Annotated in this window: 57 protein-coding genes (2 of these 57 running past the window's edge); 23 read left to right on the top strand and 34 right to left on the bottom strand. The window is 70.7% G+C overall.

Annotation, left to right across the window (positions count from 1 at the left end; translation table 11 throughout):
* From MUN74_RS09215 to MUN74_RS09205, 3 genes are all read left to right on the top strand, one after another.
* Window positions 1–463 carry the 3' portion of a hypothetical protein gene (locus MUN74_RS09215; RefSeq protein WP_244856173.1) on the top strand. Its footprint begins 428 nt before the window's first position, so only the last 463 of its 891 coding nucleotides appear in the window; the start codon falls outside the window, past its left edge; the stop codon is at window positions 461–463.
* A gap of 162 nt (window positions 464–625) precedes the next feature.
* Window positions 626–913 carry a WXG100 family type VII secretion target gene (locus MUN74_RS09210; protein ID WP_244856035.1) on the top strand — a complete coding sequence of 96 codons (288 nt, stop codon included), beginning with the start codon at window positions 626–628 and terminating at the stop codon, window positions 911–913.
* Window positions 914–1,011: 98 nt separating this feature from the next.
* Window positions 1,012–1,716, top strand: coding sequence for a hypothetical protein (locus MUN74_RS09205; RefSeq protein WP_244856172.1), 705 nt, complete (start codon window positions 1,012–1,014; stop codon window positions 1,714–1,716).
* 57 nt (window positions 1,717–1,773) lie between these two features.
* Here the strand turns inward: MUN74_RS09205 and MUN74_RS09200 are convergent, their stop codons facing one another.
* The 8 genes from MUN74_RS09200 to MUN74_RS09165 all read right to left on the bottom strand — a co-directional run bounded on the left by MUN74_RS09200 (window position 1,774) and on the right by MUN74_RS09165 (window position 9,556).
* Window positions 1,774–2,667: a glycine betaine ABC transporter substrate-binding protein gene (locus tag MUN74_RS09200; protein ID WP_244856171.1), complete on the bottom strand. Its 894-nt coding sequence runs from the start codon at window positions 2,665–2,667 to the stop codon at window positions 1,774–1,776.
* A 143-nt stretch (window positions 2,668–2,810) separates the two neighbouring features.
* Window positions 2,811–3,773 carry an ABC transporter permease gene (locus MUN74_RS09195; RefSeq protein ID WP_244856170.1) on the bottom strand — a complete coding sequence of 321 codons (963 nt, stop codon included), beginning with the start codon at window positions 3,771–3,773 and terminating at the stop codon, window positions 2,811–2,813.
* Entirely contained in the window at window positions 3,770–5,101 is a 1,332-nt protein-coding gene (locus MUN74_RS09190) for a quaternary amine ABC transporter ATP-binding protein (protein WP_244856169.1), read from the bottom strand. The genes MUN74_RS09195 and MUN74_RS09190 overlap by 4 nt, the downstream gene beginning before the upstream one ends.
* Window positions 5,102–5,449: 348 nt before the next feature.
* Entirely contained in the window at window positions 5,450–5,857 is a 408-nt protein-coding gene (locus tag MUN74_RS09185) for a Fur family transcriptional regulator (protein ID WP_244856168.1), read from the bottom strand.
* Window positions 5,854–6,696, bottom strand: a complete 843-nt coding sequence (locus tag MUN74_RS09180) for a metal ABC transporter permease (RefSeq protein ID WP_244856167.1) — start codon at window positions 6,694–6,696, stop codon at window positions 5,854–5,856. Before MUN74_RS09180 ends, MUN74_RS09185 begins: the two co-directional genes overlap by 4 nt.
* Window positions 6,696–7,643, bottom strand: coding sequence for a metal ABC transporter permease (locus MUN74_RS09175; protein WP_244856166.1), 948 nt, complete (start codon window positions 7,641–7,643; stop codon window positions 6,696–6,698). The genes MUN74_RS09180 and MUN74_RS09175 overlap by 1 nt, the downstream gene beginning before the upstream one ends.
* 40 nt (window positions 7,644–7,683) lie before the next feature.
* Entirely contained in the window at window positions 7,684–8,475 is a 792-nt protein-coding gene (locus MUN74_RS09170) for a metal ABC transporter ATP-binding protein (RefSeq protein WP_244856165.1), read from the bottom strand.
* Between the two features lie 4 nt (window positions 8,476–8,479).
* The gene (locus MUN74_RS09165) at window positions 8,480–9,556 is read right to left on the bottom strand and encodes a metal ABC transporter substrate-binding protein (protein WP_244856164.1); all 1,077 of its coding nucleotides are present in this window, start codon (window positions 9,554–9,556) and stop codon (window positions 8,480–8,482) included.
* 164 nt (window positions 9,557–9,720) lie between these two features.
* Between MUN74_RS09165 and MUN74_RS09160 the strand changes: the two genes are divergently transcribed.
* Window positions 9,721–10,209: a GNAT family N-acetyltransferase gene (locus tag MUN74_RS09160; protein ID WP_244856163.1), complete on the top strand. Its 489-nt coding sequence runs from the start codon at window positions 9,721–9,723 to the stop codon at window positions 10,207–10,209.
* A 5-nt stretch (window positions 10,210–10,214) separates the two neighbouring features.
* Here the strand turns inward: MUN74_RS09160 and MUN74_RS09155 are convergent, their stop codons facing one another.
* The 4 genes from MUN74_RS09155 to MUN74_RS09140 all read right to left on the bottom strand — a co-directional run bounded on the left by MUN74_RS09155 (window position 10,215) and on the right by MUN74_RS09140 (window position 15,087).
* Window positions 10,215–11,645 (bottom strand): dihydrolipoamide acetyltransferase family protein, encoded by a 1,431-nt coding sequence (locus MUN74_RS09155; protein ID WP_244856162.1) that lies wholly within the window; start codon window positions 11,643–11,645, stop codon window positions 10,215–10,217.
* 52 nt (window positions 11,646–11,697) lie between these two features.
* A complete protein-coding gene (locus tag MUN74_RS09150; RefSeq protein ID WP_244856407.1) occupies window positions 11,698–12,663 on the bottom strand; it encodes an alpha-ketoacid dehydrogenase subunit beta in 966 nt (321 codons plus the stop codon).
* Between the two features lie 131 nt (window positions 12,664–12,794).
* Entirely contained in the window at window positions 12,795–13,928 is a 1,134-nt protein-coding gene (locus MUN74_RS09145; RefSeq protein WP_244856161.1) for a thiamine pyrophosphate-dependent dehydrogenase E1 component subunit alpha, read from the bottom strand.
* Window positions 13,929–13,944: 16 nt separating this feature from the next.
* Complete coding sequence (locus MUN74_RS09140) at window positions 13,945–15,087, bottom strand: histidinol-phosphate transaminase (protein ID WP_244856160.1); 1,143 nt, start codon at window positions 15,085–15,087, stop codon at window positions 13,945–13,947.
* 86 nt (window positions 15,088–15,173) lie between these two features.
* On the opposite strand from MUN74_RS09140, the gene MUN74_RS09135 reads away from it, so the two are divergent.
* Window positions 15,174–15,557, top strand: coding sequence for a phage holin family protein (locus MUN74_RS09135; protein ID WP_244856159.1), 384 nt, complete (start codon window positions 15,174–15,176; stop codon window positions 15,555–15,557).
* A 15-nt stretch (window positions 15,558–15,572) separates the two neighbouring features.
* Here MUN74_RS09135 and MUN74_RS09130 read toward each other — a convergent pair whose 3' ends face one another.
* The 3 genes from MUN74_RS09130 to MUN74_RS09120 form a co-directional block, all read right to left on the bottom strand.
* The gene (locus MUN74_RS09130) at window positions 15,573–17,054 is read right to left on the bottom strand and encodes a hypothetical protein (RefSeq protein WP_244856158.1); all 1,482 of its coding nucleotides are present in this window, start codon (window positions 17,052–17,054) and stop codon (window positions 15,573–15,575) included.
* Window positions 17,051–17,461, bottom strand: coding sequence for a hypothetical protein (locus tag MUN74_RS09125; RefSeq protein WP_244856157.1), 411 nt, complete (start codon window positions 17,459–17,461; stop codon window positions 17,051–17,053). The genes MUN74_RS09130 and MUN74_RS09125 overlap by 4 nt, the downstream gene beginning before the upstream one ends.
* A gap of 106 nt (window positions 17,462–17,567) precedes the next feature.
* Window positions 17,568–18,587, bottom strand: a complete 1,020-nt coding sequence (locus tag MUN74_RS09120; protein ID WP_244856156.1) for an aminoglycoside phosphotransferase family protein — start codon at window positions 18,585–18,587, stop codon at window positions 17,568–17,570.
* A gap of 51 nt (window positions 18,588–18,638) precedes the next feature.
* Between MUN74_RS09120 and MUN74_RS09115 the strand changes: the two genes are divergently transcribed.
* Both MUN74_RS09115 and purB read left to right on the top strand, forming a co-directional pair.
* On the top strand, window positions 18,639–19,163 hold the full coding sequence (locus tag MUN74_RS09115; RefSeq protein ID WP_244856406.1) for a low molecular weight protein-tyrosine-phosphatase: 525 nt from the start codon (window positions 18,639–18,641) through the stop codon (window positions 19,161–19,163).
* The gene (gene purB / locus MUN74_RS09110) at window positions 19,160–20,542 is read left to right on the top strand and encodes an adenylosuccinate lyase (RefSeq protein WP_244856155.1); all 1,383 of its coding nucleotides are present in this window, start codon (window positions 19,160–19,162) and stop codon (window positions 20,540–20,542) included. Before MUN74_RS09115 ends, purB begins: the two co-directional genes overlap by 4 nt.
* Window positions 20,543–20,669: 127 nt before the next feature.
* On the opposite strand, the gene MUN74_RS09105 is transcribed toward purB, so the two are convergent.
* Window positions 20,670–20,957 (bottom strand): hypothetical protein, encoded by a 288-nt coding sequence (locus MUN74_RS09105; protein ID WP_244856154.1) that lies wholly within the window; start codon window positions 20,955–20,957, stop codon window positions 20,670–20,672.
* Window positions 20,954–21,547: a hypothetical protein gene (locus MUN74_RS09100; RefSeq protein WP_244856153.1), complete on the bottom strand. Its 594-nt coding sequence runs from the start codon at window positions 21,545–21,547 to the stop codon at window positions 20,954–20,956. The genes MUN74_RS09105 and MUN74_RS09100 overlap by 4 nt, the downstream gene beginning before the upstream one ends.
* A gap of 107 nt (window positions 21,548–21,654) precedes the next feature.
* On the opposite strand from MUN74_RS09100, the gene MUN74_RS09095 reads away from it, so the two are divergent.
* Window positions 21,655–22,134, top strand: coding sequence for a P-loop nucleotide/nucleoside kinase family protein (locus MUN74_RS09095; protein WP_244856152.1), 480 nt, complete (start codon window positions 21,655–21,657; stop codon window positions 22,132–22,134).
* 64 nt (window positions 22,135–22,198) lie between these two features.
* On the opposite strand, the gene pntB is transcribed toward MUN74_RS09095, so the two are convergent.
* Complete coding sequence (pntB, locus tag MUN74_RS09090) at window positions 22,199–23,542, bottom strand: Re/Si-specific NAD(P)(+) transhydrogenase subunit beta (protein ID WP_244856405.1); 1,344 nt, start codon at window positions 23,540–23,542, stop codon at window positions 22,199–22,201.
* A 67-nt stretch (window positions 23,543–23,609) separates the two neighbouring features.
* Window positions 23,610–25,178: a Re/Si-specific NAD(P)(+) transhydrogenase subunit alpha gene (locus tag MUN74_RS09085; RefSeq protein WP_244856151.1), complete on the bottom strand. Its 1,569-nt coding sequence runs from the start codon at window positions 25,176–25,178 to the stop codon at window positions 23,610–23,612.
* Window positions 25,179–25,593: 415 nt separating this feature from the next.
* Here MUN74_RS09085 and MUN74_RS09080 point away from each other — a divergent pair, with 415 nt between their 5' ends.
* From MUN74_RS09080 to MUN74_RS09065, 4 genes are all read left to right on the top strand, one after another.
* Window positions 25,594–25,878 carry a DUF4242 domain-containing protein gene (locus MUN74_RS09080; protein ID WP_244856150.1) on the top strand — a complete coding sequence of 95 codons (285 nt, stop codon included), beginning with the start codon at window positions 25,594–25,596 and terminating at the stop codon, window positions 25,876–25,878.
* A gap of 5 nt (window positions 25,879–25,883) precedes the next feature.
* Window positions 25,884–26,153, top strand: coding sequence for a hypothetical protein (locus MUN74_RS09075; protein WP_244856149.1), 270 nt, complete (start codon window positions 25,884–25,886; stop codon window positions 26,151–26,153).
* 77 nt (window positions 26,154–26,230) lie between these two features.
* A complete protein-coding gene (locus MUN74_RS09070; RefSeq protein ID WP_244856148.1) occupies window positions 26,231–28,993 on the top strand; it encodes a helix-turn-helix transcriptional regulator in 2,763 nt (920 codons plus the stop codon).
* Between the two features lie 46 nt (window positions 28,994–29,039).
* Window positions 29,040–29,753 carry an IclR family transcriptional regulator gene (locus MUN74_RS09065; protein ID WP_244856147.1) on the top strand — a complete coding sequence of 238 codons (714 nt, stop codon included), beginning with the start codon at window positions 29,040–29,042 and terminating at the stop codon, window positions 29,751–29,753.
* A gap of 181 nt (window positions 29,754–29,934) precedes the next feature.
* Here MUN74_RS09065 and MUN74_RS09060 read toward each other — a convergent pair whose 3' ends face one another.
* From MUN74_RS09060 to MUN74_RS09045, 4 genes are all read right to left on the bottom strand, one after another.
* Window positions 29,935–31,839, bottom strand: coding sequence for an FAD-dependent monooxygenase (locus tag MUN74_RS09060; RefSeq protein ID WP_244856146.1), 1,905 nt, complete (start codon window positions 31,837–31,839; stop codon window positions 29,935–29,937).
* 170 nt (window positions 31,840–32,009) lie between these two features.
* Window positions 32,010–32,951: a methyltransferase family protein gene (locus MUN74_RS09055; protein ID WP_244856145.1), complete on the bottom strand. Its 942-nt coding sequence runs from the start codon at window positions 32,949–32,951 to the stop codon at window positions 32,010–32,012.
* Window positions 32,952–32,968: 17 nt separating this feature from the next.
* Window positions 32,969–33,550 carry a putative immunity protein gene (locus MUN74_RS09050; RefSeq protein WP_244856144.1) on the bottom strand — a complete coding sequence of 194 codons (582 nt, stop codon included), beginning with the start codon at window positions 33,548–33,550 and terminating at the stop codon, window positions 32,969–32,971.
* Between the two features lie 37 nt (window positions 33,551–33,587).
* A complete protein-coding gene (locus MUN74_RS09045; RefSeq protein WP_244856143.1) occupies window positions 33,588–34,031 on the bottom strand; it encodes a YdeI/OmpD-associated family protein in 444 nt (147 codons plus the stop codon).
* 122 nt (window positions 34,032–34,153) lie between these two features.
* On the opposite strand from MUN74_RS09045, the gene MUN74_RS09040 reads away from it, so the two are divergent.
* From MUN74_RS09040 to MUN74_RS09025, 4 genes are all read left to right on the top strand, one after another.
* On the top strand, window positions 34,154–34,519 hold the full coding sequence (locus MUN74_RS09040) for a cupin domain-containing protein (RefSeq protein ID WP_244856142.1): 366 nt from the start codon (window positions 34,154–34,156) through the stop codon (window positions 34,517–34,519).
* 138 nt (window positions 34,520–34,657) lie between these two features.
* On the top strand, window positions 34,658–35,092 hold the full coding sequence (locus tag MUN74_RS09035; RefSeq protein WP_244856141.1) for an iron chaperone: 435 nt from the start codon (window positions 34,658–34,660) through the stop codon (window positions 35,090–35,092).
* Between the two features lie 171 nt (window positions 35,093–35,263).
* Window positions 35,264–36,826 (top strand): glycosyltransferase, encoded by a 1,563-nt coding sequence (locus MUN74_RS09030; protein ID WP_244856140.1) that lies wholly within the window; start codon window positions 35,264–35,266, stop codon window positions 36,824–36,826.
* A gap of 82 nt (window positions 36,827–36,908) precedes the next feature.
* Window positions 36,909–37,472 (top strand): hypothetical protein, encoded by a 564-nt coding sequence (locus MUN74_RS09025; protein WP_244856139.1) that lies wholly within the window; start codon window positions 36,909–36,911, stop codon window positions 37,470–37,472.
* Here MUN74_RS09025 and MUN74_RS09020 read toward each other — a convergent pair.
* From MUN74_RS09020 to MUN74_RS09010, 3 genes are all read right to left on the bottom strand, one after another.
* Window positions 37,457–38,393, bottom strand: a protein-coding gene (locus MUN74_RS09020; protein ID WP_244856138.1) for an IS5 family transposase whose coding sequence is annotated in 2 segments (ribosomal slippage) — window positions 37,457–38,041 and window positions 38,043–38,393 — 936 coding nt in all. Because the reading frame shifts where the segments join, the coding sequence is not laid out codon by codon here. The genes MUN74_RS09025 and MUN74_RS09020 overlap by 16 nt on opposite strands.
* A 93-nt stretch (window positions 38,394–38,486) precedes the next feature.
* Window positions 38,487–38,774 (bottom strand): DUF1905 domain-containing protein, encoded by a 288-nt coding sequence (locus tag MUN74_RS09015; RefSeq protein ID WP_244856137.1) that lies wholly within the window; start codon window positions 38,772–38,774, stop codon window positions 38,487–38,489.
* Between the two features lie 12 nt (window positions 38,775–38,786).
* Window positions 38,787–39,167, bottom strand: a complete 381-nt coding sequence (locus MUN74_RS09010; protein ID WP_244856136.1) for a DUF1761 family protein — start codon at window positions 39,165–39,167, stop codon at window positions 38,787–38,789.
* 90 nt (window positions 39,168–39,257) lie between these two features.
* Between MUN74_RS09010 and MUN74_RS09005 the strand changes: the two genes are divergently transcribed.
* A complete protein-coding gene (locus MUN74_RS09005; RefSeq protein WP_244856135.1) occupies window positions 39,258–39,911 on the top strand; it encodes a TetR/AcrR family transcriptional regulator in 654 nt (217 codons plus the stop codon).
* A gap of 7 nt (window positions 39,912–39,918) precedes the next feature.
* Here the strand turns inward: MUN74_RS09005 and dnaB are convergent, their stop codons facing one another.
* From dnaB to MUN74_RS08975, 6 genes are all read right to left on the bottom strand, one after another.
* Window positions 39,919–41,289 (bottom strand): replicative DNA helicase, encoded by a 1,371-nt coding sequence (gene dnaB, locus MUN74_RS09000; protein ID WP_244856404.1) that lies wholly within the window; start codon window positions 41,287–41,289, stop codon window positions 39,919–39,921.
* Window positions 41,290–41,874: 585 nt separating this feature from the next.
* Window positions 41,875–42,327, bottom strand: coding sequence for a 50S ribosomal protein L9 (rplI, locus tag MUN74_RS08995; protein ID WP_244856134.1), 453 nt, complete (start codon window positions 42,325–42,327; stop codon window positions 41,875–41,877).
* 11 nt (window positions 42,328–42,338) lie between these two features.
* Window positions 42,339–42,599 carry a 30S ribosomal protein S18 gene (gene rpsR / locus MUN74_RS08990; RefSeq protein ID WP_231429260.1) on the bottom strand — a complete coding sequence of 87 codons (261 nt, stop codon included), beginning with the start codon at window positions 42,597–42,599 and terminating at the stop codon, window positions 42,339–42,341.
* A 67-nt stretch (window positions 42,600–42,666) separates the two neighbouring features.
* Window positions 42,667–43,176, bottom strand: coding sequence for a single-stranded DNA-binding protein (locus MUN74_RS08985; RefSeq protein ID WP_244856133.1), 510 nt, complete (start codon window positions 43,174–43,176; stop codon window positions 42,667–42,669).
* Window positions 43,177–43,181: 5 nt separating this feature from the next.
* Window positions 43,182–43,553, bottom strand: coding sequence for a 30S ribosomal protein S6 (gene rpsF / locus MUN74_RS08980; RefSeq protein ID WP_244856132.1), 372 nt, complete (start codon window positions 43,551–43,553; stop codon window positions 43,182–43,184).
* A gap of 158 nt (window positions 43,554–43,711) precedes the next feature.
* A complete protein-coding gene (locus MUN74_RS08975; protein ID WP_244856131.1) occupies window positions 43,712–45,148 on the bottom strand; it encodes a CCA tRNA nucleotidyltransferase in 1,437 nt (478 codons plus the stop codon).
* A 91-nt stretch (window positions 45,149–45,239) separates the two neighbouring features.
* Here MUN74_RS08975 and MUN74_RS08970 point away from each other — a divergent pair, with 91 nt between their 5' ends.
* The 6 genes from MUN74_RS08970 to MUN74_RS08945 all read left to right on the top strand — a co-directional run bounded on the left by MUN74_RS08970 (window position 45,240) and on the right by MUN74_RS08945 (window position 53,513).
* On the top strand, window positions 45,240–47,837 hold the full coding sequence (locus MUN74_RS08970) for a DUF6049 family protein (protein ID WP_244856130.1): 2,598 nt from the start codon (window positions 45,240–45,242) through the stop codon (window positions 47,835–47,837).
* Window positions 47,830–49,446 (top strand): murein biosynthesis integral membrane protein MurJ, encoded by a 1,617-nt coding sequence (gene murJ, locus MUN74_RS08965; RefSeq protein ID WP_244856129.1) that lies wholly within the window; start codon window positions 47,830–47,832, stop codon window positions 49,444–49,446. Before MUN74_RS08970 ends, murJ begins: the two co-directional genes overlap by 8 nt.
* A 155-nt stretch (window positions 49,447–49,601) precedes the next feature.
* A complete protein-coding gene (gene trxB, locus MUN74_RS08960) occupies window positions 49,602–50,576 on the top strand; it encodes a thioredoxin-disulfide reductase (protein ID WP_244856128.1) in 975 nt (324 codons plus the stop codon).
* An 85-nt stretch (window positions 50,577–50,661) separates the two neighbouring features.
* Window positions 50,662–50,985, top strand: a complete 324-nt coding sequence (trxA, locus tag MUN74_RS08955; RefSeq protein WP_244856127.1) for a thioredoxin — start codon at window positions 50,662–50,664, stop codon at window positions 50,983–50,985.
* A gap of 190 nt (window positions 50,986–51,175) precedes the next feature.
* Window positions 51,176–52,498 (top strand): aminotransferase-like domain-containing protein, encoded by a 1,323-nt coding sequence (locus MUN74_RS08950; protein WP_244856126.1) that lies wholly within the window; start codon window positions 51,176–51,178, stop codon window positions 52,496–52,498.
* A 52-nt stretch (window positions 52,499–52,550) separates the two neighbouring features.
* Window positions 52,551–53,513, top strand: coding sequence for a D-alanine--D-alanine ligase family protein (locus MUN74_RS08945; RefSeq protein WP_244856125.1), 963 nt, complete (start codon window positions 52,551–52,553; stop codon window positions 53,511–53,513).
* A gap of 85 nt (window positions 53,514–53,598) precedes the next feature.
* Here MUN74_RS08945 and MUN74_RS08940 read toward each other — a convergent pair whose 3' ends face one another.
* Window positions 53,599–54,582, bottom strand: a complete 984-nt coding sequence (locus tag MUN74_RS08940; RefSeq protein WP_244856124.1) for a ParB/RepB/Spo0J family partition protein — start codon at window positions 54,580–54,582, stop codon at window positions 53,599–53,601.
* A protein-coding gene (locus MUN74_RS08935) for a ParA family protein (protein ID WP_305038273.1) crosses the window boundary here: on the bottom strand, window positions 54,582–55,144 show its 3' portion. It continues 331 nt past the right edge of the window; only the last 563 of its 894 coding nucleotides appear in the window; its start codon lies beyond the right edge, outside the window — the gene reads right to left on this strand; the stop codon is at window positions 54,582–54,584. Before MUN74_RS08935 ends, MUN74_RS08940 begins: the two co-directional genes overlap by 1 nt.

Below are 55,144 nucleotides of genomic sequence, written 5' to 3'. Positions count from 1 at the left end.
CCACGGCGGAAACTTCGGCGCCCGCATGTACGTCTTCTTCCCGATCGTCTGGGCGATCGCGATCGTCATGGTGCTCGGCGAATTCGGCGACGTGTCGGCGACGCCGGCCGCGTCGGTGGGGCTGCTGCTGCAGGTGGCCGCCACGATCGGCTGCATCGTCCTCGCCGTGGTCGCCTTCCGCCACGACCGCGAGCGCCCCGACTGGGCAGGCGGGCGACGCGTGCAGCAGACTGATGCGGTGCCCGCCGAGATCGCGGCATCGTCCGAGTTCGTCGCGGGTATGCGGCGCCGACTCGACGAGTGGCGCCGGTACGTCTTCCGCACGAGCACCCCGCAAGAGCTGGCGGCGCTGCTCGCCGCGGAGCTGGAGGCGCTCGACCTGCTCCGCGGCGGCGGTGTCCTCGACGCGGCGCAGTTCGACTTGGCCGAACGCCGCGTCCGCTCGCGTTCCGACTGGCGGTGATCGCTCCCCGGGCACGACGCTCGCTCGACGAGGGATGTGTCGCGCCGGGCAGGGCCCGCCGGATGGGGAGCGCTCCCCATTCCACCCGGGGTTCGGGTGCGGTTAGTCTCGTGGACGTCACCCGGTTCCGGGGGACGGACTTTCCGAGTGAAGAGGTTGATGATGGCTGATTTCAAGGCGTCGTACGGTGAGATGGAGTCGATGGCGGGCCGTCTCGACACGGGTCGTGAGGAGATCGGCGACGTGCTGCGTCGCCTGAAGGACGACGTGGACCGTCTCCTCGGTGACGACTTCAAGACGCAGCACGCGTCGGGCAAGTTCGGCGAGGGGTACACCGAGCTGACCACCGGTCTCGAGAAGGCGATCGAGGGCATCAGCGACATGGGCGACTCGCTGCGCAAGATGATGCAGGCGATCAAGGACACCGACCAGGCCCTCGCCGGCAACTAGTCCCACCGCGCCGCGCGGCCGCGCCGCCGCACCCACCAGGGTCGGCGCCGCGGCCGCGCGGCGTTCCCGACCGACCATCCAGCTGGGAGCGTGCCCCGATGAAGCGCCGCTCGGGCTCGCCCTTCGACTACGACGTCGGCGACAAGGCGGATCAGCGCCGTGAGGGCCGGGTCACCCGCGCCCTGGTTCCGGTCACGCTCGCGATCATGGTGTACGGCGCGCTCATCGCCACCACGATCCTCAACATGCTCGTCTCGGGCCTGCCGAACCCCGCGAAGGGCACGTCGGCATGGCAGTCCGACCAGCCGTTCCCGATGATCCCGGTCGCCTCGTGGCTCGTCATCGCGGTCTCCTGCGTCCCGCTCCTGTCGACCGTGCTCGTCTGGCGCTCGGTCGACGAGCGCCACGGCCCGCTCCTGACGAACGAGATGACCTTCTTCTTCACGATCTTCACCGTGATGCCGCTGGGTTTCGCGGGGGTGTACGCCGAGCCGAGTCCATTCCAGAACGGCGACCAGCCGTGGGGGTGGCACTGGATCGGGTCGATCCTCGCGCTCATCGCGGGCTTCGCGCTGATCGCCAGACGAGTCACGCTGCGCACGACGACGGTCCCGCAGCGAGAGTTCGGTGCGTTCGAAGCCGAGCGGATCGACCTGTTGCGCAAGGCGAGGACGAGCCGCAGGGTGCGTGCGACGCTCCACGAGCGACTCGCCGAGGTCGACGCCCGTGAGGCCGCGACCACGGCCGCTGCCGCTGCCGCCGCCGCCGAGCGTGGCGCAGGGTCGACGCAGACGGGCGTGTGACGGAGGCCACGGGGCATCCGTCACACGCCGTCTGCACGACCGCGTCGGTGGGCGAAGCTAGTCGGTGAGCCCGTCGACGTAGTCGCGGTTGTCGGCGATCCACTGCTCGACCACGGGCCCGTAGTCGTCGGAGTCGGACTCGTTGAACATCGCGTTCTCGAGCGAGAAGAGCAGTTCGCTGTCCATCTCGAAGTCCTCGAGCCAGCCGCTCAGCGTCGGGAACGACGCCTCGAAGCTCTTGCCGCCGAACGCGTGGATGCCCTCGGCGTCGCCCAGTGCGCCCTCGGGGTCGTCGAGGTCCTTGATCGGGAACGCGTCGTACGCCCAGTGCGGGCGCCACAGCGTGACGGCGATGTTCTCCCCCGCCTTCGTGGCGGCGGTGAGCTCGGCGAGCATCGCGGGCGTCGAGCTCGTGAGGTACTCCATCTTCTCGAGGCCGTACGTCGGGATCACCTCGTCCTCGGTCACGCGGTTGAGCCCCGATCCGGGCTCGATGCCGACGAGGCGGTTGCCGAACAGGTCGGCCTTCGCGGCGAGCTCGTCGAGCGAGTCGACGGGGGCGTCCTCGTTGACCGCGATCGTGAGCTTGGCGTCGTCGTTCCACGAGCCGAGGTCGACGAGGTCGTCGCCGTACTGCTCGATGTAGTCGGCGTGGGTGATCGGCAGCCACGTGTCGAGGGTGACGTCGTAGTCGTCGGTCGTGAGACCCGAGTAGACGGGCGCCGGGTCGGCGTACTCGAGGGTGACGTCGTAACCCTGCTCGGTGAGCACGGCCTTCCAGAGCTCGCTCGCGGCGATGCCCTCGTCCCAGCCGTTGAACACGGCGATCGTGACGTCCTTGCGGTCGCCGTTGTCGAGGGTCTCGGCCTCGGCACCGGTGGCGCAGCCGGTGAGGGCGAGCGCCGAGACGGCGCCCAGTGCGAGTGCTCCGGTGAGCATGCGCTTCTTCATGTGACTCCTTTCCTCCCGTGCGCAGGGTCACGGGCGTTGGGGTGAGGTCGTGTGCGTCGGTCGAGGGCGCCCGACGAGGGCACGGGTGGTCGAGGGGCGCCCGACGACGGAGGACGCGGATCGAGGCCCCGCAGGGGGCGGCGTCAGACCGTCGTCGCGGATGCCTCGGGGCGGGCGCCGACCGGGACGGGCTCGTCGCGCTCGTCGCCGACGCCGGCGTCGGCGGCCGCGCTGGACGTCGGCGCCGAGGCATCCGCCACCGGTCGCCGGCGCCGCCGGGCCCTGGGTGCGCCGAGCGCGCCCGTGATGCGGTCGAGGATGATCGCGAGGATGACGACCGAGACGCCCGCCTCGAAGCCGAGGCCCACGTCGATGCGCGTGAGCGACTGCACGACGTCGCCGCCGAGGCCGCCCGCGCCGACCATGCCCGCGATGACGACCATCGAGAGCGAGAGCATGATGACCTGGTTGACGCCGGCCATGATGCTCGGCATCGCGAGCGGCAGCTGGATCTGGCGGAGGATGCGCCACGGCGACGAGCCGAACGCCTGCCCCGCCTCGACGACCTCGCGGTCGACGCCGCGGATGCCGAGCTCGGTGAGCCGCACGCCAGGGGCCATGGCGAAGATGATCGTCGCCACGATGCCCGGCACGACGCCGACGCGGAACAGGATGAGCGCCGGGATCAGGTAGACCATCGCGGGCATCGTCTGCATGAAGTCGAGGATCGGGCGGATGACCCGCGACGCGCCGTCGGAGCGCGCGGCGAGCACACCGACCGGCACCGCCACGACGACCGCGATCGCGCTCGCGACGAGCACGAGCGCAAGCGTCGCCATGGCGTTGTCCCACTGGTCGACGCCGACGATCACGAGGAGGCCGATCGCCGAGCCGACGGCGAGCTTCCAGCCGCGGGCGAACCAGGCCAGGGCGGCGATCGCGAGGATCACGACCCAGAACGGCGGTGCCTGGAGGACGAGTTCGACGAGGTCGTAGAAGCCCGCGAAGACGTCGCGGACGAACGTGAAGAAGCCGCCGAACACCTCGGTCACGAAGTCGATGAACGCGGCGGCCCACTGGCCGAGCGGAAGACGGAACTCGTTCATGCCGGGCTCCTCTCCCCCGCGGCCACGGCGGGCACGGCGTCGGCCACCGTCGCCTCGGAGTGCGCGGTGCGGTGCAGGGTCTCGGTGATCACGTCGATCGGGATCGTCACCGGAGTCTCGATGATGGCCTGCTCGGCCGTGTCGGTGCTGACGTTGCCGAGCGCAGCGAGCAGGGTCACACGCGGCACGGCGCCGAGGAGGCGGCCTTCGCCGTCGACGACGGCGAGCGGCAACTGGCTCTCGACCGCACTGCCCAGCAGTTCGGCGAGGTGCTCGTCGACGCCCACGACGGGGTGGTCGTCGCTGATCGCGATGCTCAGGTCGCGTTCGCCGCGCTGCACGAGCCGCAGCACGTCGCGATCGTGCGCGACGCCGAGCAGGCGCCGGCCGTTGCCGACGACGAAGACCATCGAGGTCTGCAGGTCGCGCATGGTCCGCAGGGCGGCCCGCGGTCCGGCGGACGCGGTCGCGACGGCGCGCGGCGCCTCCATGACGTTGCCGGCCGTGAGCACGCGGGCCCGGTCGACGTCCTGCACGAACTGGGCGACGTAGTCGTCGGCCGGGTCGGTGAGGATCTCCTCGGCCGTGCCGATCTGCACGATGCGACCGTCGCGCATCATCGCGATGCGATCGCCGAGGAACATCGCCTCGTTGAGGTCGTGGGTGATGAAGACGATCGTCTTGCCGAGCTCCTGCTGCAGCTCGACGAGCTGCTCCTGCATGTCGCGGCGGATGAGCGGGTCGAGCGCCGAGAACGCCTCGTCCATGAGCAGGATGTCTGTGTCGGCGGCCAGCGCACGGGCGAGTCCCACCCGCTGCTGCATGCCCCCGGAGAGCTCGGACGGCAGCTTGCCGCCCCAGCCGCCGAGGCCGACGCGCTCGAGGATCCGCTCGGCGCGGGCACGACGCTCGGATGCCGGGACGCCCTGGATCTCGAGCCCGTAGGCGGCGTTCTCGAGCACGGTGCGGTGCGGCAGCAGGGCGAAGTGCTGGAACACCATCGAGACCCGACGTCGGCGGACCGCACGAAGGCGCTTCGGCGCGACCCCGGTGATCTGCTCCCCCATCACCGTGACCGACCCGTCGGTCGGCTCGACGAGCCCGTTGAGCATGCGGATGAGCGTCGACTTGCCCGACCCCGAGAGGCCCATGACGACGAAGATCTCGCCGCGGCGCACCTCGAAGTCGGCGTCGATGACCGCCGCGGTGCCGAGCGACGTGAGCTCGTCGCGACCGGCGCCGTCGCGCAGCCGCTGGAGGGCCTCGCGTGGCTTGCGGCCGAAGAACTTGGTGAGGTGGCGCACTTCGAGTGCGGTCGTATCGGACATGTAGGGCTCCCCGAGGGCGCGCCGAATACCGCTCACGCAGGGCGTTTCGCGGTCGAGTCCGGGCGCGCCGAACTCCTGGGTTGCGGCCGGGTTGACGGTGAGTCGGATGCCCCGTGCTCAAGCCCGGCGCGTAGTGCGTTCGTCGGGCGAATCAGGGCTTCTCAGCAACCGGCCATCGGGGCCGGATGCCTCACCGCGCAACCATACGCTCCGAGCATTCCCATCGGGGAATGACGGAGCGCGGACTGGGCGGATCGGTCTTGCAGGACCGTCATCCACCGTAACGAGGTTCGGGGAGGAACCCAAACTCGCGCTGGGTTTATGACCCTGATCAGGTACTCTTCGAGGTCAGTCGTCGTCCGCGGCCGCGAGCGCGGTGCAGTTCGCGCAGAGACCGAACACGTCGACGACGTGCGCCGCCTGGGTGAATCCGTGCTCGGCGGCGACGCCCTTGGCCCAGGCCTCGACCTCGGTGGCCTCGATCTCGACCGTGAGTCCGCAGTTGCGGCAGATCAGGTGATGGTGGTGCCCGGTCGTCGAGCAGGCCCGGTAGAGTGCCTCGCCCTCGGGCGACTGCAGCGAATCGGCCTCGCCGCTCGAGGCCAGGTCGCCGAGGGCGCGGTAGACGGTCGCCAGCCCGATCGGCGAACCGCTCGCGTGCAGCGCCGAGTGCAGTGCCTGTGCGCTGATGAAGCCCTCGGTCGTGTCGAGCGCCTCTCGCACGGCCTCGCGCTGCCAGGTGTTGCGTTTCATCATGCGATCCGTGCGCCCTCCGCGGTCTCGACGGGGATGTCGGCCCGTCTCAACGGTAGCGCGCGCAGCTTGGAGATCCCCAGTGCGAGCAGGAAGAACGCGGTCGCCGCGAGCGCGATCGCCGGCCCCGCCGCGATCGCGAACACCCGCGACGCGAGCACGCCGATGACGCCCGACGCCGCGCCGATGACCGGGGCCGCGAACAGCACGCCGCGGAAGGTCGTCACCATGAGCTTCGCCGCCGCAGCGGGTGCGGCGATGAGGGCGATCGCGAGGATCGCTCCGACCGCCGGCAACGAGCTCACGACCGACGCGGCGGTGAGCGCCAGCACGACGAGTTCGATCGGCCATTCGCGGTACCCCATCGCACGGAAACCGGCCGGGTCGAAGGTCGAGAGGGCGATCTCCTTGCCGATCAGGGCGACGACGGCGATCGCGACGAGCGCGACGCATGCCGCCAGCAGAATATCAGCGTCGCTCACCGTGAGGATCGAGCCGACGAGCAGGCTCTCCGCGCGCACCGGCAGCCCCGGGATGAGCGACTGGAGCAGTGCCCCGGCGGCGAAGCCGCCCGTGAGCACGATGCCCGCGGCGACCTGGGCGCCCTGACGTCGCACGCGCGCGATGCCCGCCATGACGACGACGAGCACGACCGACGCGACGGCGGCACCGGCCGGCACGCTCACGCCGAGCGCTGCCGCCGCGACGGCACCCGGGTACGTCCCATGCGTGAGGGCCTGGGCGAAGAAGGTGCGCTTGCGCAGCACGACGAGCGCGCCGACGAACCCGGCGCCGACGCCGATCACGATGGCCGCGAGGAGCGCGCGTTCGAAGTAGCCCATCAGCGCCCCTCCCCCGACAGCGTCGGTACCGGTGGTCGAGGAGCGCCCGACGAAGGAGGACGCGTATCGAGACCCCTCCCCCGGCGAACCCCACGTCCACGCGCCCACTGCCCCAGACCGAACGCCCCGAGCACGATCGCGTACCCGACGACGAAGACGCCGACGACCGTGGATCCGGCCGGCACGTCGACGCCGGCCCCGACCGAGATGGCGAAACCGGTCGCGAGCCCGAGCCACGCGGCGACCGCCGCGAAGCCCGCCGCTACGGGGAACAGCCACCACAGCCGCCTCGTCACGAGGCGCGCGACCGCGCCGGGCACGATCAGCAGCGCGAGCACGAGCAGCGTGCCGACCGTGCTCGCGGCTGCCACGACGACGAGCGCGATCGACGCGTTGAGCACGAGGTCGAGCACGAGCGCCGAGTCGCCCGCGGCGCGGCTGCCACGGGCGTCGAACGCCCGGAACAGCTGTTGCTTGAGCGTGAGCCCGACCGCGACGAGTGCGACGAGGCTCACGGCGACGAGCGGCAGCACCTGATCGGGCGGGATCGTGAGCACCCGGCCGAACAGCAGCGCCTCGAGCTCGCCCGCGTAGTCGTCGCTCTTCGAGACGACGATCACGCCGATGCTGAACGCGGCGGTGAGCACGATCGCGATCGCGGCATCGGACGTGATGCCGGCCCGGTCCAGCCAGGTGAGGGCGGCCGCACCCGCGAGCGCGGCGATCGCCGCTCCGGGGACGAGTCCGCTCGTGCCGCCGATCGCGAGTCCGATCGCGAGGCCCGGGAACACCGCGTGGGTCAGCCCGTCGCTGATGAACTCGAGGCCGCGCAGGTTGACGAGCACCCCCACGACACCGGCCACGACCGCGAGCACGAGCATGACCGCGAGCGCTCGGGCCATGAACGGGATCGTGAACGCCGAGAACAGCGCGTCGACCGCGGTCACCGCCGGCCCCTCCCCCGCGCCTTGTATTCCACTCTGGGCATCAATGCCCCTCGTGGCCGGGGACGACGAGCGTGTGCTCGTCGATCTCGACCTCCACGCCCTCGAAGCACTCCTGCACGTTGCCGAGCGTGAGCACCTCGTCGACGGGGCCGTGCGCGAGCTGCGTGCCGTTGACGAACAGCACGGTGTCGCAGACAAGGCGTGCGAGCTCGAGATCGTGGGTCGACACGAGCACGGCGACGCCGTCGGCCTTGAGCTGCCTGAGCGTGTCGACGAGCGCGTCGCGATTCACCTGGTCGAGTCCGTTGAACGGCTCGTCGAGCAGCAGCAGCGCCGGTTCGGAGGCGAGCGCGCGGGCCAGCAGTCCGCGCTGCCGCTGTCCGCCGGAGAGCTCGCCGAAGGGGCGTTTCGCGAGCGACTCGAGGCCGACCCGCTCGAGCGCGTGCGCGACGGCCGCCCGGTCTGCGCGGCCGGGCCAACGGAAGAGCCCCAGCCCGCGGTACCTGCCCTGCATGACGACCTGCTCGACGTTGATCGGGAAGTCCGCGTCGAGGTCGGCCGACTGCGGCAGGAACGCGACTATGCCGTTTCGGGAATGCGAAGGCCGCTCGGGCGCCTCGACACCGCCGAGCTCGAGGGTGCCCGCGGTGCGCGGTACCAGTCCGAGGATGCCCTTGAGCAGCGTCGACTTGCCCGCACCGTTCGGCCCGATGAGCGCGAGCGCCTCTCCGCGCCCGATCTCGACGTCGAGTCCGGTGATGCCCGCACCGCCGGGATACGTGAACGCGGCGCCGGTGAGCCGCAGCACGGAGGAGTCGGTCATGCCCGCCATGCGGTCATCCTGCCAGTACGGCGGGGAGCGGGGAAGGCTCGACGCCCCACGACTCCAGGATCAGCCGGGCGTTGTGCACCTGGCTGCCCACGTACGTCTCGCCGTCGGTGCCGACGGCGCCCAGCGAGTCGCCGTAGAGCGCGTCGGGCCCGGAGTAGACCTTCGCACCGGACTCGGCGCCGATCGTCTCCGCCGCCTTCGGCGAGATCGACGCCTCGGAGAACACCGCCTGCACGCCCGTGTCCCTGATCTTCGCGACGAGTTCGTCGATCTCGGCCGCGCTCGGCTCGGCATTGTCGTCGAAGCTCGGGATGATGCTGCCGACGAAGGTGATGTCGTACGCGTCGACGAAGTAGGTGAACGCGTCGTGGTTCGTCACGAGCAGCCGATCGGCGACCGGCACGCGGTCGACGTTCTCGCCGATCCAGTCGTCGAGCGCGTGGAGCTGTTCGAGGTACGCGGTCTCGTTCGCCTCGACCGCGGCGGTGTCGACACCCGGCACCTCGGCCAGCCCGTGCGCGATGTTCTCCACCATGTGCTCGGCCAGCTCGGGATCGGTCCAGATGTGGGGATTGCCCTCACCGTGGGCGTGGTCGTCGTGGGCAGCCTCGGACTCGCCCTCGTGCTCGTGCTCGTGGCCGTCGCCCGAGTCCTCCGCCTCGTCGGCGTGGTCGCCGTGATCGTGGTCGTCGGTGCCGAACAGCTCGATGCCGGTGCTCGCGTCGACGAGCACGCCGTCGAACCCCGAGGCTGCGATCGCATCGTCGAGCCAGCTCTCGAGACCCGCGCCGTTGACGACGAGCGCGTCGGCATCGCTGAGGGCGAGCAGCTGCGCCGCCGAGGGATCGAATCCGTGCGCACTCTGCCCGGGGGAGAGCAACTGGGTCACGGCCACCTCGTCGCCCACGAGCTCGCGCGTGAAGTCGCCAACCTGGGTCGTGGTCGCGACGATCTGCGGCTCGTCGGCACTCGAACCGGATGCCCCGGGGCCGGCGCAACCGGCGAGCACGAGCGCCCCGGTGGCGGCCACCATGACGGCGGCAGCGGCTGACGATCGGCGGGGTCGGGGGAGTGGGCTCATGGTCCGACCCTACGCGTTATTGATAATGATTGTCAAAACCACGAGCGGCTGGCCCGGCCCCGGCTGCACGGGCCGATGTCGCGCGACCCGCGTTCGACGATGCGGCATCGTCACTTGTGGACAATCCGTGGCGTCTGTCGGCGGCTCATGGGAGAGTGAAGTACGTGCACCCGACGACGACGCCCCCGCTCACCCTGCTTCCGTTCACCGTCGCCGACGCAGAGCGCGTGCTCGCCGGCACCGTCGACCCGCACGACGGGTGGGAGGGCGGGTACGCCTTCACCGACGAGCCCGAACTGCTCGCCGACTACGTGCGCGCGGCCCGCGAGAACGGCGACCCCGCGCCGTTCGGCCCCTACCTCGTGCATCGCGGCGAAGACGGCCCGGCGATCGGGGGAGTGAACCTGTTCGGCCCGCCCGACGCCGACGGCGCCATCGACTTCGTATTCGGCCTCGTGCCGGCGGTCCGCGGCCAGGGCCTCGCGCAGCAGACCGTCGAGGCCGCCGTCGAGCTCGCGCGGTCGGTCGGGGCCCGAGTCCTGCGTGCAGGCGCCGAGATCTCGAACCTGCCCGCCCGTCGTACCCTCGAGCGCGTCGGCTTCGCCGAAGCCGGGCGCGAGGCCGACGAGATCACCTACCAGCTCCGCCTGTAGCGGCCCTACTCGAGCAGGAGCGCCGGCTCCTCGATGATCGAGGCGACGTCGGCGACGAACCGCGACACCACATCACCGTCGACGACCCGGTGGTCGAACGACCCGCCGATCGTCGTCACGAAGCGCGGGCGCACCTCGCCGTCGACGACCCACGGCTTCTGCTTGATCGTGCCGAGCGCCACGATGCCGACCTCGCCCGGGTTCAGGATCGGGGTGCCGGTGTCCATGCCGAACACGCCGATGTTCGTGATCGTGATCGTGCCGCCCTGCATCTCGGCCGGCTGCGTCTTGCCCTCGCGGGCGGTCAGCGTCAGCTGCTCGAGCGCGGTCGCGAGCTCGACCATCGACATGTCCTGCGCGTTCTTGACGTTCGGCACGATGAGCCCGCGCGGCGTCGCGGCGGCGATGCCGAGGTTCACGTAGTGCTTGACGATGATCTCGTCGTCGGTCCACTGCGCGTTGACGGTCGGGTTGCGGCGCACGGCCCAGAGCATCGCCTTTGCCATGATCAGCAGGGGCGAGATCTTGATGCCCGCATAGTCGGGGGAGGCCTTGAGGCGCTTGAGGTACTCCATGGTGCGGGTGGCGTCGACGTCGACGAAGACCGACACATGCGGGGCCGAGTAGGCGCTCTGCACCATCGCGTTCGCGATCGCCTTGCGCACGCCCTTCACGGGGATGCGGGTCTCGCGGTCGGACGGCGCCTCGGGCGTCTGGATGTTGCGGAAGACACTCGCCTGGCTCGCCTCGCGAATGACGTCGTCACGCGTGATGTCGCCGATCGGCCCGGTCGGCGCGACCCGCGAGAGGTCGACGCCGAGGTCCTTCGCGAGCTTGCGGATCGGCGGCTTCGCGATCACGGGCACATGCGGCTCGGGCCGCGCCTCGACCCGCGCGGCAGATGCTGCGGCGGGCGCCGCTGCAGCCGCCGACGTGGCGGGTGCCGCGACAGCGGGGGCGGGCGCCGGGGGAGTCGGCACGGGAGCGGCGAGCTTCTCGTGCGCACCGCCAGGGGCAGGATGCCGACGGCGGCGCGTCGCGGTCGGACCCGACGACCCGTGGCCGACGAGCACGGCTCCGCCGCCCTCCTCGGCGGGGGACGCGGCTGGCGGGGCGGCCGGTGCGGCAGCGGGAGCGGTGTCCGCGACGCCGGTCGCGCCCGCCTCGGGCGCAGCGGCGGGCGCCTGGCCCGCGGCATCCGTGTTGATCACGAGGATGGGGGTGCCGACGTCGACGGTCGCGCCCTCCTCGACGAGGAGTTCGGAGACGACGCCCTCGAACGCGCTCGGCAGTTCGACGAGCGACTTGGCCGTCTCGATCTCGACGAACACCTGGTCGAGCGAGATGCGGTCGCCGGGCGCGACGCGCCACTGCACGATCTCGGCCTCGGTGAGGCCCTCGCCGACGTCGGGAAGGGGGAATCGGATCTCGCTCATCTGTCTTACCCTCGCAGTCGAGTCATGCCGGTGTCGTCATACGTTCCGCGGGTCAGTACGCCAGGGCGCGATCCACGGCTTCGAGCACCCGGTCGGGGCTCGGGAGGTACTCGGTCTCGAGCGCGGCGGGCGGGAACGGCGTGTCGAAGCCCGAGACCCGCAGCACGGGCGCCTCGAGCGAGTAGAACGCCCGCTCGGCGACGGTCGCCGCGACCTCGGAGCCGACCGACACGTTGCCGTACGCCTCCTGGGCGACGACGAGCCGGCCCGTGCGGTGCACGGAGTCGAGCAGGGGCCCGTAGTCGATGGGGGAGAGCGAGCGCAGGTCGACGACCTCGAGGCTCGTGCCCTCCTCGGCGGCGATATCGGCCGCCTGCAGGAGGGTCGAGACCATCGCGCCGTGACCGACGACCGTGACGTCGGTGCCCTGGCGCACGACGCGGCTCGCGTGCAGCGGCAGGCCCGAGTGGTCGAGGTCGACGGGGCCCTTCGGCCAGTAGCGGCTCTTCGGCTCGAGGAACAGCACGGGGTCGCGCGACTCGATCGACTCGCGGATCATCCAGTAGGCGTCGTGCGGGCTCGACGGGCTCACGACGCGCAGACCGGGCGTGTGCGCGAAGTACGCCTCGGGGCTCTCCTGGTGGTGCTCGATCGAGCCGATGTGGCCGCCGTAGGGCACGCGGATGACGATCGGCATCGAGACCCGGCCCTCGTGCCGCAGCGTCTGGCGCGCCAGCTGCGTCGTGATCTGGTCGAACGCGGGGAAGATGAAGCCGTCGAACTGGATCTCGCAGACGGGCCGGTAGCCGCGCATCGCGAGGCCGATCGCGGTGCCGACGATGCCCGACTCGGCGAGCGGGGTGTCGACCACGCGCTTGTCGCCGAACTCGGCCGAGAGCCCCTCGGTGACGCGGAACACGCCGCCGAGCGGGCCGATGTCCTCGCCCATGAGCAGCACCTTCTCGTCCGCGCGCAGCGCGTCGGCGAGACCGGCGTTGATCGCCTTCGCCATCGACATGGTGTGCACGCCGCGGACGGCGTCGGCGGGCGCTGCCGCCTCGGTCGAGGCATCCGAGTCGGATGCCGCAGCCGTCGTCTCGCTCACGCGAACCTCCGATTCCTGGGCCTGTCGGCGGGCGTCGATGCCGGTCACGCCTCGCCTCCTTCGAACGAGGTCTCGAACGCGTCGAGCCACGCGAGCTGCTCGGTCATGAGCGGGTGCGGCTCGCTGTAGACGTGGGCGAAGATCGTCTCACGCGTCGGCGCCTCGAGCTCGAGCGTGCGGCGTCGCACATCGGCCGAGAGGTCGGCGGCCTCCTGCTCGACCTCGTCGAAGAACGCGGCCGAGGCGCCCCGGCTCTCGAGCCAGGTGCGGTAGCGGATGATCGGGTCGCGCTCGGCCCAGTACGCCACCTCGTCGTCGGTGCGGTACTTCGTCGGGTCGTCGGCGGTGGTGTGCGCGCCCATGCGGTACGTGAGCGCCTCGATGAAGCTCGGGCCCTCACCGGCGCGTGCCTCTTCGAGCGACTGGCGGGTGACCGCGTAGCTCACGAGCACGTCGTTGCCGTCGATGCGCACGCTCGGCATGCCGAACCCGGCGCCGCGCAGCGACAGGGGAGTGCGCGACTGCCGGGCGACGGGCACCGAGATCGCCCACTGGTTGTTCTGCACGAAGAAGACCTGGGGCGTCTGGTAGCTCGCGGCGAAGACGAGCGCCTCGCTCGCGTCGCCCTGCGAGGTCGAGCCGTCGCCGTAGTAGACGAGCACGGCCGCGTCGCTCTCGGGGTCGCCCGTGGCGGTCGCCCCGTCGAACTGCAGGCCCATCGCATAGCCCGTCGCGTGCAGCGTCTGCGAGGCGAGCACGAGCGTGTAGAGGTGGAAGTTGCCGCTCTCCTCGGGGTTCCAGCCGCCCTGGGTGACGCCGCGCAGGAGCGCGAGGATGCCGACGGGGTCGAGCCCGCGGATCATGCCGACGATGTGCTCGCGGTACGAGGGGAAGAGGTGGTCCTGCGGGCGGGCGGCGTGAGCCGACCCGACCTGTGCGGCCTCCTGCCCGTGGCTCGGCACCCACAGGGCGAGCTGGCCCTGCCGCTGCAGGTTCGCGCCCGTGAGGTCGAGGCGGCGCGAGACCGCCATGTCGCGGTAGAACCGCTGCAGGGTCGCGTCGTCGAGCGCCTCGACGAGCGGCAGGTACGGCTCGGCCTCGGGGGTCGGCTGCAACCGGCCCTCGGGGGTTAGGAGCTGGACCGTCGGCGCGGTGAAATCTCTCTCGCGGGCTGCCACCGTTCCACGGTACCCGTTAGGCGCGGTGCCCTTCTTGTGACGTCGGTACAAGCTCGCTGAGAATCGTGAGGAGGGTTTCGACAGACTCCTCCTCGCCGATCGAGACCCGGATGCCGTCGCCGACGAACGCGCGGGTCACGAGCCCGGCGTCGAACAGGCGCTCGGCGACCTCGGTCGTCGCGTCGCCGGTCGGCAGCCACACGAAGTTGCCCTGCGCCTGCGGGATCGGCCAGCCCTGCGCGATGAGCGCGGCGCGAACGCCGTCGCGGCGCGCGGCGATCACGCCGACGCGGGCGAGCAGTTCGGCCTCGGCCTCGGGTTCGAGCGACGCGATCGCCGCGGCCGACGAGGCGGCGGTCACGCTCAGGGGGATCACGGTCGCGCGGGCCGCGTCGAGGATCGGCGTGGGGCCGACCGCGTATCCGACGCGGAGACCGGCCAGGCCGTAGGCCTTCGAGAACGTGCGCAGGATGACGAGGTTCGGGTACCGGCCGAGCAGGGTGCGCCCGTCGACGGCCTCACCGACCGATGCGGATGCCTCGTCGGCGTCGCCCCCGCGGTCGACGAACTCGATGTACGCCTCGTCGAGCAGCACGAGCAGGTCGGCGGGCACCTTGGCCATGAACGCCTCGAACTCGTCGGCCGTGACGACGACGCCCGTCGGGTTGTTCGGGGAGCAGACGATCGCGACCCGGGTGCGGTCGTTGATCGCGGCGGCCATCGCGTCGAGGTCGTGGCCGTGGTCGGGGCGGTTGGGCACGGGCACGCTCGTCGCACCCGACACCGTGACGAGGCCCGGGTACGCCTCGAACGACCGCCACGAGTAGACGACCTCGTCGCCCGGCGCCGCGGCGGCCTGGATGAAGGCGGCGAGGAGGGCCACCGATCCGGCGCCGACGAGCACCTCGTCGGGGGTCACCCCGAATCGCTCGCCGAGTCGTTCACGAAGGGCAAGCGCCGTGGCATCGGGGTATCGGTTGACCGTCGCACCGGTCGCGGCGATCGCCTGCGCGACCGACGGCAGGGGATCGAAGGGGTTCTCGTTGCTCGACAGCTTGAAGCCGTCGGCCGGGGCCGGACGGCCCTGGCGGTACGGGGGGAGGGCTGCGATCTCGGGGCGCAGGCGAACCCCTGCGCGCGAAAGCTCCGGTGCGGTCACGCGTTCCACCGTACCGCTTCGCCCGTCTCGCCTCCTCGCCCGATCAAGCCCTTCGCCGGCCGCGCGGGGTCTGACAGAGTGGAGGCATGCGCTTCCTCGTCAAGGTCATCGTCATCGCCCTCGCGCTGTGGCTGACGACGCTCATCGTCTCGGGCGTGAACGTGGTGCCGTACGACGACACCGAGCTCGCCACCGTGCTCACCTACCTGCTCGTCGCCCTCATCTTCGGGCTCGTCAACGCGATCGTGGGCACCTTCATCCGGGTCGTCGCCTTCCCGATCTACGTGATCACGCTCGGGCTCATCTCGTTCATCGTGAACGGCCTGCTGCTGCTCATCGTCGACTGGATCAGCGACCTCATGGGCTTCGGGCTCGTGGTCGACAGCTTCTGGTGGGGCGTGCTCGGGGCGCTCGTGCTCGGCCTCATCAGCTGGCTCATCGGGCTCGTCGTGCGCCCGTCCCGCGACTGATCACGCCCGCTCGCGTCATTCGCGCCGCGCGATCCACTCGCTCACCGCGCCCTCGCCGCCGCCCGTGAACGCGAGCAGCTCGCGGAACTCGGCGAGGCGCGCGTCGTCGGACTCGTCCATGAGCGCCGCCGTCTGCTGGTAGCGCTCGAGCGCGTGCGCCGGGAGCGTCTCGTCGTCGTACGACCGACCCGGCTCGAGCGCGTCGCGGGAGACGATGGTGCGGTCGGGGGAGTCGTGCCCCGTCCCGCCGAGCGCGGGCACGAGGTCTTCGGTGTGTGCGACGACGATGTTGGGCACGCCGGGACGCGTGGGAGCCGAGTCGTTGGGGCCGCCGAGGTCGAGGGCCCCGATCGCGCCGAGGTCGGGGTCGGCCGCGAGCTTCGCCCCGATGATGCCGCCGCCCGAGTGCCCCGCCACCAGCACGGGGTCGCCCGGTGCGACCCCCGCGGCGGCCATCGCCTCGCGTACCGCACGCTCGCCCGCACCGGATGCCGCGCCCGCCCGTCGCAATGCGTCGATCGGCGAGTCGTCGGCGATGCCGTGGATGTTGTTCACCATGTCGAACGGCTGCTCGCCGGCGACGACCGCGAGATCGACCGTGCCGCTGACGTAGACGACCCAACGCGGGTCGCCGGGTTCGCCGTAGCGTTCGATGCGGATCTGCGGTCCGTCGCCCCCGGGAACGCGCGCAGCGAGGTCGCCGAAGCCGGCCGGTGCGCGCACGGTGCGTTCGGGACCCTCGGCGGGGTGACCGCTCGGTGCCCGACCGTCGCCCGCCCGATCGGCGCGCTCGGCGCGATGCACTCTGACGGGGCCGTCGACGAGCGCCGGCGAACGCAGCAGGGCGGCGAGTGCCAGCAGCAGCGAGGCACTCTCGGGCGCGCCGATACGGGGGCCGACGGCCGCCGCGAGGACGCCGCCGCCGGGCACGGGCAGGGCCCCGAGGGCGAGCTCGTCGACCGAGTCGACGGCGGCCCGTACGGCGCGGACGAAGATCGGATCGGACAGCAGGCCGCGATTCGCCGAGAGCCACTCGTTCAACGGTGTCGTGCCGAACACGTGATCAGCCGCTGCGTTCGCGCCTGCGGCGAGCGCTGCACCCGTCGCGAGCACGACGCCGGCCGGCGAGAAGACGAGCCGCCCGAGCGCGAACCCGACGAGTCCGCCGCCGATGCGCCACGCTCCCTCGACGAACTGCTCCGCGAGGCCGTACCGCTCCGCGCTCGCGACGAGGGCACCGCGCAGTTCGTCGCCCTCGGAGCGGCACCCGGCGAGCGCGTGCCCGACCAGTCTCGTCGCGGAGGCCGGGCGCGGCGCCGACCAGAACGAGCCGCGATCGACGCCGAGCGCGTCGAGCTCCGCGGCGAGCGCGGCCGTCTCGTTCGACGCCGCATCGAGCGCGGCGGCAGCGGCGCCGAGACGCGCGGCGTCGGCGAAGAGCTCATCGGTCGCGACGGCGGTCGACCCGCCGCCCGAGATCGTGATCGTCTCGCTCATGCTGCATGCCGCTGCTCGTCGGCGACGCGCAGCATGCGCCCCTGTTCGGCATGGTCGGCGACGCGAGCCGCCTCGGCCGCGGCGAGCGCGGCGCGCTCCTCCGCCTCGAACTCGGCGATGAGGTCGCCCAACCGCCGGATGCACTCGTCGAGCTCGGCCGCAGCGTCGTCGAGGCGGCCGATCGTCGCCAGCACCTCGGCCCGGAGCGCGTGCACGCGTGCCGCGTAACGGTCGGCCGCCTGCGAGCGCCACGAGCCGCCGTCGGGCGGCAGCATCGCCGCCGCGTGCCCGATCGCGGTGCGCAGCGGCGCGAACCGCCCGCGCAGCGCCACAGCCCGATCGAGCTCGTCGCGGGTGGTCGCGCCGCCCGTGAGCGCCGCGATCAGTCGTTGGTCCGAAGCATCCATGTCGGCCAGCCTGCCGCCGCGCCGCCGGCGTGGGCGGCGGGTCCGCCGATGCGTGCACGGTCGGCAGAGAACACCGGCTGTGGAGGACGAGTCGGCCGCCGCGGACTCAGCCGGCGAGCACCTGCTCGAGCGCGAACCGGCCCAGCCGCGCGATCGGGCCGGCAGCATCGCCGTCGTCGCGGTCTGCGCCATCGTCGGCGCCATCGCGAGCGGCACCGCCGCCACCCGTCCCGAGCTCGTCGACGACCGCACCGCCCCACACGAGCGCCCACGCCCGGGCGCGTCGCCAGGTCGCCTCGTCGACGCTCCGACGGCGCTCGACCTCGCGGCGGAACGCCGATCGACCGACGGCGTCGAACGTCAGCCAGGCCGTCGCGAGATCGGTGGCGGGGTCGCCGGCGGTGAGGTCGCCGAAGTCGATCACCGCGCGGAGACGGACGTTCGCGGCATCCGCAGCACCACTCGGCCCGGCCGCCTCGACCACGAGGTTGCCCCCGTGCAGGTCGCCGTGCACCCAGAGCGGCGGGCCGGCCCACTCGGGCGTGTCGAGCGCGTCGCGCCAGATCTCGCGCAGCGCGGCCACGTCGAGGCCGAGCCCGCCGAGCCCACCGAGCCCGGCGTCGCGCGACGCGAGCCGGTCGAGCCGCGCCCGCACCACTTCGTCGCGGTCGGCGAGCGGCACCCCGCGGTACGGGTTGCGCGGGGCGCCGGCCGGCGCGGGCACCGCCAGCGCGTCGACGAACGCCGCGAGCGCCGGTGCGAGGCCCGTGCGCTCGCCCGGCGCGATCCCCGCGGCCACGGCACCCGCGAACCACGGCACGATGCTCCACGGCGCGTCGTAGCCGAGCTCGGGCGCCGGGCGCCCCGCCCGTACCGGAGCGGGCACCGCAACCGGGAGCCGCGCGGCGAGCCCTGGCAGCCAGCGCTGTTCGTGCACGACGAGCGGCACCGCGACGGCCCGCCGCGGCAACCGCACCGCGAGGTCGTCGCCGAGTCGGAAGATCGCGTTGTCCCACCCGTTCGCCACGAGCTCGAGCGGGCCGGCGAGGTCGGGATGCTGGCGCTCGACGAGCCGCGCCGCGAGCGTCTCGTCGACGTCGAAGTCGGGCGCCGGAGCATCCGCCATGTTCTTCTCCACCCATTCCTGAAAGGGGCATTCTCCTCCACAATGGAACCCATGAGCGCGGAGCCCGCGGGGGAGGCCGCGCAGCCCTTCCGGGTGTCCTTCGTGTGCACCGGCAACATCTGCCGCTCGCCGATGGCCGAGGTGGTGCTGCGCGCGCAAGCCGAACGCGCCGGACTCGCCTCGCAGATCGCGATCGAATCGGCCGCGACCGGCGACTGGCACGTCGGTGAGCCCGCCGACCAGCGCACGATCGACGCGCTCGCGCGGGCCGGGTACGACGGCACCCACCATCGGGCGCGGCAGTTCGACGCCGGAGACTTCCCGAAGCTCGATCTCGTCGTCGCGTTCGACCGCGGCCAGGCGCGCATCCTGCGCAACTGGGCGGCCGGCCCCGTCGAGGAGCACAAGGTGCGGCTGCTGCTCGAGTTCGGTCCGTCGTCGGCCGACCAGCAGGACGTCCCCGACCCGTATTACTCCGACGATGCGATGTTCGATCGGGTCCTTGAGATGATTGAACGGTCGACCACGGCGCTCTTCCGGCAACTCGCGCCGGCTCTCAGACAAGGAAACCGATGACTTCGCTGCCTCCCCAGCCGCTCAGCCCCCTCGACGGACGCTACCGCTCGGCGGTCGGCGAACTCGGCGAGCACCTGTCGGAGGCGGGCCTGAACCGTGCCCGCGTGCACGTCGAGGTCGAGTGGCTCATCGCCCAGACCGACCGCGGATTCTTCGGCTCGTCGCCGCTGAGCGACCACCAGAAGGCCGCGCTGCGCCAGGTCGTCGCCGACTTCGGCCAGCCCGACATCGACGAGCTCGCCGCGCTCGAGGCGACGACCCGCCACGACGTCAAGGCCGTCGAGTACTACGTGCGCCGCCGGCTCAGCGACCTCGGCCTCGACGCGATCGCCGAGCTCACCCACTTCGCGTGCACGTCGGAGGACATCAACAACCTCTCGTACGCGATCACCGTCCGCGACGCCGTGCAGCAGGTCTGGCTGCCGAAGTACCGCGCGGTCATCGAGACCCTCCGCGCGCTCGCGATCGAGCACCGGGATGCCTCGATGCTGAGCCGCACGCACGGCCAGCCCGCGACCCCCTCGACCATGGGCAAGGAGCTCGCGGTGTTCGTGCACCGCCTCTCGCGCATCGCCGCGCAGGTCGAGGCGACCGAGTACCTCGGCAAGTTCTCGGGCGCGACCGGCACGTTCTCCGCGCACCTCGTCGCCGCACCCGAGGTCGCGTGGCCGACGGTCTCGCAGGAGTTCGTCGAGTCGCTCGGCCTCAGCTGGAACCCGCTCACGACCCAGATCGAGTCGCACGACTGGCAGGCCGAGCTGTACGCCCGCGTGAGCCACGCGAACCGCGTGCTGCACAACCTCGCGACCGACATCTGGACCTACATCTCGCTCGGCTACTTCCGCCAGATCCCGGCCGCGGGTGCGACCGGGTCGTCGACGATGCCGCACAAGGTCAACCCGATCCGCTTCGAGAACGCCGAGGCGAACCTCGAGCTCAGCTCGGCCGTGCTCGACTCGCTCGCCGCGACGCTCGTGACCTCGCGCCTGCAGCGCGACCTCACCGACTCGTCGGCGCAGCGCAACATCGGCGTGGGCTTCGGGCACTCGATGCTCGCGCTCGACAACATCCAGCGCGGCCTCGGCGAGATCGACCTCGACCGCGAGCTGCTGCTCGCCGACCTCGACGGCAACTGGGAGGTGCTCGGCGAGGCCATCCAGACGGTCATCCGCGCCGAGGTCGTCGCCGGGCGTTCGACGATCAGCGACCCGTACGCCCTGCTCAAAGAGCTCACCCGCGGCAAGCGGGTCGGTGCGGCCGACCTCGCCGCGTTCGTCGACGGGCTCGAGATCGGCGACGAGGCCAAGCAGCGCCTGCTCGCGCTGACGCCCGCGACGTACGTCGGCATCGCCGACGAACTCGTCGACCGGCTGGCCTAGCACCCACAGACTCACCCGCTGCGCCACTTCCTCGTGCCCTGCGCCACTCGACGTGGTGCGGACGGAGGCGAAGTGGCGCAGCGGATGGAGTGGAGCGTGCCGCACCGCTGACGACGCTCGCGGACGGCTAGTGCGCGGACGGCCCCTTCGGCTCGTCTCCGGCCGGGGCGTCGCCGTCGCCGAGCTCGGCCTGCTCCGCGGCATCCGGCTTCACCGCCATCTGCAGCAGGGCGAGCACCATGAGCACGACGATGAACGCACCGCCGGCACCGACGAGGGCGATCATCCACTCCCGGGTCACGACGAGCGCGATGACACCCACGAAGATCGCGGCGATCGCGGCGCCGCCGACGTACTCGGCGGGGCGCAGTCGGTCGCTGCGGCTCGGCTTGAACTCTCCCGAGGGCTGGCTCACGACTGCTGCTCCGTTCCTGCCGCGGGCGCGCCGTCGGCGGTCTGGTTCGCGGCCCACTTCAACGAGAGGCCGCCGATCACGAGGAAGACCCCGACGATCACGAGGTAGCCGCCGAGCAGGCCGACCGCGGTGACGGCGTCGGGCGGGAGGAGCAGGAACACGAGCGCGAGCAGGGCGGTGAACGCGCCGACGGCGATCCAGTCGCGCGCGACCGGCGAGCGACCGCGCGTGCGGAGGCCGGCGTAGAGCTCGACGAAGCCGGTCACGGCCGCCCAGACGCTCACGAGATACAGCAGGAAGGGCAGGCCGCCCGGCACGGTGAGCGCGAGCAGGCCGGCGACGACGGTGACGACCGCGATGATCGCGAAGAGCGAGCGGATGCCGCGGCCGTCGAGCAGGCGCAGGCTGAGCGCCCCGACCACGAGGCCGGAGACGACCGCCCAGGCGCCGAACACGATGAGGCCGAAGCCGGCCGAGTGGTTCTGCGAGAAGGTGATGGCGGCGGCGGGGACGATCGCGAGAAGTCCGCGCACGACCGGGACGACCCAGTAGTGGGGGCGCTCCGGGGCTGCATCGCGGGCGGTGGCCACGGCGACCTCTTTCACATCGGAGGGGAGTACCGATCCATCCTACGTGGGCGCGGCTGAGCGCGTGCCCGGGGCGATCGCGAACCCGGCCGCCGCAATAGGCTTGCCGCATGGGCCGGGTCCTCTTCATGTGCGGCCCGGCGGGCTCCGGCAAGTCCACGATCGCCCGGCGGTTCGAGGCCGAAGGCATGGTCCGACTCTCGTTCGACGTCGAGGCATGGCGACGGGGCATCCGCAGCATGCCGCTCGCGCCCGACGTGCACGCCGAGATCGAGACCGAACTGCAGTCCCGGCTTCGGCGCGCGATCGAGCAGGGGCGTGACGTCGTGCTCGACTTCTCGTTCTGGTCGCGTCAGGACCGCGATCGGTACCGGGCGCTCGTGCGAAGCGAGGGAATCGAGCCGGAGACCGTGTACGTGGCGACGCCTCGCGACGTCGTCGTGCGCCGCGTGCTGGCGCGCGGCGCAGAGCACGCCGACGATTTCCCGCTCGACGAGGCGCTGGCAGGCGCGTATTTCGACGCTTTCGAGCCGCCGACCGCCGATGAGGGACCGCTCACGGTCGTCAGCCCCGACGACGACCGGCGGTGAACCCGGCCTGAGACGACGGATGCCTCGTGCCGACGTGCGGCACGAGGCATCCGAGCTTCTTCGGCTACAGCGCCCGCAGGATGTCCTCGACCCGCTGCTTCGCGTCGCCGAAGAGCATCTGCGCGTTGTCCCGGTAGAACAGCGGGTTGGCGACCCCGGCGTAGCCGGCAGACATCGACCGCTTGAAGACGACGACGTTCTTCGCCTCCCAGACCCGCAGCACCGGCATGCCCGCGATGGGGCTGCCCGGGTCCTCCGCGGCCGCCGGGTTGACCGTGTCGTTGGCGCCGATGACGAGCACGACGTCGGTCGCCTGGATGTCGTCGTTGATCTCGTCCATCTCCTCCACGATGTCGTACGGCACCTTCGCCTCGGCGAGCAGCACGTTCATGTGCCCCGGCAGGCGGCCGGCGACGGGGTGGATGCCGAAGCGCACCTCCACGCCGCGCTCGCGCAGCCGGCTCGTGAGCTCGGCGACGGGGTACTGCGCCTGCGCGACGGCCATGCCGTAGCCGGGGGTGATGATCACGGTCTGCGCGTCGCTCAGCAGCGCGGCGACCGCCTCGGCGTCGACCTCGCGGGTCTCGCCCTCGACCTCGCCACTCGACGACGGTGCGGCGATGCCGAAGCCGCCCGCGATGACCGAGATGAACGAGCGGTTCATCGCCTTGCACATGATGTACGAGAGGTAGGCACCCGACGAGCCGACGAGCGCACCGGTGACGATGAGCAGGTCGTTGTTGAGCAGGAAGCCCGCGGCCGCGGCCGCCCAGCCCGAGTAGCTGTTCAGCATCGAGATGACGACCGGCATGTCGCCGCCGCCGATCGAGGCGACGAGATGCCAGCCGAGCGCGAGCGCGAGCAGCGTCACGACGACGAGCAGCCACAGCTCGGGGGTGATGACGTACCAGACGGTGAGCACGACGAACGCGACGAGCGCGCCGAGGTTGAGCGCGTTCTTGCCGGGCAGCATGAGCGGCGCCGACTTCATGCGCGCCGACAGCTTGAGGAACGCCACGATCGAACCCGTGAACGTCACGGCGCCGATGAAGACGCCGATGAACACCTCGGCATGGTGGATGTCGAGCAGCGCTCCCGACATGCCGGTCTCGTCGAGCGCGCCGTTCCAGCCGACGAGCACGGCGGCGAGGCCGACGAAGCTGTGCAGCAGGGCGATGAGCTCGGGCATGCCGGTCATCGCGACGACGCGCGCCCGCCAGAGGCCGATCGCAGCTCCCACGATGACCGCGACGACGAGCAGGATGAGCCCGGTCGTGACGGCCGGCGTGCCCCAGGCGCCGGCGAACGTGACCCACACGGTCGCGACGAGCGCGATCGCCATGCCGGCGATGCCGTAGCCGACACCGGCTCGTGAGGTCTCGTGCTTGCTGAGCCCCGCGAGGCTCATGATGAACAGCAGCGCCGCGACGATGTAGGCGGCTCCGGCGATCGACGCCGGGGTGAGCAGGGAGGTCTCAGGCACGGTCGGCTCCACTCTTGCCCGCGGCGAACATCGCGAGCATGCGTCGGGTCACGGCGAAACCGCCGAAGATGTTGATGCTCGCGAGCAGCACGGCGACGCCCGCGAGGATCTGCACGACGAGCTGGTCGCTCGTGATCTGCACCATCGCGCCGACGACGATGATGCCCGAGATCGCGTTCGTCACGCTCATGAGCGGCGTGTGCAGCGCGTGCGCCACCTTGCCGATGACGTAGAACCCGATGACGACCGCGAGCACGAGCACGGTGAAGTGCTGCGGCAGGGGAGCGGGCGCGATCGCGTTCACGAGGAACAGCGCCGCGATGCCGATCGCGATGAGCCCGGCCTTCTTGGCCGCCGACATGGGTCGCTTCTGCTTGGATGCCGCGGCGGCTTCGGCTGCGGCATCCGGCTTCGGGGATGCCACGGCCGGGGCCGCACTCACCTGCACGGGCGGCGGCGGCCAGGTGACGGCCCCGTCCTTCGCGACGGTCACCGAGCGCTGCACGATGTCGTCGAAGTCGAGGGCGGGCTCGCCGTCCTTGCCGGGGGTGATGAGCTTCAGCAGGTTGACGACGTTGGTGCCGTAGAGCTGCGACGCCTGCGTGGGCAGGCGCGACGCGAGGTCGGTGTAGCCGAGGATGACGACGCCGTTCGGCGTGACGATGCGCTCGCCCGCGACCGAGCCCTCGACGTTGCCGCCCATGCCGGCGGCCATGTCGACGATGACGCTGCCCGACTTCATGCTCGCGACGTCGGCCGCGGTGATGAGCCGCGGCGCGGCGCGGCCCGGAATGAGCGCGGTCGTGATGATGATGTCGACGTCGGCGGCCTGCTCGGAGTAGATCTCCGCCGCCCGGCGGTCGTACGCCTCGCTCGTCGCCTTGGCGTAGCCGTCGGTCGACTGCTCGACCGCGACCTCGACCTTGAGGTACTCGCCGCCGATCGACTTCACCTGGTCGGCGACCTCGGGCCGCGGGTCGGTCGCGCGCACGATGGCGCCGAGGCTGGATGCCGCGCCGATCGCCGCGAGACCGGCGACGCCGGCCCCCGCGACGAGGACCTTCGCCGGTGGCACCTTGCCCGCCGCGGTGACCTGGCCCGTGAAGAAGCGTCCGAACTCGTGCGCCGCCTCGACGACGGCGCGGTACCCGGCGATGTTCGCCATCGAGCTCAGCACGTCCATCGACTGGGCGCGCGAGATGCGCGGCACGGCGTCCATCGCGAGTGCGGTGACGCCCCGGCTCGCCAGGGCCTCGAGGAGCTCGGGCTTGAACGCGGGTGCGAGGAGGCCGACGACCGTCGTGCCGGGCTGCATCGCGGCGACCTCGGCGTCGGTCGGGGCGTTGACCTTGAGCACGACGCCGCTCGCGAGCGCCTCGGCGGCGTCGGCGATGCGTGCGCCGGCGCCGATGTAGGCCTCGTCGGGGAACGCGGAGGCGGCGCCGGCGCCGGCCTCGACGACCACCTCGTAGCCGAGCGAGATCAACTGCTTCACGGTCGCCGGCGTGGCGGCGACGCGGGTCTCGGGCGGTTGTTCGGTGACGACCCCGATGCGCGTCATGCGGTGCTCCTTCTCGTCTTCCTCGTCGAGACGGCCGCCGGATGCGACCGTCTCAGCGCGCATCACCGTCGGACGCGGGACGGGTGGAACCCGCTGCGGCGACGGTGCTGCATGCCGAGCACCCACTGTAGGGCACCAGACTTCCTTAATGCGAAAGTTACGTTCCGCGATACGGAAGCACCAAGGATTCCTTGCCCGACGAAGCGGGGACTCGACCTCAGCGTAGACACGAGAACCGGCATGGACGAAGAGTTTTCACCCGATCCGGATCGAAGGATCTGCAGATCTTTCGCCCGGCGGAACTTCAGGGGTGCCGTGCGGAACATGGGGAGGTTCTCCCGATGCCCCTGCGCCACGCCCGAACCGACCATTGAGTCGTCCGGCACCCGCCGGGCGCACACGAAGGAACGGAATCATGAAGACATTCATCATCGAACGTGAGGTCCCCGGTGCGTCGCTGCTCAGCCACGCGGAACTCAAGGAGATCTCGACGGTGTCGAACGCGGCCGTCGCCTCGCTCGGCGTCGAGTACGAGTGGGTCACGACCTACGTCGCCGGCGACAAGCTGTACTGCATCCACCGCACCGACGACGCCGAGACGGTGCGCGAGCACGCACGGCGCGGCGGTTTCCCCGCGAACCTGGTCGCCGAGGTGGTCGCCGAGTTCGGGCCGCACACGGCGGCCGAGATGGTGGGGTGACGGTCATGGATGCCGCAACCGCACCCACCTCGGTGTTCGCCAGCAGCGCGGCCGGGGCTGAGCATGTCGACGCCCTCGTGGGCCGGCTGCTCGCCCGCCTCGCCGCGGCGGCCACCGCGGTCGGGACGTTCGCCCGGCGCCGCCGAAAGCCCGCGCGGCACGGCGGTGTCTCGCTCACGCACGAGTCGGTCGCGCTCGACCTCGAGAACCGCCGCATCGCGGCCGAGCTGCGAGCGCAGTCGCAGGGCGGGGCTGCCGCGGCCCGGATCCTCTGAGACCCGCGCCGTCGACGGCCGGCCGCATGCCCGAATCCGCCCGCCCGCAACAGCCCCATGACACGTACGCTGCTGTCATGGGGCTGTTCGAGCGCGAGCCCGAGCTCGCGATGCTCCGCCACGAGATGGGCCGCCTCGACGAGGCCGGCCGGGTCGTGACGGTGACCGGCGACGCCGGCGCCGGCAAGACCACGCTCATCCGCGCCGCGACCGGGCCGGCCGGCACCGATGCCGCCCGGCGGCCCCGGCTGCTCCGCGGCCTCTGCGATCCGCTCGCCACGCCACGGCCGCTCGGTCCGATCGGCGATGCGCTCGGCGAGCTCGACGGCCGGCACGCAGGCGCCGAGGCCGGGGTCGTCGCGCGTCGCGAGCCCGAGGCATCCCCCATCACCGGCGAAGCCGGTTTCGTCGCGGCGGTCGCCGCCCGTCCGACCGTGCTCGTCATCGAGGACGCGCAGTGGATCGACGCCGCGTCGGTCGAGATGCTGCGATACCTCGTGCGACGCATCGACGCGCTGCCGGTGCTGCTCGTCATCAGCTTCCGCGACACGGTCGTCGGCGTCGGGCATCCGCTGCAGCCGCTGCTCGGCGACATCGCCCGGCTCGACACGGCCTCGTCGATCGCACTGCAGCCGCTGTCGGTCGCCGCGGTCGCCGCCGTGCTCGACGGCACCGACGTCGACCCCGGCGTCGCCCACGCGGTCACGGGCGGCAATCCGTTCTACGTCGGCGAGATCGCGCGGCATCCCGACCAGCGACTGCCGTCGACGATCCGCGATGCGGTGCTCGCGAGCGCGTCGGGCCTCGACGACCCCGACCTCGAGACGCTGCAGCTCATCGCGACCGCCCCCGACGCGCTCGACGACCGGCTGCTGCCGGTGCTCGGCATCGACCTGCCCCGACTGCGGCGGCTCGAGGCGACGGGCCTCATCGTGCGCGCCCGACGCGGCATCGCCTTCCGGCACGAGCTCGCCCGGCGTGCGGTGCTCGACTCGGTCGGTCCCGGCGGCGGGAGCCTGCTGCACCGGCGGCTGCTCGACGCGCTCGAGTCGCTCGATTCGACCGACTACGCCGTGCTCACCCACCACGCCGAGGCCGCGGGCGACGACGAACGCACCCGGCGATACGCCGCCCTCGCCGCCGACGTCGCGACCCGCACCGGCTCGCACACCGAGGCCGTCGCGTTCCTCGAGCTCGCGCTGGCCCACGTCGGCGATGCGGGTCGGGAGGCGACGCGCTCGTCGACCGGCGGTGCGCGCGACCCGCGCGACGACCGCGACCTCGACGGGCTGCGCCGGCGCGCCGAGATGCTCGAGCTGCTGAGCACCGAGCAGTACATGGTGTCGCGCCTGCCAGAGTCGATCGACTCGATCGACGAGGCGCTGCGGCTGCGCGAGCGGCTCGGCGACCGCGACGGCGCCGCGGCTGCCCACGACCGTCGCGCCGTCGTCGAGTACTACTCGGCCCGGAGACGGGCGGCCGAGCACCACGCCGAGCTCGCCGTCGCCGAAGCCGACGGCGCGGCGAACGGATCCTCGGCGCGGGCGACGCTCGCGTACCTCGCGTACCGGCGGCACGACCTGGTCGCCGCCCGGGCGATCCTGCTCGAAGCGGCGCACGAGGGCGACGTTCGCGACGACACGCCTCACGACCACACGCCCCATGACCACGCGGCCCGCGACGGTGCACGCGGACCCGGCGGCAGCCAGGACGGCCCCGACGGCGACCCGGCAGCGATCCGCTTCGCGATCACCGAGGCCGCCGCAGACCTCGTCGAAGGTGAACCCTCGGGTCGACCGCGGCTGCTTCTGCGCGCCGCGCAGGCGCTCGACCGGTCGCTCGACGAGGTGGGCACGACGGCGTTCTCGAACCTCGCCGCGATCGACATCGAACACCGCCGCTTCCGCGAGGCCGAGGACGTGCTGGCGCGGTCGATCCCGCTCACGATCGAGCGCGACATCCCGATCTGCTACCAGTGGCAGACGGGCATGCGGGCCCGCCTGCACCTGCTGCGCGGCCACTGGGCGGCGTCGGCCGAGGATGCCGCGACCATCCTCGATGCCGGCAGCGCACCGCTCGCCTCAGTGTGGCCGAACCTCGTGCTCGCCCTCGTCGCACTGCGCACGGGCGGCGACGACGCGACGGTCGGCGAGCATCTCGATGCGGCATGGGCGCTCGCGCTCGAGCTGGGGGAGTCGCTCATGATCCTCGGCACGCTCGCGGCGATCGCCGAACGCACCTGGATGAGCGACGTCGACGACGAGCGGCTCGCCGAGTCGGCGGCGCGGCTCGACGACGCGGCGGCGCTGCCCGGCATGGAATGGGCGATCGGCGAACTCGCGGTCTGGCTCGCTCGGACCGGCCGACCGGTCGACGCGGCCGTCTTCCCGCGCATCGCCGAGCCGCACCGACTCGAACTCGCGCGACGGCACGACGCGGCCGCGCAGGCCTGGCTGGCGCTCGGCTCGCCCTTCGAGGCATCCCTCTCGCACCTGCACGGCGATGACCCCGACGCGGCGATCGCGGCGCTCGTGCGCCTCGAGGAGATGGGACTGGATGCCTCGGCAGCCCGCGCACGCCTCCTGCTCGCCGATCGCGGCGTCGAGGGAGTGCCCGCGCAGCGGCGAGCCAGCACGCGGTCGAACCCGTCGGGGCTCACGAACCGGCAGCTCGACGTCGCCCGTCTCGTCGCGAAGGGGCTCACGAACGCCGAGCTCGCGACGACCCTCTACATCTCGCCGAAGACGGCCGACCACCACGTCTCGGCGATCCTCGCGAAGCTCGGGCTGTCGAACCGGCGCGAGATCGGGCGTCGCGCCGCCGAGTTCGGCATCGACTGACGCCGGCTCGTCCGATCATCGATCAGCGCGTTCTAGTATCGGACGCATGGCGGCAGACTCCACGGCGAACCAGGCGGGCTCGCAGACCCTCAGCCGAGGCATCCGCATTCTCGAGATCCTCGCCGACGCCGATCGCGCCCTCTCGATCGACGAGGTCGCGACCGAGCTCGGGGTGCACCGTTCGGTCGCGTACCGGCTGCTGCGCACCCTCGAGCACCATGGACTCGCCTCGCGCGATGCCGCAGGGCGCATCGTGCTCGGCGCGGGGCTCGCGGCCCTCGCGGCCGGCGTGCAGCGCGACCTGCAGCAGCTCGCGCTGCCCGAGCTCGCCGAGGTCGCCGAAGAACTCGGCATGACCTGCCTGCTCGCGGTGCTGCTCGACGGCGACGAGGCGGTGACGCTCGTGAGCGCCTCGCCGCGTCGCACCGCGGCCGTGTCGTACCGGCCGGGGCACCGGCATCCCATCACCCGGGGCGGGCCCGGCAAGGCCATCCTCATGGGCTTGCCCGAGTCGCGGTGGCCCGCCGCGGTGCCCGACGAGCTGCGCGCCGAGATCACCGAGAGCCGCGAGCGCGGTTACACCGTGAGCCACGACGAGGTCGTGGCGTCGCTGCGCTCGGTCGCCGTGCCGCTCACGCTGCCCGGTCAGCCGCCGGCCGCGATCGCGGTGATCCACGTGTCGTTCCCGCGGCCCGAGGCCGAGCTCGCCGACCGGCTGCTGGTCGCCGCGGCGAACCTGCGCCGCGCCTCGGGCGCCTGACGCTCGCCGCAGGCTCGCCCGTGCCGGCGAGAGCGCACTCGTCGCCCTTCTTCGGGCGCCCGCTGCACTTTCGATGCGTCGACTCGAGCGGTCCGGGCGCCCCAGATGCACCGAGAGTGCAGTCCTCGCCCGGTCAGGGGCGACGACTGCACTCTCGCGTGAGGCGTACGAGCGCTGAGCCTCAGCGCTCGAGCATCTGCCCCGCGAAGAACTCGCCGAGCTCGACCGTCGCCGTGAGCGGCAGCACGTGCGCGACGTACCCGTCGGGACGTACGACGACGACCGCGCCGTCGCGCGAGATGCCGCGCTCGTCGAAGATGTCGGTGCGGCACCAGTAGCTCGGGCCGGCGGCGAACACCTTCTCCCAGTCCATGAGGCCGAGCGGTCCGGTCTTCGGCCGGAACACCTCGGGCGCTCGTGTGATGTCGACGCCCTCATGCGGCTGCTGGTAGATCACCTTGACGTCGAAGACCGCGTCCACGTCGGCGCCGGCCGGCGTGAACCTCGCGATGGGCGACTCGGGCGACGACGCCCAGTCGGCCCACGAGGTGAGCGCGGATGCCTCGCCCGCGGCGGGCGCGTCGGCGAACGCGTAGATGCGCCAGCGGCCGTCGGCCTTCGCGTGGTGGCCGAGGTGCACGACGTTGCCGTCGCACACGAACGACACCTCGGAGGACTTGAACCGCTTGCCGATCGGGAACCCGGTCGCGAGCTCCTGGTGCTCCGGCGATCCGGTGACCATCGACGGCGCGTACTGCGTCATGAAGCCAGACGGGAACTCGGCGGTGCCGAGGTAGAACGTCGCGAGCTCCTGCGGGTCGCTGATCTCCTCGGGCTTGCGCGCCATGAGCGACGACCACTCGCGGTCGAAGTCGATGAGCTGCTGCGCGACGGGCTGCCGCTCGGCCGAGTAGGTCGACAGCAGCGACGCGGGCGCCTGCCCGGTGACGACCGAGCCGAGCTTCCAGCCGAGGTTGAAGCCGTCCTGCATGGAGACGTTCATGCCCTGGCCGGCCTTCGCGCTGTGGGTGTGGCAGGCGTCGCCCGTCAGGAAGACGCGGGGAGCGGCATCCGCGTCGTCGGAACGGTCGTCGAAGTGGTCGGTCACCCGGTGGCCGACCTCGTAGACACTGAACCAGGCGACCTCGCGAACGTCGAGCGTGTACGGGTGCAGGATGTCGTTGGCCTTCGCGATGATGGCCTCGATGGGCGTCTTGCGCACCTCGTGGTCGTCGTCCTCGGCCACCGCGCCCAGGTCGATGTACATGCGGCTGAGGTACCCGCCCTCGCGCGGGATGTGCAGGATGTTGCCCGCCTCCGAGTTGATCGCGCACTTCGTGCGCCAGTCGGGGAAGTCGGTGTTCACGACGACGTCCATGACGCCCCACGCGTGCGCCGAGATGCCGCCGATGTGCTTGCGGCCGATCGCCTCGCGCACGCCGCTGCGCGCGCCGTCGCAGCCGGCGACGTACTTGGCGCGCACCGTGCGCTCCTCGCCCGCGCGCTCACCCGCGGTGTAGCGCACGCGAATCTCGACGGGGTGGTCGCCCGCCTCGGGCGACCCGTCCTCGTGCACGGTGAGCCCGACGAACTCGATGCCGTAGTCGGGCACGATGCGTCCGGGGCCGTGGGCGGCCGCCTCGGCGAAGTAGTCGAGCACGCGCGCCTGGTTCACGATGAGATGCGGGAACTCGCTGATCTTGTACCCGTAGTCCTCGGTGCGCGAGGTTCGGATGATGTTCTGCGGGTCGGCGGGGTCGGGGCCCCAGAAGTTCATGTAGCCGATGTTGTACGCCTCGGCGATGATGCGCTCGGCGAAGCCGAACAGCTGGAATGTCTCGACGCTGCGCGGCTGGATGCCGTCGGCCTGCCCGAGCAAGAGGCGCCCGTCGCGCTTCTCGATGATGCGGGTGACGACGTCGGGATACTGCGAGAGCTGCGCCGAGAGCAGCATGCCCGCGGGGCCCGAGCCGACGATGAGCACGTCCATCTCGTCGGGCAGCTCCTCGGGCCGGTCGATGCCGACGCCGGCGGCGGGCAGCACCCGCGGGTCGCCGGACACGTAGCCGTGGTGGTGGAACTGCACGGTGGGACTCCTCACGTCGTCGTGACGAGGCATCCGTCTTCAGGTCATGGATGCCTCGTGGTATTCGATAATCGAACGTGCTATTCGTTTATCGCGCGAGTACATGGTAGGCCGACCGATCGTGCGGCACAAGCCGGGCGAGATCGGAGCGAGATCGAGGGTCGATCGGGTCAAGACCGAATCTCTGCGGTCGGCTGCTCGCCGACGAACGGTCGCATTCGCGGCCACCAGCACCGCACCGCTCTGCGGTAGCCCGCGAACTCATCGCCGAAGCGCGCTTCGAGGTCGCCCTCCTCGAGCGGCCGCACCGCGAGGTTCCAGTAGAACGCTCCGACGATCGCGTAGGCGACGACGAGCCACGACGAGAGCAGGAGCCCGACGCTCGCCGCCTGCAGGACACCGCTCAGGGCCATCGGGTTGCGCACGTACCGGTAGGGCCCCGCGATCACGAGCCGGTTGGCCATCGCCGACGGCAGCGGCGTGCCTTCGCCCTTCGTCGACATCGCGACGGCCGACCAGATGCCGAGGGCGCTCGCGACGGCCAGCACGACGACGCCGATCGCGGTCGCGGCGGCGGCCTCGGCCGGGGTAAGCGCCAAGCCGAGTGCCCAGCGCCGCTCGAAGAACGCGATCACGACCGGGATCACCACCAGGAACAGACCCCAGAATACGGTGAGCTGCACGAAGGTGGCCACGACATGCGCACGCGTGCTGCGGGTCGCGTCGGCCGCTCGGAACCCGAGTGGGCCGACGAGCGCCCACTCGGTCGGCACCCGACCGAAGACGACGAGGCACAGCGCGATCAACGAGCCCGTGCTCGCAGCGATCATCGCGAGCACTCCCCAGCCCGCCTCCGTCGTCATCGTCGCGAAGACCGACAGGCCGAGGGTGACGATGAGCGTCCAGCCGGTCGCGATGACGGCGGCGATCCGCGAGCCGAAGGCGGCGACCGCGGACGCCCCGACGAAGAGCGGCAGATCGAGCAGCGCCATCAGCGGCACGTCGAGGCTGCCGAGCGTCGCGAAGCGCAGCTCCGGCGAAACGGCGACCCCGATCCACCAGAGCGCACCCGCGATCGCCTGAGCCGCGAAATAGCATCGCCCCCACCGCATGATCGTCCGTTCCTCGCTCAGTCGTCGAACGTGTTCCAGCAGATCGGGCTGCGCCGCCGCTGGTCGTCGAGCACGAGTTCGCGAATCTCGGTCGGCAGCTGGGAGCGCTGCCAGTCGCGCTCGGCGAGCCGCGCTCGCTCCGCGGCGTCCGCATCGGCCCCGTTCCCGCCGTCGCGCGCCTCGGCCGCGCGAGCGGCCCGGTCGGCGGCGCCCGCCGCGGCCGCCGCCGAGGCCGCCCGGATCGCGTACGCGGCCGCCCCGAGCTCGTGCTCGGCGACGTGCGCGACCGCGACGGCCTGACCGACCGAGAGCGCGGCGAACCTCACCGGGTCGGGCTTGCCGCGCCCGGCGGCGTTCGCTTGGAATGCCGCGCGGTGCGCCTCGCGCATCGGCACTTCGCCGCGCACCCAGCCACGGGCGACCTCGAGCACGTCCCGAGGGCGCGGGTCGTCGGGCTCGGCCGCCTCGAAGAGCGGCAGCACGTGCTCGGCGCACGCGATCGCCCACTCCGCGAGCAGCCGGTGGTCGCCGTCGGTCAGCGTTCCGCCTCGGCGGAGCGTGATCAGTCGCGGGTCGCGCTCTTTCGGAAGGATCGGCACCCTGCCATTCCTACCATCGCGACCGACGGGGATGGTTTCACGCCCCGCGCAGCTCCGCGAGGAGCTTCTCGACCCGTCGCGCGCGGGTGTCCGCCCCCTTGGCCTGTGCGATCACCCGCGCCGCCTGCCGGCGCTGACTCGGCGTGAGGGCGTCGAACGCGGCCCGAGCCCCGGGGTCGGCATCGAGCGCGGCGGCGAGCTCGGCCGGTTCGTCGATCGTGATCGGCTCGTCATCGAGGGCGAGATCGATCGTGACCTCGTCGCCGACCGCCGCCCCGGTCGCCGCTCGGTTCGCGTTGCTGAAGCCGATGAGGTTGCGCCCGAGCATGATCGCGATGCGGGTGCGCCACGTGTGACCGCCGATCGAGACGACGACGCGCGGCCGCTTGCCGCCGCCGAGCGCCTCGACGACCTCCGGCGGCACTTCGAGCCCGCGCATCTTCTCGTGCGGTTCGACGATCGACGTGAACTGGATGCCCATCCGGCCATCCTGCCGCAGCCGCGGGCTCCACGCGCGGGTGTTCTCATTCGATCGGGATGCCGCAGCGGCATCCTCATCGGAGCCGTAGGCTCACTCGCCCTGATCGCCGTAGGCTCACTCGCGTGAGCGATGACGTGCGCAACCTGAGGGCGGCCCTCGCCGCCGTGCCCGAGCCGTGGCAGCCGCACCGGCTGACGAGCGTGAACGACTACGACGTGAAGGTCGTGAAGCTGCTCGGCGAGTTCGTCTGGCACTCGCACCCCGAGACCGACGAGTTGTTCCTCGTGCTGAGCGGCGAGCTGACGATCCAGCTGCGCGATCGCGACGTCGTGCTCGGCCCCGACGACGTGTTCGTGGTGCCGAAGGGCGTCGAGCACTGCCCGCGCGCAGACGCCGAGGTGCACGCCGTGCTCTTCGAGCCGCGGGGCACCGTCAACACGGGCGATGCCGGCGGCGAGCGCACCTCAGCCCTTCGGGAACTCGACTGAGTGATCCGGTGGACCGACGTGATGGACCGCTCGTTCATCGTCCGAGCCCAAGCGATCAGGATTCGAGAAGCGCGGGCCGCGCTCGAGTCCGTAACGTGAAAGCAGATCGACACCGGCAGCGAAGAGAAGGAGCAACCCATGGCTGCGAAGACCGAAGGACTGTCCGCCGACGAACGCGCCGCCGTCAAGCAGCGCGCCGCCGAACTGCGCGCCGAGGCCAAGGCCGGCAAGACCCGCGAGGCGGGCGAGAAGGCCATCCGCGAGGCGATCGACGCCCTGCCCGACGACGACCGCGCGATCGCCGAAGGCCTCGACCGCATCGTGAAGGAGGTCGCACCGCAGCTGGTCCCGAAGACCTGGTACGGCTTCCCCTCGTACGCCGACGCGAACGGCAAGATCGTCGTCTTCTTCAAGCCGGCGTCGAAGTTCGAGTCGCGCTACCCCACGCTCGGCTTCGAGGAGGCCGCCCAGCTCGACGACGGCGATATGTGGGTGACCTCGTTCGCGCTTCGCGCGCTGACGCCCGAGACGGAGCGGCGCGTCGCTGAGTACGTTCGCAAGGCGGCCGGCTGATCGGTCGAGCGTGAGGGTCCGGAGGGCCTTCGGCCCGCACCGACTCCGTCACCAAGGCCCGCCCGCGAACCATCCGCCACGTCCGCGTGGTGTCGGTTCTCGCGGCTGAAGAACGGTTAGTGTCGCTCCGTGCCCGACCGGGATGAGCTGAGGTCTTCCGCTCGCGTTCAGATGCCACGCGGCCGCCAGTTCGCGATCACCTGGTCGATTCCCGATGACTACGGGGGGATGACGGCCGCCCTGTTCGCTCGCTCGTCGGCGTTCGCCCGACTGGGCGACGCCGATGTCACCGTACTCACCTTCGATACGCGGCCCGACACCCCGGAACTCGAGGGTCGCCTGCATGATCAGGGCGTCATCGCGGATCGGGTTCGGCTGCTGAACCTGTACGACTGGGTGCGCACGAACGAGTTGCCCGGCGGCTCGTTGCGCTTGGATCGCGACGTGTTCACTCCGCTCGGCGATGGTGAGGCCACCGAGGAGTCGCGTCGCGGGGAGCGCGTCGTCGCGCGTGTGCGTCGGGATGCCGCCGGCCGGCTGCTGCAGATCGACCACCTGCGCGACGACGGCACGCTCGTGCTCAGCGACCGTCGTGACGCCCGTGAACGCGGCGTCCCCGGGGGTCGCTCGATCGTGCTCTGCGATGCCGACGGTCGACCCGTCCGGTCTTGGCGCAGGTCGTGGCCGCTGTACACCGCGTGGCTCGACGCGCTCGTCGACCGGCAACCGAGCTTCATGATCGTGGACAGCAAGACCATCGCGCCGTTCATGCTGACCTACCGCCGGCCGCACGTCATCACCGCACACGTCGTACACGCGTCGCATCGCGCCGCCCCCGGGTCGTCGCATCCCGTACGCAGCACGCGACGTGCGGTGTTCGAGCATCTCGACGACTTCGATCTCGTCGCCGTCCTGTCGCGGCGCCAGGCGGCCGAGGTGGTCGATCTGGTCGGGCCGCTCGATCACCTGGTGGTGATCCCGAACGCGAAGCCCGCGACCGATCGCGGGCGTCTCGCCCGGTCCGGCTCACGGCCTCCGCGAGAGGCCGGTTCGGGAATCGTGCTCGCCTCGCTGACACGGCGGAAGCGGGTCGCGGACGCCATCGCGGCCTTCAGCAGCGCGAGTCGCCGCACGACCACCGAGTCGATCGCCGGCTCCATCACCCGGCTCACGCTCGACATCTACGGCGAGGGGGAGGAGCGGGAGGTGATCGAAGACCTCGCGCTGCGCACCCCGGGTGTGGTGTTGCACGGGTTCGAGCCCGATGCGCGCCGCCACCTCGAGCGATCGTCGTTCTTACTTCTCACCTCGCGATCGGAGGGCTTCCCGCTCGTGCTCGTCGAGGCGATGGCGGGCGGCTGCATCCCCATCGCGTACGACATCCGCTACGGCCCTGCCGACCTGATCCGCGACGGGCGCAACGGGTTCCTGGTGCCCGACGGCGACACCGACGCGCTCGCCTCGGCGATCGTCGCGCTCCAGCGACTGCCTGCCCGCAGGGTCGAGGCCATGCGGCGGGCCGCGGTGCGGAGCGCCCGCGCGTTCGACGAGCGGCGCGTGGTCACGACCTGGGCACGGCATCTGTCGGAGGCCCAGGCGCGCCGAGAACTCCGCAGGTCCCACCGATGGCGCCGCCTGCGCATGGCTCTCCAGAAGGCGCCGTTCGGCGCGCGACTCCGCCGCATCGTCGTGCGCGCGCGAAGCGTGACCAACCGCTTCGGAGGCGCCCACTAGGGCGTGTCTGACAAATCGGTTGGGTACCTCCGTCGGGGGTGCGGTACAGCGCTCGGATTGGCGCGCGCATAGAGTCGGAGCCATGTTCTCTCCCGGGCAGATCCGTGATCTTATTGACGGCCGACCCATCGTCGATGGCTTTGCGTATGGGAAGTCGGATGAGGCAGCCGTGGACGCGTTGCATCGGAACGTCTGTCGTGCGATCGAAAGACAGACGAGCACATTGTCACGGATCGTTTGGGACGACTATGGGTCGGGGTACGCGTCGTTCGTCGACGCGTGGTTCTACCGGGAAGAGTCGGGGTGGGCTGGCCCGGCGATAAGCGGCGCCCAGTCATGGCAGGGTCTCGCGGTGCTGCTGAGTCGCCTCTCGCCCTATTTCGTGTTCCTCGAAGGGCACAAGTCATGGGATGAGCGCGGTGGCTCCTCCTACATGCCATCCTTCGGCGATATCGATCGGCTGAGCAGCCCGGCGGTCGCGGCTCTCGCCGGCCAGGTCCAGGCGGTCTTGGAACAACACGGTCTCATCAGGCTTCATGCGACCGACCTGAGTGCGCCGCTCGATCCGAGCATCCGAGTCCCCTCGCTGTTCTCGGCTCCAGGCACCTACCTCGAGTACGACGCACTGTTCTACTGGGAAGACTGACCTCCGAGCAACCGCGCTGGCGCAATCCCCAAGGCGTCGCAGAACTGCCGGCTCCATGCGATGACCGCGTTGAGGACCACTGCCGCCCGGTAGACGATCGCGAGTTTGTCGTAGCGGGTGGCGAGTCCACGCCATTGCTTGAGGTGGCAGAAGCGGCGTTCGATCACGTTGCGGTTCCGGTAGTCGTCGGTGTCGAATCCGACCGGTCTGCCGCCGTGTGAACCGCGCCGCTTGCGGTGGCCCTTCTGATCGTCCGGCTCCGGGATCACGGCCTTGATGCCGCGGGAGCGCAGGTGGGTGCGGATCGCACGGGAGGAGTAGGCCTTGTCGCCGCGGACCGCATCCGGGCGGGTCCGCGGCCTGCCGACCTCGCGAGTGACCCGGAGCTGCTGCATCAGCGGTAGGAACATCGGCGAGTCCCCGGCCTGGCCCGGCGTGATCAGCGCCACCAAGGGGAGCCCGTTCCCGTCGACGAGGTGGTGGATCTTCGTCGACAGGCCACCGCGGGAGCGGCCGATGCCGTGATCAGGCGGCTCGATGCGCGGATTCGTGTAGTTCGATCCAGCCCCCTGTGAGTCGGATGGTGTTCGTCGCGTGCTGATGCGCCCGAGCGATTGTGGAGTCCACCGACAGCGACCAGTCAACCAGTCCTGCAGCGTCCGCCGCGGCGGTGAGCTTGGCGAGCACCTCGTCCCACGTCCCATCGGTCGCCATCCGGCGATGCCAGGTCCACACCGTCTGCCACGGCCCGAACACCTCGGGCAGATCCCGCCACGCGATCCCGCACCGGTACCGGTAAATGATCGCCTCGACCATCGCCCGGGCGTCGGAGAACGGGCGCCCCTTCTGGCCGGTCGGGCGAGGCAACATGTCCTCGATCAGTGACCACTGAACATCCGACAGCACCCGAAACCTCGACACACTTACAGGCTCGCAACACACCCCGCATCTATTTGTCAGACACGCCCTAGGCCGGCTCACGCAGACGTGTCGGCAGTCTGCGCCTGCCGTCGCTCAGTTGAGCCGCTGCGTGAGGTGGATGGTGACCGTGTCGCCGTCGGACTTGCCGATGCGCTTGCGGATGGCCGCGGCGACGGGCAGCTTGTGCGTGCCGTCGCCGAGCGCCATGAAGGCGCCGCGGAACGGCTCGCCGTCGACCGTGCCCTCGACCTTGACCAGGCCGCGGGTGCCGAAGATCGCGGCCGAGTCTGGCAGCTGCGCGCAGGTCCAGGTGTCGCCCTCGCGCACCTTGCCGAGGGTGGAGGTGAAGGTGAGGTCGAGCGGTCCGCTCTTGTCGGTCATGACGTGCTCCGTTCAGACGAAGGCGCCGACGAGGGCACCGATGATGACGAGCTTGATCAGCCAGTCGGTGAAGTGGACGGCGGCCACTGGGACCGGCGTGTTCTCGTGGACGACCGCCCCGAGCAGCAGCACCGCGGGCAGCGAGGCCAGGGCGAGACCGAGCACCGCGCCGGTGGATGCCCCGTGCCAACCGGCCGCGACCATGAGGCCGAGCACCAGGAGCGACACCACCAGGCTGCGGAGGACGACCAGGAGCATCTGGACGACGACCGGGATCCCCGGTCGAGGTGTGCTCGCGGAGCCGATGAGGCGTGCGACGGGCGGGAGCGCGTAGAGCACCGCACTGGCGATGAACGAGACGATCGTCGCGAGTGCGACGCCGATGGCGATCATGACGCATCCTTTCAGTACCGATTGGTACTGATTACGGTACGCACGGGCTGTCGCACCTGTCAAGTACCAATAGGTACTAAACTGTTCGCCATGTCGGATGCCGCACCTGCCCGCGGGCGCCCTCCCGGCCTGACGGGCTCCGCCCTGCTCGCCGAGGCGCGAGCCACCTTCCTGCAGCACGGCTACGCGGCCACGACGATGAGCGAGGTCGCAGCGCGAGCGCGCATCTCGAAGAGCTCGCTGTACCGCGAGCACCCCTCGAAGTCCGCGCTCTACAGCGCCGTGGTCTCCGATTGGGCCGAGTCCGGCCGCGACGCGATGCGACCGGCCCTCGACCGACTGGCGCAGTCGCGCGACCTCGAACCGGGGCTCGTCGAGCTGGGCGACGTGATTCTGCGCGGCGTGCTCTCGCCGCCGGTGCTCGAGATGCGTCGTCTCGTCATCAACGAGGCCAGATCGCAGCCCGAGGTCGCCGCGATGTACCTCCGCGAGAGCTGGCAGCGCAACATCGCGGCCCTCGCCAAGACCTTCGACGCGATGCGCCGGGCGGGCACGCTCGCTGCCGACGACACGACGGCGGCCGCGGAGGAGTTCACGTGGCTTCTCGTCGGCGCCCCGCTGAACGCCGCGCTGCTCGGGGCGGAGGTCGAACCGGCGGCAGATGCCTCGTCGAGAGCGGTCGCGCTGTTCCTCGCGCGGTACGGCGCCGACAGATCGGCCGTCGGGACGACCGACCGGGCGTGATCGCCCGCTACACCTGCACCATGTCTGCGAAGCGCGAGAAGTGCCCGTGGAACGCGACCGTGATCGTGCGCGTCGGACCGTTACGGTGCTTCGCCACGATCAGGTCGGCCTCGCCCGCCCGGGGGCTGTCGCGCTCGTAGGCCGCCTCGCGGTGGAGCAGGATCACCATGTCGGCGTCCTGCTCGATCGACCCCGACTCGCGCAGGTCGCTGATCGCGGGCATCTTGTCGGCGCGCTGCTCGGGTCCACGGTTCAGCTGCGACAGCGCGATGACCGGCACCTGCAGCTCCTTCGCGAGCAGCTTCAGCGCACGCGAGAACTCCGACACCTCCTGCTGGCGGCTCTCGACGCGCTTTCCGCTCGTCATGAGCTGCAGGTAGTCGATGACCACCATCTTCAGTCCGACGCGCTGCTTGAGCCGGCGGCACTTCGCACGGATCTCGACGAGCGTCATGTTGGGGGAGTCGTCGATGTACAGCGGGGCGTCGTTGATGCGGCCGCGAGTCGAGGCGATCGTGGTCCAGTCGCGCGAGTCGACGGTGCCCTTTCGCATGTTCTGCAGCGGCACGGATGCCTCGGCCGAGAGCAGACGCATGGCGATCTCGCTCTTGCCCATCTCGAGGGAGAAGAACACGGCGGGCAGGTCGTTGGTGATGGCGGCCGCACGTGCGAAGTCGAGCGCGAGCGTCGACTTGCCCATCGCGGGACGCGCGGCGACGATGATCATCTGTCCGGGATGGAACCCGTTGGTGAGGTCGTCGAGGTCGGCGAAGCCGGTCGGCACGCCGACCATCTTGCCGTCGGTGTGCTTGGCCGCCTCGATCTCGTCGATCGCGACGCCGATCGCGTCGGAGAGCGGCACGTAGTCTTCGGTCTCGACCGAGCCCGTGACGGAGTAGATCTCGGCCTGCGCGTTGTTGACGAGGTCGACGACCTCGCCCTCGCCCTGGTAGCCCATCTGCACGATGCGGGTGCCGGCCTCGACGAGGCGGCGCAGCAGCGCACGCTCGGCGACGATCGACGCATAGAAGCCGGCGTTGGCCGCGGTCGGCACGAGGCTCGTGAGGGTGTGCAGGTACTCGACACCGCCGGCGCGCTGCAGATCGCCCGTCTTCGTGAGCTCGTCGGTGACGGCGATGACGTCGGTCGGCTCGCCGTGCGAGTAGAGCGTCAGCAGGGCGTTGAAAATGACCTCGTGCTTCGGCACGTAGAAGTCGACGCCGCGGATGGTCTCGATGACGTCGGCGACGGCGTCCTTCGAGAGCATCATGCCGCCGAGCGCACTCTGTTCTGCGAGCAGGTCGTGCGGAGGGACGCGTTCGCCGCGCGGGGTGCCCTCGTCGACCGGTTCGGCGAGTCCGATGTGCGCGATCGACAACTCCATGACCTCCGATTCAGACCCCTGTGGCGGGCGTGCGACCCGCGCCCGTGATTCAGTCTCGCCGGAGCCGCCGACATGCCCTGTCGGCGGTGCTCTCCGACCCGGGGGGACTCACTGATCGAGGGACGCTGCTTCACGATATGGAAGGCTCGTCCACAGCACAAGCCAGCCTGTGGATAACTCTGGGGAGAATCTGCGCGAAACCCCGATCAACATGTGCACTCCCCCTGTGGAGAACTGTGGAAAGCTTGTGAATTACACGGGTTGAATTCTTGATTGATCTGCGGTTTTCTGATTCCACACCTGTGGGGGAAAACTTCTTGCCGAGATCTTCACACATGGTTCTCCACCTGTGCACAACCACCACAGGAAACCCACAAGTGGGGTTGCGGGCGAGCCGCACTCGGGTGTAGAAAACGCGGCCCCGTGGACGAGCCGAGGATCGCTCCCACGGGGGACGGCCGCACGCCCCGATCGCGGAACGGTGCACACCGTGCCACGAGCCTCCGCGGCATCCCTGACATGACGAAACGGCGGCCGGGAGCCGAAGCTCCCGACCGCCGCCTGCGATCCTGCGCGAAGTTACTTCGCGGCGACCACCTGGAGGGTGATCGTGGCGGTGAGCTCGTCGTGCAGACGAACCGTCGCCTCGTGGTCGCCGATCGACTTGATCGGCGTCGGGATCTGGATCTTGCGCTTGTCGACCGAGCCGAGACCGGCGGCCTCGACCGCAGCCGCGACATCGCTCGTCTTGACCGAGCCGAAGAGACGGCCGCCGAGGCCGGCCTTGACGGCCAGCTTGACCTTGCCCTCTTCGAGCTTGGCCTTGAGGGCCTGCGCGTCCTCCAGCGAGTGGAGGGCGCGGGCGGCACGGGCCGCCTTGATCTGCTCGACCTGCTTCTCGCCACCGCGGGTCCACGGCGTGGCGAAGCCCTGGGGAACCAGGTAGTTGCGCGCGTAGCCGTTCTTGACCTCGACGACGTCGCCGGCCGTGCCGAGGCCGGTGACCTCGTGCGTGAGAATTACCTTTGCCATTGTCGTGCTCCTTAGCGGCCGGAGCCCGAGTAGGGCAGGAGGGCCATCTCGCGCGCGTTCTTCACGGCGCGGGCGATGAGGCGCTGTTCCTGCACGGAGACGCCGGTGATGCGACGGGCGCGGATCTTTCCACGCTCCGAGATGAACTTGCGAAGGGTGGCGACATCCTTGTAGTCGATGACGCCGACCTTGATGGACTTCGCGGGGGCGGCGTTCTTCGCGCCCTTGCCGCCGCGAGGCTTGCGGCGGTCGCCGCTGCTCTTTCCAGCCATTTCTGATCCTGTCTTGAAGTTGCGGGCCTCGGCGAGCGGCTCGGCCGCTCACGCACCCGCGTGAGTATTAGAAGGGCGTCTCGTCGCCGTAGTTGGTGCCGGGCGTGTTCCACACGTCGCCACCGGCCTGCTGGGCCGGGGCGCTGGGAGCCCATGCGTCGTCAGACTGGCCGCCCCCGAAGGAGCCGCCGCCGCCGACCGCACCGCGGTTCGACTGCGCTCGAGTGACCTGGGCGGTCGCGTACCGGAGCGAGGGGCCGATCTCGTCGACCTCCAGCTCGATGGTGGTGCGCTTCTCGCCTTCCTTCGTCTCGTAGGAACGCTGCTTGAGACGCCCGGAAGCGATGACCCGAGAACCCTTGGTGAGTGAACCGGCGACGTGCTCGGCGAATTCACGCCAGCAGCTCGCGCGCAGGAACAGCGCTTCACCGTCCTTCCACTCGTTCGCCTGACGGTCGAACGTACGAGGAGTGGACGCGATGGTGAAGTTGGCAACCGCCAGACCGTTCTGCGTGTAACGCAGCTCGGGATCTGCAGTGAGGTTGCCCACCACGGTGATGATGGTCTCGCCGGCCATGGGGACTAGGCGTCCTTCTTCGCAGCGGCGGCGGCCTTCTTGGCGGCCTTCGCCTCCTGCGCCTTGGCGTGCGCGGCGACCTGGGCGATCGCCTCTTCGGCGCGGAGCACCTTCGTGCGCATGACGGCCTCGCTGAGGTTCAGCTGGCGGTCGAGCTCGTTGGTGGTCGCCGACTCGGCGGTGAAGTCGACGACGGCGTAGATGCCCTCGGACTTCTTGTTGATCTCGTAGGCCAGACGACGACGTCCCCAGATGTCGACCTTGTCGACGGTGCCGCCATCGTTACGGATGACGTTGAGGAACTTGTCAAGGCTGGGAGCAACGGTGCGCTCGTCGATCTCGGGATCGAGGATGACCATCAGCTCGTACTGGTGCATGACTAACCCACCTCCTTCGGACTCAGCGGCTACAGGATCTCTGCAGCAGGAGGGTTGTGCATACGTCGCGTCGTGGAGGCCGCGCAATGCGGCACACGGGCAACCTGTCTATGGTAACGGATGCCTCGCCCCCGCGCCATTCGGCCGCCGCCGGCCCCCTACGCGCCGCGTGCCGCCCACCAGGCGAGGAGGCGCTCGCGCGCGGCATCCTCACCGATCGGGCCCTCGTCGAGTCGCACCTCGAGCAGGTAGCTGTACGCCTCGCCGACGACCGGTCCGGGCTTGATGTCGAGCGCGGCCATGATCTGCTGCCCGTCGAGCTCGGGGCGCACGGCGGCGAGCTCCTCCTCTTCGGCGAGGCGTGCGATGCGCTCCTCGAGGTCGTCGTAGGCGAACGCGAGCTGGTCGGCCTTGCGCCGGTTGCGGGTCGTCACGTCGGCGCGCGAGAGGATGTGCAGCCGCTCGAGCTGCTCCGCCGACCCGGCGTCGCGCACGTAGCGGCGCACGGCCGAGTCGCTCCACGCGGCATCCGCGTAGCCGAAGAACCGCAGGTGCAGCTCGACGAGCCGCGAGACGGCGGCGACCGTGTCGTTGTCGTAGCGGAGCGCGCGCAGCCGCTTGCGAACGAGCTTCGCGCCGACGACGTCGTGGTGGTGGAAGCTCACCGCGCCGCCCGCCTCGTACCGCCGCGTCGCGGGCTTGCCGACGTCGTGCAGCAGCGCCGCGAGCCGCACCACGAGGTCGGGAGAGTCGAGCACGCCGCGCGCGACCTCGTAGTCGATCGCCTGCTCGAGCACGGTGAGGCTGTGCTCGTAGACGTCCTTGTGCCGGTGGTGCTCGTCGCGCTCGAGGCGCAGGGCCGGCACCTCGGGCAGCATCCGGTCGGCGAGACCGGTGTCGACGAGCAGGCGGATGCCGCGGGCGGGCGCCCTCGTCGACAGCAGTTTCGACAACTCCTCGCGCACGCGTTCAGCCGAGATGCGGTGGATCTCGGGGGCCAGCGCCGACATCGCGGCGAGCGTGTCGGGCTCGACCTCGAACTCGAGTTGAGCCGCGAAGCGCGCAGCGCGCATCATGCGCAGCGGGTCGTCGCCGAACGACTGCTCGGGCGGCGACGGCGTGCGCAGGACGCCGTCGAGCAGGTCTTCGATGCCCCCGGAGGGATCGACGAGTTCGAGCTGCGGCAGCCGCAGTGCCATCGAGTTCACCGTGAAGTCGCGCCGCGTGAGGTCGCCCTCGAGCGTGTCGCCGAAGACGACGTCGGGCTTGCGGGACTCGCCGTCGTACGAGTCGGCCCGGTACGTGGTGATCTCGACGGTCTCGCCCGCGATGCGGGCGCCGATCGTGCCGAACTGGCGGCCGATGTCCCAGTGCGCGTCGGCGATGGGCTTCACGATCGCGAGGATCTCGTCGGGCTCGGCATCGGTCGTGAAGTCGAGATCGTTCGTCGACCGGTCGAGGAAGGCGTCGCGAACGGGACCGCCGACGAGGGCGAGTTCGCGCCCCGCCGCGGCGAAGGCCTCGGCGAGGGGAGCGACGGTCGGCGAAGCCGCCTGCTCGGCCAGACGGTCGAGGGCTGCCGCGACACTCTGCATGCCACCTATGTTAAGCGGGCGTGTTCCGCGGGTGTCGGCGCGGCCCGCGCTCCGAGCGGACGCCCGGCGCCCGACCCGTAGAATCGCCTGCATGGCAGCCGAGTCGACCCCTGCGCGCGCGCGCGGCGATCGGCATTCCCCGCAGCGTCATCCCACGCAGAATCGCCCCCCGCAGAGCAACCTCCCGCAGGACCCGGCCTCGACGCCCCCCGGGACGGGCAGCCCCATCTCGAAGCGGCGCGGCATCGCGATCGGCATCGCCGCGGCCGCGGTCGCGGCGGTGGTCGCGACCCCCTTCGGCGCGCTCGCGGCCTCCGGGGCGGCCTCCGAAGCGGTCTCGACCTCGGGGTCGGCCTCGGCGGGCGCCTCGCTCACCGCTCGGGCCGACTCCGGCGCCGGCCGGACCGGCGCCGCACGTGCGGACGCGGCCGCGAAGTCCGCGAATCCCGGGTCGACCGAGGAGGCGGGTGTACGACTGCACGTCGCCCCCGCGACGTCGACGACGATCGACCCCGCCAAGCCCCTGACCGTGCAGGTCGAGATCGAGAACGCGACCACCGAGGAGATCGCCGGCGGCACCGTCGTGCTGACCCGCGCGGATGCGCCGATCGACGACGCCGACGAGCTCGATGCCTGGCTCGGCACGGGCGACGGGACACCGCTCGCGTCGGTGAAGCTCGGCGAGGCCGAGTCGCGGGCGACCTCGGCGGGCGGGTCGTCGATGGTCTCGTTCACCGTGCCCTCCAGCGCGCTGGGCGCCCTCGACGCGCCTGTCGTCGGACTCGGCGTCTCCCTGGTCGTCGACGGCTCGACCGTCGCGACGGGTGCCGACGCGTTCGCGACACCCGCGGGCAGTACAGGTCCGAAGACCACGGTGACGCTCGTCTACCCGCTCACCGTGCCCGAGCAGACGACCGGCATGATCGACGCGGCGACCCTCGAGGAGTGGACTGCACAGCTCGGGCTCCTCGACCGCCAGCTCGACGCCGTGGCCGATCGCCCCGTCGCGATCGGCATCGATCCGCGCATCATCGCCTCGATCCGGGCGCTCGGCAGCTCGGCACCCGAGTCGGCCACCGCGTGGCTGAGCCGGCTGGGCTCGGTCACCAACGAGATATTCCCGCTCGCGTATGCCGATGCGGATGTCGCGTTGCAGGCGCAGCTCGGACTCACGACGATGCTCGCACCGACGAGCTTCAGCGACGTGCTCGACCCCGCGAACTTCGCGACACCGGTCGCGCCCGAACCCGACGACGGCGGCGGCCAGGCCGACGAGCAGGCCCCCGTGGACGAGCCCACTCCCACCGACTCCGAGCAGGCGCCCACGTCCGTCGCCCCGACGCCGACCGGGTCCCCGACCCCCACCCCGACCGAGACGGCACCGGCCCCCGGCGAGCTCCCCACGAACGAGGCGCTGCTGGCCTGGCCGTACACGCGCACCGATCTCGCGTGGCCGGCCGACGACACGGTCGCGACCGGTGACCTCGGGCGGCTCGACGCGGCGGGTCTGACGACGTCGATCCTCGCGCCGGGCAACGTCGCCACGGCGGCGACCCGCGTGTCGGCGAACACCTCCATCGAAGGCTCGACGGCGCTCGTCGCCGACGGCCGGTTGAACACGCCGCTGCGCGAGGCCGCAGACGCCGAGAGCGAGACCGAGTGGCGTTCGGCGACGGGCGGCCTCCTCGCCGAGTTCGCGGTCGCGCCGGCGACGGATGGGTCGGCGCTGCTCGCGACGTTCGACCGCGACGCGGGCGAGCACTCGGTGCGCGTCGGGGCGACGCTCGACCAGCTCGCCCGCGACCCGGCGGTACAGCCCACTGGTCTCGCGGGCGTGATCGGTGCTCCGCCCGTCGCGCGCCAGCTCGTCGACGAGCCCGAAGACGCGCAGCGCGTGGCGACCACCCAGCGCATGCTCGACCTCGAGGCCGAGACCGGCGAGTTCGCGACCGTCCTCTCCGACCCGCGCCTCCTCACCGGCCCGGTGCGCCGCGACCTGCTGGCGCTGCTCGACGTCGCCTGGCTGCAGGACCCGACGGCCTGGGATGCAGCGGCCGCGCAGTGGCTCGCCGACCGCCGCGCGACCCTCGCGAGCGTCTCGGTCGTGCCCTCCTCGAGCGTCAACATCTTCGCCCGCGAGACGCCGCTGCCCATCACGGTGCTGAACGCGCTGCCGTATCCGGTGACCGTCGTCGTGTCGGCCGACCCGTCGAACGGCCGGCTCGTCGTCGAGGAGAGCGTCACGGAGACCATCCCCGCGGAGTCGCGCAGCACCGTCAATGTGCCGATCGCGGCCGGGGTCGGGCGCGGCGAGGTCACGATCGGCATCTCGCTCGCCTCGCCGACCGGGGTCCCGGTCGGTCGCACCGTCTACATCAGCGGCAACGTGCAGGCCGACTGGGAGGGACTCGGCGCCGCCATCCTGGCGACTGCCGTCGTGCTCTTCTTCGGATTCGGCATCTGGCGCAACATCCGTCGCCGCCGCAAGCAGCGCGCCGCCGAGGCGGCGACACCGGCCGAGCCGGTTACCGACGGTGATGAGGCGGATGCCGCAGCCGAGGTCGCCGCGGAGGCCGAGGTGGCTCCCGACTCCGCCGCCGAAGCGGTTCCCGGCGAAGCCGGCGCCCCCGAGACCGGCGAGGCCGCCGTCGACCCCGAACCAGATCCGGAGGACCACAAGCGTGACTGACGACCGAATCGGCCGCGCGAGTCTCTTCCTCGCCTCGGGCACCCTCGTCTCGCGCATCCTCGGGTTCGTCAAGGCGATCGTGCTCGCCGCCACGATCGGCGTCGTCGGCTCGGTCAGCGGCGACGCCTTCGCCGTGGCCAACGGCCTGCCGAACACGGTCTACGTCATCGTCGCCGGCGGCGTGCTGAGCGCGGTGCTCGTCCCGCAGATCGTGCGCGCATCGGCCCACGCCGACGGCGGAAGCGGCTACATCAACAAGCTGCTCACCCTTGCGATGGTGATCCTGCTCGGCGCGACGATCGTCGCGACCGCGCTCGCACCGCTGCTGACGACGCTCTACGCGGGCACGAACAAGACGATGCTGCCGCTCGCGATCGCGTTCGCGTGGTGGTGCATGCCGCAGATCTTCTTCTACGGCCTGTACACGCTCCTCGGCGAGGTGCTCAACGCCCGGCGCAGCTTCGGACCCTTCACCTGGGTGCCTGTGCTGAACAACATCGTGGCCATCGCCGGCCTCGTCGTGTTCGGCTTGGTCTTCGGTTTCGATCCCGACGGCCATCGCGAGGTCGGCGACTGGACGAGCGGCATGGTCGCGCTCCTCGCAGGCTCGGCGACGCTCGGTATCGCCGTGCAGGCCCTGGTCCTGTTCTGGTTCTGGCGGCGGGTCGGACTGCGATTCCGGCCCGACTTCGCCTGGCGGGGCGCCGGACTTCGGACCGCGGGCAAGCTCGCCGGCTGGACGTTCGGCATGCTCTTGCTCACGACGTTCGCCGGCATCGTGCAGTCGCGGGTGCTTTCGATCGCGTCGGGTTACGGTGCCTCGGTCGCTGCCGTCGACACGGCCTGGCTCGTCTTCATGCTGCCCCACTCGGTCATCACGGTCTCGATCGCGACCGCGTACTTCACACGCATGAGCGAGCACGCCGCTCGCGACGACCACGACGAGGTCCGCGCCGACCTCTCGAGCGCCGTGCGCGGCGTGCTCGTGATCCTCATGCTCGCGGCGGTAGGCCTCATGGTCGTCGCCTATCCGTTCGGCGCGGTGTTCCAGACCGGATTCGCCGCGGCATCGGCCATCGGCAACATCCTGATCGCGTTCGCAATCGGGCTGGTGCCGTTCAGTCTCCTGTTCGTCGTGCAGCGCACGTTCTACGCGCTCAACGACACGCGGACGCCCTTCTTCTTCACGCTGTTCCAGGTGATCGTGTTCACGGTCGCGGCGTTCTCGTGCCTGGTCCTGCCGCGTGAGTGGATCGGCGTCGGCGTGGCACTCGCCACCACCCTCGCCGTCATCGCGCAGTTCGTGCTCGCGACGCTGCTGCTGCGTCGTCGACTGACGACGCTCGACGGTCGCCGCATCGGCGTCGCCGTCCTCCGCTCGATCGCCGCGCTCATCGTCCCCGTCATCACCGGCGTCGTGTTGCTCGTGCTGCTCGGTGGAACCACCGAAGGCGGTTTCGCCGTGTCGGGCCGCTTCGGCGCGATCATCTCGATGGTCGTCATCGGCGCCGTGATGTCGGCGCTCTACTTCGGCGGCCTCTGGCTGCTGCGCTCGCCCGAGTTCCGCGGCTTCGCCGAACCGGCGATCGCCCGTCTCCGCCGGCGCTGACGCCGTCACCGTCGACAGCGCACGCCGCGGCCCCGCGGCATCCCGTCATGAAGGCGGTGCGATCAGGCCGCTGGAATAGCCGCCGCCTAGACTGTGTTGACCATGGCGTGACATCCGGATGCCTCGGATGCCACTTGCACGAGAGGGAGCACCCGTTGCGCGACATCATCATCATCGGTTCGGGCCCGGCCGGGTTCACCGCCGCGATCTACGCGGCCCGCGCGCAGCTGAAACCCCTGCTCATCGCGAGCTCCGTCGAGATCGGCGGCGAGCTCATGAACACGACCGAGGTCGAGAATTACCCCGGGTTCCCCGAGGGCATCATGGGCCCCGACCTCATGACGAACTTCCAGCAGCAGGCCGAGCGCTTCGGCACCGAGGTCGTCTACGACGACGTGGTCGAGCTCGAGCTCGACGGACCGGTCAAGCGCGTGAAGCTCGGCAACGGCGGTGTCGAAGAGGCGCGCACGATCATCTATGCGACCGGCTCGGCCTACCGCAAGCTCGGCCTCCCCGAAGAGGAGGTGCTGTCGGGTCACGGCCTGTCGTGGTGCGCGACGTGCGACGGCTTCTTCTTCCGCCAGAAGACGATCGCGGTGGTCGGCGGCGGCGACTCGGCGATGGAGGAGGCGACGTTCCTCACGCGCTTCGCCGACAAGGTCTACGTGATCCACCGCCGCGACTCGCTCAAGGCCTCGAAGATCATGCAGCAGCGCGCCTTCGACAACGAGAAGATCGAGTTCATCTGGAACGCCGAAGTGGCCCGCCTGCTCGGCGAAACCGCCGTGACCGGTGTCACCCTGCGCGACACGGTGACGGGCGACGAGCGCGACCTGCCGCTCGACGGACTGTTCGTCGCGATCGGCAACGACCCGCGCACGCACCTCGTGCACGGCAAGCTCGACCTGACCCCCGAGGGCACGGTCGCGGTCGCGGGCCGCAGCTCCAAGACGAGCGTCGCGGGCGTCTTCGCCGCCGGCGACGTCATCGACCCCCACTACCGCCAGGCGATCACCGCCGCCGGCTCGGGCGCGGCCGCCGCACTCGACGCCGAGCACTTCCTCGCGTCGATCGGCAACGAGAACGCCGCCGAGGCGCTGCTCGAGAACGAGTTCGCCGTCGTCGACTGACCACCCGAGGCATCCGCCGTCGCGCAGCCGAAACCGGCACCACGACACGAAACCGCCTCAGCAAGTTTCATCTAAGGAGAACGCAATGAGCGCACGCGCTGTGACCGAGGCCACCTTCGAGCAGGAGGTCCTCAACAACGACAAGCCCGTCATCGTCGACTTCTGGGCCGAGTGGTGCGGACCGTGTCGCGCGGTCAGCCCGATCCTCGACCAGATCGCGACCGAGCACGCCGACAAGATCGACATCGTCAAGCTCAACGTCGACGAGCACCCCTCGCTCGCGATGAAGTACCAGATCACCGCGATCCCCGCGTTCAAGGTGTTCAAGGGCGGCGAGGTCGTGCAGAGCTTCGTCGGCGCCAAGCCGAAGCCCGCCCTCGAGGCCGACCTCGCCGCCTACATCTCGTAGTCGGCGGTCGCATCGTACGAAAGACCCGTCCGGCCAGGCGCCGGGCGGGTCTTTCGTCATTCGGGTGGGGATGCTGCGGCCCGAGCGCTTCGACCGGAGCGGCACCCCACCGATGCAGCAGACGTAACCCCGTCATTCCGCAGGTTCCCCGGCAACTAGCATTGAACTCCCAAGCAGAACGGATAGCGCAGTGACCTCTGACGGCGTCCCCCAGCGGACCGGCAACAATCTCGACCCCTGGTACGCGAATTACGCCGAGCGAGCCGCCGGGTTCGCCGCCTCAGAAGTCCGAGCCCTCTTCGCCGTCGCCTCCCGGCCCGAGGTCGTGTCGCTCGCCGGCGGCATGCCGTTCGTGTCGGCCCTTCCGCAGGACCTGATCACGACCTCGATGGAGAAGGTCATGCGCGAGCAGGGCCCGGTCGCGCTCCAGTACGGCGGGGGAGCGGGCGTCCCCGCGCTGCGCGAGCAGATCCTCGACGTGATGGCGATCGAGGGCATCCGCGGCACGGTCGACAACGTGGTGACCTCGACCGGCTCGCAGCAGGCGCTCGACTTCGTCGCGAAGCTGTTCCTCGACCCCGGCGACGTCGTGCTCGCCGAGGCTCCGTCGTACGTCGGCGCGATGGGCGTGTTCCGCTCGTACCAGGCGTCGGTCGTGCACGTCGCGATGGACGACGACGGCCTGATCCCCGAGGCGCTCCGCCAGACGATCGCCCACCTGCGCGGCCAGGGGCGACGCATCAAGTTCCTCTACACGATCCCGAACTTCCACAACCCGGCCGGCGTCACGCTCTCGGCCTCGCGCCGGCCCGAGATCCTCGAGATCTGCCGAGCGAACGAGATCCTCGTCCTCGAGGACAACCCGTACGGGCTGCTGCATTTCGACGAGCCCGCTCCGAATGCGCTGCGGTCGCTCGACCCCGAGGGCGTCATCTACCTCGGCTCCTTCTCGAAGACCCTCGCCCCGGGGTTCCGGGTGGGCTGGGCGCTCGCCCCGCACGCGATCCGCGAGAAGCTCATCCTCGCGGCGGAGTCGGCGGTGCTGTCGCCGTCGTCCTTCAGCCAGCTCGTCGTCTCGGAGTACCTGGCCACCGCCGACTGGCGCGGGCAGATCGACACGTTCCGCGGCGTCTACCGCGAACGCAAGGACGCGATGATCGAGGCACTCGGCGAGTACCTGCCGCAGTTGTCGTGGACCAACCCGAACGGCGGGTTCTACGTCTGGGTCACGATGCCCGACATGCTCGACTCGAAGCAGATGCTGCCCCGCGCCGTGAAGGAGCTCGTCGCCTATACGCCCGGAACGGCATTCTTCGCCGACGGACGCGGCCGTCACGCGATGCGGCTGTCGTTCTGCTATCCGACACCCGACGCGATCCGGCTCGGCATCCGTCGCCTGGCGACCGTGGTGAACGGCGAGCTCGACCTGCTCGACACGTTCGCCGGCACGGGCACCCTGCAGCTCCCGCCAACTCCGGGCGTGGAGCAGGCGCCGCCCTCCGACCTCAAGTAGTCCCCGCAGCATCCTCGCCACGCCGGCTCGAGCACTGGAGAAATACCTGATCATGAGCGAATCTACCGGTTTGAATGTCGTCGTCCTCGCCGGAGGCATCTCACACGAACGCGATGTCTCGCTCCGCTCGGGCCGAAGGGTCGCCGACGCACTGACCGCGGCCGGCCACCGGGTCGTGCTGCGCGATCCCGATGCCGGACTCCTTCCGTACCTCGCGTCCGATCGTCCCGATGTCGTATTCCCGGCCCTGCATGGATCGAGCGGCGAGGACGGCTCGCTGCTCGAGCTGCTCGCGGCGATCGGCGTCGCCACCGTCGGCTCGACCGGCGCAGCCGCGCGCCGAGCGTGGTCGAAGCCGGTCGCGAGTTCGCTCGTCGCCGGAGCCGGCATCGCCGTGCCCGAGTCGATCGTGCTCTCGCACGAGGCGTTCCGCGAGCTGGGCGCCGCGAGCGTGCTGAGGGTCGTTCGCGAGAAGCTCGACGGCGACCTGGTCGTGAAGCCCGGATCAGGCGGTTCGGCGCAAGGTGTGTCGATCGTCGATCACCCCGACGCACTCGCGCGCGCGATGGTCGAGGCGTTCACATACGATGACGTCGCAGTGGTCGAGCGCCGCATCGTCGGTACCGAGATCGCGGTCACGGTCATCGGCACCGACGACGGTGCGACCACCTTGCCGGCCGTCGAGATCGAGCCGACCGCCGGCGTCTACGGATTCGACGCGCGGTACAACGCGGGGGAGACCACGTTCTACGCACCGTCGCGTCTCGCCGAGTCCGAGCTCTCGGCAGCGGCCGAAGCCGCCATCACCGCGCACGCGACGCTCGGCCTTCGCGACCTGTCCCGGGTGGATTTCATCGTGGATGCCATGGGCACGCCGTGGTTCCTCGAAGCGAACGTGCTGCCGGGGTTGACGGAGACCTCGCTCGTCCCGCTCGCGATCGAGGCGTCGGGGTCGACGGCGTCGGAGCTCTACGACCGACTCGTCCGAACGGCACACGCCCGGTTCATCGGGTGACGACGAGGGCCCCGTTCCAGTCGGAACGAGGCCCTCGAATCACTGATTTCAGTTCGTCAGGAGCGATTCTGCGGGCGGAACCAGATCAGACACCCTCGAGTTCCTCGCCGAGCTCCGTCAGGATCCGCCGAAGGTCCTGAACGGTTGCGAAATCAATGCTGATCTGGCCTTTTCGAGCGCCCAGCGCGATCTTCACGCGGGTGTTCAGCCGATCGCCGAGCCTCGTCGCCAAATCGTCGAGGAAGTCCTGCCGCTTGCCTGCCGAAGGCTTCACGCGAGCGGCCGCCTTCGGCTCCTGCGACGCGAGCGACTCGGCGGCGCGCACCGAGAGCTCCTCGTTCACGATCTTGTCGGCGAATCGCTGCATGTCGTCGGAGTCGCCGACCGAGAGGATCGCGCGTGCATGTCCGGCACTGAGCACGCCGGCGGCGACGCGCACCTGCACCGGCTCGGGGAGCTTCAGGAGACGCAGGGTGTTCGAGATCTGCGGCCGGGATCGACCGATACGGTTCGCGAGCTCCTCCTGCGTGATGCCGAAGTCGGCGAGCAGCTGCTGGTACGCCGATGCCTCTTCGAGCGGGTTGAGCTGCGACCGGTGGAGGTTCTCGAGGAGCGCGTCGCGCAGCATGTCCTCGTTGGCGGTGTCCTTGATGACGGCCGGGATGGTGTCGAGACCCGCTGCCTTCGTGGCCCGGAGGCGGCGCTCGCCCATGACGAGTTCGTACTTGCCGACCTGGTCGGGGTGGGGGCGAACCACGATCGGCTGCAAGACGCCGAATTCGCGCACGCTGTGCACGAGCTCGGCAAGGTCTTCGGGATCGAAGACGCTCCGCGGCTGCACGGCATTCGGGACGATGTCGTTCGGATCGAGCCGGGCGAGCCGGGCGCCGGGCACGGCGATGAGATCCTCAGCGGCGGCCGCCTGCTCCACCGCTGCGACCGCCGTGGCGGGCGTCGAGTCGGCGTCGGGGAAGAAGACGTCGACCGGACGGTTCGCCTTCGTCGATTCGTCGACCGTGGGAATGAGTGCGCCGATGCCTCGGCCGAGTCCGGTTCGCTTGCTTGCCATCAGTTGGTTTCCTCTGCTTTCGCAGCGCCGCGTCGTGCGATCTCGGCTGCTGCCTCTCGATACGACAGGGATCCGCTCGACGCGAAGTCGTAGCTGATCACGCTCTGTCCGTAGCTGGGTGCCTCGGAGACGCGCACCGATCGGGGGATGATCGTATCGAGCGTCTGCGTGGGGAAGTGGTCGCGAACCTCCTGCGCCACCTGCTGCGCGAGGTTCGTGCGCGAGTCGTACATCGTCAGCAGGATCGTCGACAGTCGGAGCTCGGGATTCAGGTGCTTCTCGATGAGCTCGATGTTGCTGAGCAGCTGCGAGAGACCCTCGAGCGCGTAGTACTCGCACTGGATCGGGATGAGTACCTCGCGCGCCGCGACGAAGGCGTTGATCGTCAAGAGGCCGAGCGACGGCGGGCAGTCGATGAAGACGTAGTGATACGGCTCGTCCATCGACGCGAGATGCGCATCGAGCGCCCGACGGAGCCGCTGCTCGCGGGCGACGAGCGACACGAGCTCGATCTCCGCGCCCGCCAGGTGGATGGTCGCGGGCACGCAGTCGAGCGACTCGT

The organism is Agromyces sp. H17E-10, from assembly GCF_022919715.1.
In the GTDB taxonomy this organism is placed as follows: Bacteria; Actinomycetota; Actinomycetes; order Actinomycetales; family Microbacteriaceae; genus Agromyces.
The sequence above is the reverse complement of the archived record's forward strand: the minus strand, read 5'-3'. Positions and strand labels throughout refer to the sequence as shown.

What these genes read in the sequence shown, in the direction of transcription:
- MUN74_RS09125 (WP_244856157.1), bottom strand. Translation starts at nt 17,461, where the DNA reads ATGGATGCTTCGGACCAACGACTGATCGCGGCGCTCACGGGCGGCGCG.
- MUN74_RS09180 (WP_244856167.1), bottom strand. Translation starts at nt 6,696, where the DNA reads ATGGGCTACTTCGAACGCGCGCTCCTCGCGGCCATCGTGATCGGCGTC.
- MUN74_RS09095 (WP_244856152.1), top strand. Translation starts at nt 21,655, where the DNA reads ATGGGCCGGGTCCTCTTCATGTGCGGCCCGGCGGGCTCCGGCAAGTCC.
- MUN74_RS09075 (WP_244856149.1), top strand. Translation starts at nt 25,884, where the DNA reads ATGGATGCCGCAACCGCACCCACCTCGGTGTTCGCCAGCAGCGCGGCC.
- MUN74_RS09085 (WP_244856151.1), bottom strand. Translation starts at nt 25,178, where the DNA reads ATGACGCGCATCGGGGTCGTCACCGAACAACCGCCCGAGACCCGCGTC.
- MUN74_RS09210 (WP_244856035.1), top strand. Translation starts at nt 626, where the DNA reads ATGGCTGATTTCAAGGCGTCGTACGGTGAGATGGAGTCGATGGCGGGC.
- MUN74_RS09130 (WP_244856158.1), bottom strand. Translation starts at nt 17,054, where the DNA reads ATGAGCGAGACGATCACGATCTCGGGCGGCGGGTCGACCGCCGTCGCG.
- MUN74_RS09045 (WP_244856143.1), bottom strand. Translation starts at nt 34,031, where the DNA reads ATGGGCATCCAGTTCACGTCGATCGTCGAACCGCACGAGAAGATGCGC.
- MUN74_RS09005 (WP_244856135.1), top strand. Translation starts at nt 39,258, where the DNA reads ATGTCGGATGCCGCACCTGCCCGCGGGCGCCCTCCCGGCCTGACGGGC.
- MUN74_RS09025 (WP_244856139.1), top strand. Translation starts at nt 36,909, where the DNA reads ATGTTCTCTCCCGGGCAGATCCGTGATCTTATTGACGGCCGACCCATC.
- MUN74_RS09205 (WP_244856172.1), top strand. Translation starts at nt 1,012, where the DNA reads ATGAAGCGCCGCTCGGGCTCGCCCTTCGACTACGACGTCGGCGACAAG.
- MUN74_RS09135 (WP_244856159.1), top strand. Translation starts at nt 15,174, where the DNA reads ATGCGCTTCCTCGTCAAGGTCATCGTCATCGCCCTCGCGCTGTGGCTG.
- MUN74_RS08975 (WP_244856131.1), bottom strand. Translation starts at nt 45,148, where the DNA reads ATGCAGAGTGTCGCGGCAGCCCTCGACCGTCTGGCCGAGCAGGCGGCT.
- MUN74_RS09190 (WP_244856169.1), bottom strand. Translation starts at nt 5,101, where the DNA reads ATGTCCGATACGACCGCACTCGAAGTGCGCCACCTCACCAAGTTCTTC.
- MUN74_RS09055 (WP_244856145.1), bottom strand. Translation starts at nt 32,951, where the DNA reads ATGCGGTGGGGGCGATGCTATTTCGCGGCTCAGGCGATCGCGGGTGCG.
- rpsR (WP_231429260.1), bottom strand. Translation starts at nt 42,599, where the DNA reads ATGGCTGGAAAGAGCAGCGGCGACCGCCGCAAGCCTCGCGGCGGCAAG.
- MUN74_RS09035 (WP_244856141.1), top strand. Translation starts at nt 34,658, where the DNA reads ATGGCTGCGAAGACCGAAGGACTGTCCGCCGACGAACGCGCCGCCGTC.
- MUN74_RS09195 (WP_244856170.1), bottom strand. Translation starts at nt 3,773, where the DNA reads ATGAACGAGTTCCGTCTTCCGCTCGGCCAGTGGGCCGCCGCGTTCATC.
- MUN74_RS09150 (WP_244856407.1), bottom strand. Translation starts at nt 12,663, where the DNA reads ATGTCGATGGCGAAGGCGATCAACGCCGGTCTCGCCGACGCGCTGCGC.
- MUN74_RS09155 (WP_244856162.1), bottom strand. Translation starts at nt 11,645, where the DNA reads ATGAGCGAGATCCGATTCCCCCTTCCCGACGTCGGCGAGGGCCTCACC.
- MUN74_RS09165 (WP_244856164.1), bottom strand. Translation starts at nt 9,556, where the DNA reads ATGAGCCCACTCCCCCGACCCCGCCGATCGTCAGCCGCTGCCGCCGTC.
- MUN74_RS09185 (WP_244856168.1), bottom strand. Translation starts at nt 5,857, where the DNA reads ATGATGAAACGCAACACCTGGCAGCGCGAGGCCGTGCGAGAGGCGCTC.
- MUN74_RS08940 (WP_244856124.1), bottom strand. Translation starts at nt 54,582, where the DNA reads ATGGCAAGCAAGCGAACCGGACTCGGCCGAGGCATCGGCGCACTCATT.
- MUN74_RS08970 (WP_244856130.1), top strand. Translation starts at nt 45,240, where the DNA reads ATGGCAGCCGAGTCGACCCCTGCGCGCGCGCGCGGCGATCGGCATTCC.
- MUN74_RS09065 (WP_244856147.1), top strand. Translation starts at nt 29,040, where the DNA reads ATGGCGGCAGACTCCACGGCGAACCAGGCGGGCTCGCAGACCCTCAGC.
- rpsF (WP_244856132.1), bottom strand. Translation starts at nt 43,553, where the DNA reads ATGCACCAGTACGAGCTGATGGTCATCCTCGATCCCGAGATCGACGAG.
- trxA (WP_244856127.1), top strand. Translation starts at nt 50,662, where the DNA reads ATGAGCGCACGCGCTGTGACCGAGGCCACCTTCGAGCAGGAGGTCCTC.
- MUN74_RS09010 (WP_244856136.1), bottom strand. Translation starts at nt 39,167, where the DNA reads ATGATCGCCATCGGCGTCGCACTCGCGACGATCGTCTCGTTCATCGCC.
- MUN74_RS09115 (WP_244856406.1), top strand. Translation starts at nt 18,639, where the DNA reads ATGAGCGCGGAGCCCGCGGGGGAGGCCGCGCAGCCCTTCCGGGTGTCC.
- MUN74_RS09070 (WP_244856148.1), top strand. Translation starts at nt 26,231, where the DNA reads ATGGGGCTGTTCGAGCGCGAGCCCGAGCTCGCGATGCTCCGCCACGAG.
- MUN74_RS09200 (WP_244856171.1), bottom strand. Translation starts at nt 2,667, where the DNA reads ATGAAGAAGCGCATGCTCACCGGAGCACTCGCACTGGGCGCCGTCTCG.
- pntB (WP_244856405.1), bottom strand. Translation starts at nt 23,542, where the DNA reads ATGAGCCTCGCGGGGCTCAGCAAGCACGAGACCTCACGAGCCGGTGTC.
- MUN74_RS08985 (WP_244856133.1), bottom strand. Translation starts at nt 43,176, where the DNA reads ATGGCCGGCGAGACCATCATCACCGTGGTGGGCAACCTCACTGCAGAT.
- MUN74_RS09170 (WP_244856165.1), bottom strand. Translation starts at nt 8,475, where the DNA reads ATGGCGGGCATGACCGACTCCTCCGTGCTGCGGCTCACCGGCGCCGCG.
- MUN74_RS09120 (WP_244856156.1), bottom strand. Translation starts at nt 18,587, where the DNA reads ATGGCGGATGCTCCGGCGCCCGACTTCGACGTCGACGAGACGCTCGCG.
- MUN74_RS09080 (WP_244856150.1), top strand. Translation starts at nt 25,594, where the DNA reads ATGAAGACATTCATCATCGAACGTGAGGTCCCCGGTGCGTCGCTGCTC.
- MUN74_RS09015 (WP_244856137.1), bottom strand. Translation starts at nt 38,774, where the DNA reads ATGACCGACAAGAGCGGACCGCTCGACCTCACCTTCACCTCCACCCTC.
- MUN74_RS08945 (WP_244856125.1), top strand. Translation starts at nt 52,551, where the DNA reads ATGAGCGAATCTACCGGTTTGAATGTCGTCGTCCTCGCCGGAGGCATC.
- purB (WP_244856155.1), top strand. Translation starts at nt 19,160, where the DNA reads ATGACTTCGCTGCCTCCCCAGCCGCTCAGCCCCCTCGACGGACGCTAC.
- rplI (WP_244856134.1), bottom strand. Translation starts at nt 42,327, where the DNA reads ATGGCAAAGGTAATTCTCACGCACGAGGTCACCGGCCTCGGCACGGCC.
- MUN74_RS09030 (WP_244856140.1), top strand. Translation starts at nt 35,264, where the DNA reads ATGCCACGCGGCCGCCAGTTCGCGATCACCTGGTCGATTCCCGATGAC.